A 57,671-nucleotide genomic window follows, 5' to 3' on the forward strand; every position below is an offset into this window, starting at 1 on the left:
GTGTAGCTTGCCAGCGGGTTTTGTATATTTTGACACTAGGTTTTGTACCAATTTATTTTTTTTCAGATGATTTTTAAGGGGTTCTCAAAGGGTCTTCAAAGGCCTTTCAAAGGGTGTTTTAAGATTCGTAATTTTTTGTAAGAATCTATGGTTTTTTTCTTTTCAATCATCGGATCATCATTTTGAGCTCAAGCGGATTTTTCTGAGAGATGAGTATGATCTGTTAAATCACTAAAGCATGTAAAGTCAGATTGGAAAGCAAGAGGGACGATTCCTGTTGGACCATGACGTTGCTTGGCTATGATAACTTCGGCTTTGCCCTTGGCTTGCTCCATTGCCTCTTTCCATTTGTGATATTCAAGCGTGCCTTCTTTGGGCTCTTCATTGTTGAGATAATATTCTTCACGATAAACAAACAACACAATATCGGCATCTTGCTCAATTGAACCTGATTCCCGTAAATCAGACAATTGTGGACGTTTATCTGTACGGTTTTCAACTTGTCGTGATAATTGTGAAAGCGCAATGATGGGAATATTGAGTTCTTTTGCAAGTGCTTTAAGACCCATGGTGATGGCTGTAATCTCTTGAACGCGGTTTTCTAAAGAACGCTTTGAACCGCTTGTCATCAGTTGGATATAATCAATGATCAAAACATCTAGACCATGTTGTCGTTTAAGACGCCTTGCACGCGCAGCCAATTGTGCAAGGGATACAGCCCCCGTTTGATCGATATAAAGAGGAATGGTTTGAAGGGAACGCGTCATATGAACAATGTTTATAAACTGATCATCAGAAAGATTCCCTCGCCGTATATCAGAAGAAGAAACCTTCGTTTGTTCTGAGATCATGCGGGTTGCAAGCTGTTCTGTTGACATTTCAAGAGAGAAGAAACCAACAATCCCCCCTTCACCTTCTTTTGTGTTGCTATCACACTTGCAAGCATTGGCAATGTTAAAAGCAATATTGGTTGCAAGGGACGTTTTCCCCATACCGGGGCGCCCTGCTAGAATAATCAAATCAGATGCTTGCAACCCACCCATTTTCGCATCAAGGCTTTTAATATGGGTTGCCATACCAGAAAGCTTTGAAGAACGCTGTTTCGCAGCACTTGCCATGTTAAGTGCCTTTGTAATGGCGGTATTAAACTTTTCAAAACCACCCTCATATTTGCCCTTTTCGGCTAATGCAAATAACTGATTTTCAATCGCTTCAATTTGTTGTAAAGGACTAAGTTCTAGAGGAGCATCAAAAGATCTATTCACAATTTGAGTGCCAAGATTAATTAAAGAACGCCGAATAAACAGATCATAAATGACGCCCCCATACTCTTGAGTATTGATGATTGTGACTGCTTCTTTGGCTAAACGCACCACATAATTAAAAACTGTGATATCTCCAACTTTCTCATCATTTGCAATAAAGGGCTTCATGGTAATGGGATCTGCAACTTTTCCCTTTTGAACAATTTGTGAGATGATATCAAAAAGCCTTTGATGAAGGGCTTCAAAAAAATGTTCTGCTTTGAGAAAATCAGCAACGCTCTCAAGCGCATTATTATTGATCATGATTGCCCCAAGCAACGCTTGTTCTGCTTCAATATTATGGGGCAGTTGCCGAAAAGAAGAGGCAAAAGTATCTCTTGGGTTTTCTGCTTCTAATACATTTAATTTTCTCATGCCTCTTTTCCTTGATTTGGTGCCTCAAAGGTGATTTCTGTGGTGTATCCGCTTTGCTTTTCATAGCGATGGGTCACGGTTGCCGCATGCCATGAACCATTGATCTCTCTACGGAACCCTTGCAATAGCAGTGGTTGACCCGCCATGATCTCAGGGCGCCCCTCAAGGCTTACAGAACCACTGCCCATCGCGCGGCAAAGACGTTCCGACTCAGAGGCTGCTGCTGCTTGTGCTTGGCTCTCACAGGGGTAGCAGGTTCGCAGACGACGCACCGGACCATGATACCCCGTGTGATGTTTGACAGAATGCTGTTGCCCTTTTGCGCGATCAAAATAAGAGGCTTCAATGGTGCCGTATTGGGTACGCGGCTCGAGACTAAATTCCCAATGGGAACAATCCTGTTGATGAATTGTCTGGAGAGGAAGATTGTCCCCGCTTAAAAATAAAAACTTATTGTCTTTGATCAAAAAACGCGCCTGCATCCGATCAGCAAGGCGGGTTAAAAAATCAATTGCCGATTGATCCGTGCGCACCACATAAGGCAAGGTTTGTTTGGTGAATTGGGGACTGACCTTTGCTTGATAGCCATGACGTTTGGCAAGGGTCTCAACAATCTTGCCAACGGTTTGATGGTCAAAATGTTCGCTCACCTGTTCTTTGATCTCCGCACGCATGGAAGCGCTTTTGCCACAAAGGCGTAAAATCTCTCCATCACTGCCCCCACAACTTATCACCGATTCCACAACAAAACGCCCCATAAAGGCACGAATGCTGTCTTGATAACCAAAGGTGACATGGAGTGCACTGCCCGCTGCTGGAACTTCTAAATCATTGCCGCTATCATCAAATTCTGCTTCAAAGCTATCGGCTTCATTACTCGTATTGTCCGTGATGGTTGCCGTTAAAAGACGCTGGTAAAAAACCTCATGAACAAGTTTATCCCCCACCCTTACCTCAATAAAGGGATATGTGCGCATTAATCCCATAGCCGTTTGACCACACTGTTCTTTTCGCATGAGACAAATTCAGGCAAAAAGACTTTTAAGCCCCGCGGTAAAAAAGCCCCATATCCCGCAATCTCTGGATTAGCCTCCAGCGTGGCTTCTAAATAGCCTCTCAATAAACCCGCTTGCCGCCGGTCTCCTAAAACAGACAAGACATGCTGATAACAAATGAGGTCTAAACTCATATCCTCAAGCTCGACCACAATCTGCTTTGCGGGGATCTTCATGGGGTATCCTCCTCTTGTCCCCCCTGATATTGCCCTATTTGATATTGACCTTGCGGCTTTCCCCCATCAAAAAACGGTAACAGGCTTATGGAATAGCGAATGCGTCCCGATTGACCAGAGCGGTTAATGTAATCATGGTCTTTACGAATATGGGTAATCACGACTAAACCATGCATCAAAGCACTATAACTATCATCACGCATCCAACGGATCATCTGAACGGGTTTTGCAGCCCGAATGGTTCTGGTGATGGCATCAATGGCCGCACGGTCTCCAAACTCTTCTGGAAACAACACTCCGTGGAGGGTTTTAGGGTCATTGCCATAGCCGGTAAATTGCAAACCAGGGGAACGGCCAAAACGTTCTAAGCAAACCCATGAAGCAGAAAACTCTTCCTCAAAAGATTGGAAATTCAACCAGTCCACATAAAATTGATGCGGTCCTAACATCAGCAAAGGATCTTGCATGCTCCATCCCCTCTCATTCTATTCCCTTCATTCTATTGTCTCCATTACTCTGTTCCGCCGTGCAAGGCATTGGCTCCTGCCCGTTGCAAAGCATGACGAACCGCATAACCGGTTGCAACAGGATCACGTGCGCCATTGACATGCACCGTGACATTTTGATTGTGCGTAATGGGGACGCGCTCTTTCTCTCGCTGCTCTGTGAGAGGGGCATTGTCACGCCCTGCGCTTGCAAATTGCACAAGTGGTTGGATAGGCGTTTTGCCTCCCAAAAAACTTGGCAAATAATCTCTAAAATCAATCGACCCAATCCACCCCTTTATGCGGCGAGGCAAAGATTTACAAAAATCTATCAATTGTGAGATAGACGACATAAAGCCATCGACAATCGAATCTGCTAAATCTTCTCCAGCTTGTTCCATATCAGCCTTGGCACTCTCAGAGAGCTTTTCGCGGGTAAAAAAGCCACAAAGCCACCCCCAAAAATTGGAAAGGCTTTGTTTAATCCCATCCCACACATTACCAAACCACTTGGAAACAGAGGCAAGTCCCTGTTTAAGCTTTTGCCAATGGTGAGAGAAATCAAAGGCAGCAGCAATGATGTTTTTCCAACGGGTAATGGTACTGGTATCGGCACCAAAAAAACGCATGACGGCTTCAAAGGCTCGCCCAAAAGCACGTGTTATCCCCCGTGCAAAGCCCTTTATAAAAGAAGAAAAACGATCCCAATATTTCCACAAAATAAAACACTGAGCCAATATGACAGCTATAGCAGCAGCAACCGCTGCCCCGATTGGCGAAAAAACAGCCCCAACAACAGAGGCAATGCCAGCCCCAACCACCTCGATCGCTGTCCCTATCCAACCAAAAGAGGCAGCAAATGCTGTACCTGAAATTGCAATCCCCCGCAACGCGCCCATCAATAAAGTCATAGGGCGCAAGAGTCGCAGTGAGCTTGCCCCAAGTCCTGCAGTAAGCAAGCCCAGTGAACGCCCTGAAGCCAAGAGCCCGCGCCAACTGGCTTTCAGCGCACCGCTAACAGCCCTCATCTTGATAAAAGAGCCGATTAATTGAAGAACCCCAAGGCGGGTACCCGCCATGGTAAAACGCACAACCCGCAAAGCAATATTAAAAGCCATGAGGGCGGCAATGGTTTTGATGATCACACCGGTTAAAACAGGGTGTTCATTAGCCCATGCCATCAGCACGTTTAGAAAACCACCCACACTGGCCATTAAACTGTTGACATGGGGCAACAACACTTCACCGATGGTCACCCCTAAAGCCACAACGCGGTTTTGTAACAGTTCAAATTGCCGCATGGCACCGGTTGCTTGTTTGTCTGCCTCTTGTTCAACAGAGCCTTTAAAGATTTTTGGGTCTTCAACAAACTTTAAGGCTTGTTGTAACAGTTCGGGGTTATTGACTAGTTTGGCAAAGTCTCCCGTAAAATCGCGTCCTGCAACGGCGATCAGAGAATTCATGCCTTTTTCTGATTTGCCTAAGGCTTCAAAAAAGCGCACCAAGGTACCTGTGGCATCCTTGTCCAAATCTTCCATAAATTTTTGGCGGGAGAGACCAATATTACTGAAAGCATCTTCAATATGTTTTCCCCCTGCCCGAATACGCGCACTGATGGAATTAAAACCACGCGCTGCACTCTCTGGTACAATACCAGCAGAAATCATTGCCGTCCCAAAGGCTGCGGTTTCACGAGCGGTGAGTTTAAACATGGTTGCCGCACCGGTCGCCCGATTGGTAAAGTCTGTAACTTCACTTGCCTTTGCCGCCATGTGATTGGAGAGATGATTGATGGCATCGCCTAAATCTTCAATGCCTGCCTGATTAAGCTTAAAGACATTGCGCAATTTGGCAAAGCGTTCCCCAATCTGGTCCCCCGTCATATCAAAGGCAACGGCGGCTTTGGCGGCATAAATACTAAAAGCCTCGAGATCTTGTTCACCAATGCCTGCTTGGCTGGCACTGGTCATCAATTCTAAAACTTCACGGGCGGCGAGAGGAATCTTTGTTGAGGTTTCCAAAGCAAAACGGCGCAATTCTTTTAAACGATCAAGGGGGGCATCCAGAACCTTTTCCAAGCCCTTCATTGATTGGTCAAATTGCATGGCTTTATAAAGAGGGGCGATTAAGGTTGCGGTTTGAGCAACAGCCCCCACCATACGCCCACGCGCATGGTTATAAGCATTTTGCGCATTTTCTGTCGCTTCTTTTAGATGCTTAGGGTCAAACCACCCTTTAAAATGCTTGCGTGTCTGGTTTTTGAAATGCGCAATATCAAGGCTAAAGGCTCTGAGGTCTTGCTTGGCAGAAGCGATCCCTTCTTGGAGATGATTCACAAAACGGATAACAAGGGAAACATCCATGATTGCCTCTCATCCTAACATTTGGCTTTCATATTCTTGTTGTTTCAAGCGGGCTAATTCTTCGCGGTAGGCAATGACGTCCAGCCAATCCATCTGATTGATCTCTAGAGCCGACCAGTGGTAATAAAGGGCTAGTTCGGCTCCAAATTGTCCGGCATAGAGGATTGGAGTTTGGGAAAAAAAGCAAAAAAAACCTTAAAAACAGCCACAAGATCAAGCAAATCAAGACGATTAATCAATTCAACGGATTCATGAGACATCTCTGCCAAAAGTTCAGCGATTCCTTCCATGGCTTCATGGGTAAGTAAAGTCTCACAAAGCTTGAAAATGAGAACATCATTGCTCAAGGGTGTTTTATCTTCTTCTAAAGCGGGGAGAATGAACTTTGCCAACTGTGGTCCCATTAACACGGCTAATTGGCGTGCTTGTTTGAAGTTTGGGCGATAAAAGGTCAATTTGTGTTGTGTGGCTTCTTTGCCATCCTTGTCTTGATAGACAAGGGGAACCTGCAATTCCACAGCGACACTTGTTTGTAAACTGGTCATGATCAATTCCTATAAATTAAGTATAGCGCGGCGGCGCCCACCGATCTCTTGTCCATTGCGCACCAACCAACCGCCTCGTTTAAAGGAAAAGCGGTGCAAAACAGAACCATCCCAAAATTCCGTATAGTCCCAAATATTTTTGATCTCACAATCATAGCCTGTGGCTTTTCCAGCTGTTAAGCTTTCGCTATCAACTTTGACCAAACGCCCCGTGACATCAATGGAATGTTCATGCTCGCGTCCATCTTCTTCAGACACCACATGTTTTTTGCCGGTAAATTTATGACGAACCCCTGGAGAACCACCAAAAATGCCGATGATTTCGGGGGTATGGCTGTGGATCTTCATTTGTAAGCTTAAAGCTTTCACACCAAGACCACTGACATCAATTTGCATATCAGAGCCACCAGGTTGATAGGTTTCGGTGATTTCTTCCAACGTTGGAAGTTTGAGTGTTTCAAGATCAAGATGAAGGTTTACATCATCATCAACAATCAGGGTAAAACCACGAACAATTCTTAAAGTCATGCGTTACTCCTTGCTGCTTTGCGATAGGTATCAAGCGTATCACCAAAAGTATGGGTCATTTTATTTTGGATATCTTCAGAGAGCCGATTAAAGTAAGCGCCATTGCGCCGGCTTCCAAAGCTTAAATCTTCGAGAGGGGGGACTTCTTCTGCATCAAATTCCACCCGCAGTTTTCCCAATTGCAAATTGCTGTTGGAATTCAAATCACGGTCAAACCAAACCCGCCCCCCTAAAAGGGCACCACGGACAATCATATCATCAAGAAACTGTGTAAGGCTGCGGGTAATGGCAATCACATGTTGACCGGTCAGGTTTTCGTCATTGGCCCAAGGGCGCAAATTGTTAATGATGGCCTTTTCCAAGGCGGCGCGGGTACGCACCACATTGACAAAGCGCCAGAGTGGATCACTCGAGGTGGTGTGATTGCCCCATAAAATGCGCCCATTGGCAGACGGTTGTCCTTGGGAATTTTGGCTAAGGCGGGCTGGAATAAAGGTGGCGATATCGGCTTGATTGAGACGATTAGCCTCATGATCAATTTCCCCATCAAAATAGCTAATGGGGCGTGCTGTGCCTAAAATACCTTTGACATCTTGATTGGAGGGTGACCAAAAAACACCCCCTTTTTGTTTGTCCCGTTTGATAAACATAGCGGCTGCAAAGGGGCTTGCCGGTTTAATGCTAAAGCCCCCCTCAACATTTGCTACACGCACAAAGGGGTCAATGAGATAACAAAAGCGTGAAGAGAAATCCGCCCGAAAGGCAAGGCTTTCTTCCGTATTTTTGCCTCCCGTATCAAACACGGCAATGGCTTGTAGCTTTTCGGCAACCTGCTCTAGAGCATCTGCTAGTGGATTTTTAGCATTATCAAGCCGCCCTGCACTATAAGCTGGTGCTAAGAGAATTCTAGGCTCCACACCCAAATGCCCCCGTGCATGTTTTAGCGCATGAACACCAGTTAAAGCAACACTTGACCCTACCATTTCGGTTTGTGTTTCAGCAATAGTGGATTTTTCTTCCACCCGCACAAGGATCACTTGTGCCTCAATTCCTTGTGCACGCACGGCATTGATAACATCAAGGGCTGTGCCTTTTTGCCCAAGCTTTTGGATTTTCTCTGTCTCATGGGTAAAGACCAACACGGGCTCATTAAAGGGATAGATCTGTGCATCCGCATCAGGGGCTGTAACAACCGCCCCAATAGCGGTTTGGCTAAACATCTCTAAGGGGCGAGACGCTTGACCATCCTCAATGAGACGAATACCATGATTAAATTCTGTTGCCATTTTGCTCTCCAAATCAATGAAGAGACACTAACAAGTAACAGCATGCTTCATAAGCCTGACAGTGTCAGTCAAAAAAGCCCTTTAAAAGGGCTTTGAAAGAGCGATAAAAAGACTTAAAAACATACAAAGACTGTTTTATACAACAACTATCCATTTGAATTGCGCTATCTTTGGTTTTGTATTTATTCTTTCCATAATCTTATAAGAACAGCACCATCAGCACCAGCACCGCTTGGATAAAGGTAATAGCGAGAGCCAGCACCGCCACCCCCAAAACCACGCCCTGCTTTTCCTGAAGTATAATCTTCTTTCCCACCACTTCCAACTCCACCACCCCCACCTCTTGATGTATCACCCCCAGCATCACCGCCATTTCCGCTTACGCCTTTTCTTCCATTCGTTCCAGCATAACCATTGCCGCTTTTGGCAATTCCTGGATGTTCGTCTGTTGCTAAACCAAAATTTCCTCCCACGCCTCCAGCACCACCAGAACCTAAAGAATGAAGACCACTGTAGCCACCATTTCCTCCTGTAGCAGTGATAAAATTTTTGCCAACGGTTGTTGTGCCTCCAGAATTTCCTGTCTTACTAAGTTCTGAAACAGAAGTCCCTCCTTTACCAATGATGATATCTTGATGACCGTTTAAACTGGCTTTATAGCCATACCATACGGAACAACCGCCGCCACCACCACCACCACCCATATATGGATTATTAGTTGCACCACCACTACCGCCACCGCCCCAGGCTGTAATTTCGACTTTGGTTTTATCCGTGACCCAATCGGGCCATTCAATTTTTCCGTTCTGCGTATAGAGCAATTCAGCATCAGCAAGAGCCGGCCAATTTGTGATTTTATCGGTCAAATCTTTTTTAAGACTCTTTATCTCTGCCAAAATGGCGGCATCTACTTGCGCCTTGGTATAAACAACATCACCATCGATTTTCAGGGGTCCTTTAAGCGAGCTTCCGCTTGTGCTTAAATTTGTCACCACTTCACCATTATGGATAAGATTCAGTGATGAATTGTTCAGCAGTTCCAAACCACCACTCATGGTGACTTTGCTGGTAAATTTATTGTAGCTTTGCCATTCATTGGCTTGTTTTAAGCGCCCATAGCTGGTCAGATCTTCATTAATCTTAGCTCTAAAGTCATCAAGTCCTACAATATCTTCTGTTTTATGTTGATGGGTGCCTAACAGCGATATCGCACTGCCAAAGGTAAAATTATTGTTGCCTGATTTATAAAGCACATAATTGTTGGCGGCATCTTTTTCCCCCTCGATATCGCTTAAATCGGCAAAAGTGAAGGTTTTATTCGCTGCCATTTTGCCATTAAGGGCTGTTTCTAGCCCCGTCACATCACTAATTGTATGCTTATGTTGTAAAGGCGCTTTTTCGTTTGTCTTTTCTTCAACTTCTATAAGGGCTTGATCAAGTTTGTTGAGGTTATCGCGTAAAATGGGGAATTCAGAACTGATAAAGCGTCCTTCTTGAGGCAATTCCATGTCGAGTTTTTTAGTTTTTGTCATCTCTCATTCTCCCATTATATGATACCGGCGCCAAAATCACACACCATGGACCGTGCCGCTGGTCCACCGGTAAGGGTAAGTTTAAGGCGCGCATGTCCTCCTGTTTTGTCACTGCTAATAAACTTGCGCTCTGTCCAAAGGGGTTCAGAAAGCTGTTCTGTTTCATCGAGTTTTAAAGGGGTAAAAGCACCATCATCCAGTTGCATCTCGAGGGTTAAGCAAGAACCACCTGGTAAAAAGCTTTTGATATAGCTGGTTAATCTTGCCTTTTCCCCAAAGGCAAAAGCTCTCGTGACATAGGTTGCTGTTTTATGAATCTTTCCTGCAATCAATTGCACGGGAGCAAATAACACCGGCGAGAGCTTTTCTGTACCTTTGAGAATAGCGCGAAGCTTGACTTTTTCACTGATATATTCGGTTAGACTGAGCAATTGAAAGGGCAACAATTGATAAACCGTGCCATTATTGCGTTCAATTTCAAAGATGACAGAACAATCGCTTGAAGGCAATTCAATGGCTGCACGGATTTGTAAATCAGAACAGTCCACAAGATCAAAGCTGCCTAAATCCACTGTTTTTTCTGTTTGCTTGTAGCGGGCGGCCAACACCCGAAAGGCTAAGGCTTCATCTTGGTGCGCGCTCCAGCTTTTTGCATTCACAGAAGAAAAGCGTGGACCCGTCACATAAGGGTGACTGGAAACATACCTTTGATGTTCTTTATCAAAATCCCCAAGTTTGGCAAGTGATACGGAATGATCACCATCATCGGTCTTAATGACAAAGGCGGTCAAACGATCATCGGGCACTAACAAGGGTACAGCATAGCGTGCGCTCGCCCAGCCCGTTTTGGCGCCCTTCATGGAATAGGAGGTTTGGGCTTGAATATCAGCGGTAGGATAACCGTTTTCAGTGGTCACCAAATCAATCACCAGATCATGGGCTTGATTGCCAATTTTACAAAGATGAAAGTCAATGCCGGTGATTTGTCGTGTTTCATCGGGGGTAAAGACTTGTGCTTGCGGATCATAGGCTGTCCATATTTTTACCGTGGTGGTGCGCCGCATGACTTTTACATCAATCACGCCTTGTCCGGTAAAAAGCCCCATTGCAACCGTTCCACCTTTGCCCCGTGCAATCACATTCTTTGTCCCAGCGGTAATGTCTTTAGGAATGATAAAGGTTCCTTCTATAATCCCCTTGGCATTGGCAACAAGGCGGCTTTTGGGTAAAACACTCACACCATCAAAGCTAAGGCTTTCCAAGATTTCCCCACTGCCAAAACCTTCAATCTTAAAGTTCAACGGAATGGGTCTTAAAAAGTCAATTTGCTCTCTCGTTGTATTCACCAAATCATCACTAATTTCTGTTTTGCGAATGCTTCTCCCACGGTTCCAACCCATATTGAGTTGATTGGTGACACCAGAGAGCCAATCAGTGCGTTCAACATGCCAAAAGTCTGTTGCGGGGGTAAGGGTGACGGTTCCAGGGAGAGGGGCAAAATTTTGATAAGGATTGATTTTTTCACAAGCCGTTGTCAATTCTTGCGCAATGATGACTTCATTGCTCCAATCAAGAGTGATAGGTGAATTCAAGGGGGCAGTATAAAATGTTGGGTCAATTGCCAGCTGTAACATGCCATTGCCAACCGCCCCTGTTTGTTCAAAACCTTCATCGCGATAACTGTCATCGAGAAAAGGATCTGCAAACATGCCTTTTTTAGCAACGGGTTCTTTAGAATCCACATTGCTTTTAATGCGCTCTAGTTGCATCAAGCGGTCAAGGGAGAGTACGCGTTGAAAATAGCGCCACATCTCATCATAGGGGGCAACGCGCGTGCCATCATTGACCACACGCGGTACATCCAGCCAATTATTGCTAATGGTTGCTAAGGACAACACATCTTCGGGAACACTTGGTGCCATGGGTTGGTCTGCCGAAACCCCTTTGATATAGACCACATTGCCCCCAGTATTGAGACCAATCCGGTCAATGCGGGGGAGTTTATAAGAGTAACGTACAATAATATCACCTCCATCAGCACCCCCTGAGACAGTGATTTCTTCTGTTGTCACTTTATCTGCTTGCACACTTGCACGGTATCGATAGGTCACTTTATAGCTGCTACCAGGAAGGGGTTCATCGCCAGCGAGGACCCAATCAATGGTGTCTCCGGTCTTTTTAAAGTCCTTGCCTTCTTTAAATTCTTTGTCTCCTTGCACAATTTTAAGAAAAGCGGTGATGCTTTTATCGGGAACACCATCACGCCCAGATGTAATAGCCCCGCGCGTGATTGTAACGGTTTTTTCTTTTGTGAGTAAAATAGAATGAACAGCGGCAATAGGGGTGTAATAGGGCTTAAAGGTAAAGCTTGTTTTTTTGCTTTGAGGCGCAAAAATATAGGTTTCGCTAGGGATCTCACTCGTGGAAAAATCTTCCATCTCTTCATGGCGCAAAGCGGCTAGACGCTTGCGTTTAAAACCATTGATATTGGCTTCGCCTTCTTGGATTGTGAACACTTGCTTTTGTCCCTCTCTGCCCAAAGCTGTGACACGGCAACCATTCACGATATAATGTCCATGGGCGCGATCATAGGTCGCAATGGCTTGCATGGCCGGTTCAAGTAGAGAGGGGGATTTCTGATCAATCAAAACACCATCTTGTAAAATATAAACCGGAAAAAATGCGCCTTGCTGTCCATCATCTTTGAGAGCCCAAACAAGCTTTGCCACCTCGCGCGCAGCACCAGGCTCTCCTTCGGCTAAAGTGCCTGGAATTTGCCCCAAGAGCTTTGGATCATCTTCATGCGTTACCCATGTTTTTTGGAGTTTTACACCGATTTCTACGCGTCCAATCATAGAAACATTCTCTAAGACGGCATTTAAGACGGGAAAGATATCACCGGCGATATAAATCTTGCCCTCGGTTAGTGTCACCGTCTTTGTGTCTTTATTGACAAAGGCATCCGCCCGTTCAACGCGGTCTCCTTCTTTGGCCACAAGGCGCCCCAAACGGTTATGGCGCCCTTTGATAATGGTTTGCATTTCATTGAGTTCAGCCGATTGCAGAAAAGGGCGCTGTCCATAAAACACAACGCTTTGTTGTTCCTCGCTGTCGATAGATCTGTCAATTGCAAAGGGCAAGCCACTTTCATGTTTCATGTTAAAACCTCAATAAAATCTTGAATTGTTCGCGAACATCTGCGCGCAAAGGAATGTTGATCGGTGTTTTAAGAATCTCCACACCACCAGTGAGTTCATTGGCGTCACACCAAAGTTTGCCAAGGGGTGTCTGTTCTGCAAGATTGCCATGAACGAGGAGGGAAACAGAGGCGGCGTGTTTATCCTCAACATCCTTAAAATCCGTGCGCGCGGCAAGAAACAACAGAGTGCCTGTTGGGCAAGGGTTAAATCTGTTGCCACAATGGCTGTAGATGCCCTCAACCGCTTGTTCAACGGGTTGTACAGCATAGCAGCGGCGATAGCCAATCAGAACGTCGTCTTTATCTCTTAAAGTCAAATAAAGTGTGCGGTTTTTAAACCACTTTGCCATTAATATGTCGCGTTCATGTTTTTTGACAGAACACCAGGGAAAATTTGCAAAATCCCATGGATAATCAATTTGATCCCAACTTAACTCCTCGTCCGCATCATCAATCCAGTTGCCAATGCGTTTGCCTTCTTCTTTTGTGAGAACATGGTTGATTTCTGTGGTGCGTCCAAAAGAAAACAGCGTATCTCCAGCGGTTAAGCGGATACCACTCTCAAAATCCAGCATGCTGTCATCAAGCCGTGACATATTGGCTTGCGTAGCCCCCACATCATAACCCGTGACACCGCGGCGAAAATCAGAGCGCAAGCTTTTGGAAAGGTCCACAATCGCTTCAATCGCCTCAAGATCACTTCGTTTAGGCAATTGGTCAAATTCAAGTTGAAAAGAATTCCACCACGCCCGCTCTGACCATGCGGGGGTGAATTGTACTGAGAGTCCAAGCCATTCAAGCCCCTGATTAATGGCAGCGATAGAGCCACGAATATTTTGCCATTGGAGCCCTTGGTCAATCAAATCATAAGAATTCGAGAAATAGGGCGTGAGTTCTTGTAAACCATATTCGTCAATTAAAGAGGGCAACCAAGAAGGAGGACGGGTGATCAATTTGGCACGGGGAATATCTTCAAGCGCCCTTTTGACTTGTGGGGAAAAAGCCATAGCTTGTGCAAAACAGCGTTCAAACAAGCTTGAATTGGGGGGCAATAACAACGCAGACATCAATAAGCATGCCCCCGTTTTGACAAAGCAATTTCCCCTAGCGCTACCGCCTCATGCGGGGCAACCAGAATATCTTCCCATGGTTTTGTAATCTCCACATGATGCACACCTTCAACCATGAGGCGACTTAATATCCAACTTGAATGTAAATCACGCCCAAGCCTGCCCGTGCGCGCCCATTCTTCTCTTAAATTCTGTTCTGCCCTTTCTAAAAGCTGTTCTCCCTCATCGGGTAACAACCAAAGGTCAGCCGAAATATCGATCACGCGCTGTACGGCACTTTTGACCAAAAGGGTATCATTGGTCATTTTAACATGGGGCTCGTCAAGGACTCTTTGCACCTTGGCAATCAAAGTCTCATCAGCCACCCCTGAAGGGCTATCACTAAACAAAGCCACATGAATAAGCGGGCTTTTGCCCACACGATAAACAAAAGCATCTTTGACATGGATATCACTGGAGAGAGCAAAATATTGATAACGGGGCGCTGTCCCTCCTGTGGAATGCCCTTGCCGGCTCAAGCGAATGCGGCGGCGAAAACGCTCATCATCCTCATCTAAAAGACGTCTAACCCCATGGAAATCCCCCAAATGATCTAAACTTGTGCCATGTGCAAATTCCAGCAAATTATCCCGTGCTACTTCATTGATCCGCTGGCGCAACAGCAACTCTTCATAAGCAGCCGCTTGTAATTGAATGACCACGGGATCATAAGCGGTCTTCTCCACATTGTAAGGGATATGATGGGCAGCAAAAACATCCACCAAACGCGTGACCTTTTGCTCTAAAAGCCTTTCAACAGAAAGCTCTTCAATCACTTGCGGCAGAGGACGTTGTGTAAGGGATAAATGTTCAAGCTCTGCCATAGGAGACCTCTAGCGGAAATTGCCTTTCTTGCCCATGGGACCAATCCCCCAAATGCCCATTGGGATAAAAAATACCCCTTAAAACAAAGTGGAATGTTCCCTCACGCGTTGCCTTGGTCAGATCAATCCTCTGCAATGAGAACCCAGGCTCTCCGCATTCTGGATCATCAAGCGCGTAGGCAATGGCTTGATAAAGACGTAAAATCGTTGCTGGATTGGCATTGGCATCTTGGAAATCTTTGACATCACACCCATAATGGCGACGCAAAACCCGTGTTCCCACTCTTGTCATTAAACATTTATGGATAGATTGTTGGCAATGCGCAAAGCCATACAAAAGAGAGCCATCCTTTTCACTCACCCCACAACGCATGATTTAAGCACCCTTGGTTGTCTTTGTAAGAGAAGTCGTTGGGGCGGAAGATACGGGTTGAGCAGAAGAAACCGTTGGGGCTGGTTTTTCAGCAATCTGACCCAGAAGCAAAGGATATTTTGCCGCCTCTTCACTTAAACAAATTTCCTCACCCTTGCCCAGTGAACGTTGACCTGCAACAAAATCAGCATTGGTTAAAATAACATAAGTTTTCTCACGCATCATAAAACTCCTTTAAAGAGGGCTAGAGGTTGTGGAAGGACCCATTTTGACCCCACCGTGAACATGGCTTGCACCAACCGATTTTTGGTTGTGCTGTAAATCTTCTGCTTGAATCTGCACACTGTCCGCTAATTCAACACGGGTTGATTGGTGGCAAAGCATGAGACCTTTGGCGCTTAAACGGATTTGGTTTTCCCCATGGGAGAGAATAAGTTCATCTTTGGTCATCCGCAGAGCGCCTCCCGCATAACAAAGCGCAAACTCTTGCGGTGAGCGTGCTGGATTTTGTGCATCATCGCTATAGCTATCGCGCACTACCAGAGAGGCAGAGCCTATCTCACCATGGGGGTTTAACAAGCGTACCGGATCACCAACATGCAAAGGCATATTGCTAGAGACAGCACCAGCGGCTTCTTGTGCTTGTAGCCAAGGTGATAAAACCGCTTGCCCATTGGCACCTTTAGAGAAAAGTTTCACCCGCACCCTATGCCCATTAACTTCAGCCACCCGCCCCACCATGTGCTGGTTGGCAAGACAGCGTTCAAGCGCATCAAGACGCTTCATAATTTGCCGAAAGGTCTCGCCCAACAAATGTGCATCATTCATGAAGACACCTCATCATAGGAGAGTAATCCAGCTTTAAGTTGACTTTGTTCCGCATCCGCAAAAATATCTTGCCCCAACTGATGCAAATCTTGGCGCCATTCCACCACACTAATCGACACGCCCCGTTGTTTAATCGCCGCAGAGATAATGGGATCAATCGACACATCCCGCGGGGCACTCAAATGGGTTAAGCCCCATAATTGTCCGCTATGGCATAAAACCCCTATGGCTTCTGCTAAAAGCCAACTGGAAACATCACGCTCTTTGCCCGTGGTGATAATAAAAGCCCCTAAATGAAGTTCAGCACTCATCTGACCAGAAGCAACAGAACTCAAGCGCCCTTCTAACACCGCAACACGTATTGCTGGCGCAACAAGCATCTGTGTTTCAAGTTCTTCTAAATTAAAACGCCCAAATTGACAGGCACAATCGCGCACATCCGGCAAAGCGCTTTGAAGTCTCTTTATCACCGCCTCACGAAACGCATTAATACGCCCTGCTTGCTTGACCATTTGTCTCATGAAAACACCCTTCCCAGCCAATCTTCTGCCGCTTTGACAATTTCCACTTTATTGTGTTCTGAAAGCCCTAAATAGGGGCGCGCCGGCATGGTCACTTGCGGTACACAAACAAAGTGCTGTGCTTTGTTGCTTTTTAGGAAAAAGCGCAGGGTTTTACCATTTTTCGGGCGAATAACCCCACCCAATTGATGAATCCGTGCATAAACCAACCCAGAGCCAATCACCACCTTTTCTGGTGAAGCTTTCATATCAATAGAGCGTGATAACGCCCCACTGGCATAAAGAATGGAGGAACAAGCATAATTGTTTTTCCACTTCTCTCCTTGGGGGGAGGCCTTTTCGCTTTGAATCCGCCGCCTTGTGCTTTCTTGAATAAGGCGACCAACCCCTTGTGATAAAGTTCCCATTGGGGCATGAGCACTCTTTTGTAAAAAGGATAAAGCCGCTTCAAGCCCCGTCTCTTTAATCTCAATATGGGTTGAAACAGACATGTTATCGCCCCATCAAACGCGGTTGAGCGTGAAAAAAAGCCCCATCCCGCACGGGTCCATCTTCACTTATAATTTTGGGTTCATCGACCCCCAAACCCGCTTTGCCTTCCGCAATGCGTTTGAGCAAATCAACCGCCTGTTTGTAGCGATCTTCAATGGTTGTGGTCAGGGCCGTATGGCGTATGGCTAAATTATAAACCGCAATATTCACACAGATCATACCCAAAGCTGCTGGTTGTCCAGCAATGGGAACCAAGTAGCGACGAGACAGATGAGCATCCATCTCACCACTTGCTTGGTTTAGAGCAAGGGCAATGGCTTGATCTAAAAGCACTGGATCAGAATTTTCATCATCAAAAGCACATAAGTCTTTTAAGAAATCATCCCCCCAGAGCTCTTCAATCAATGTCTTGCTTGCATAGGCCATTCAATCTTTTCCTTAAACAACATCTTGCAGCAATACACCGGCATCTTTTGCGGCAACCAATTCGCACACCCGTTCACCCACACGCACCCGTTTACCACCCGATAAGCCAATATCTGGATCTTAGATCACCCCAGAGATACGCTCACCCAACTGTGCACTAAAGCCCCAACTGATGACAGAACCATCCGCCTGTTGCTTGGTGGGATCAATATAAAGCAGAGCAATCTTATTGCCCCAAACGCGTGCCAATTGGGCTGTGCGTCCTTTGCGGGCTAAATTGACTTGCGATTCACCGATCAATAACCGATGAGGGTCTATTTCCATCAGATCAGCAAATTGCGCTTTGGTCACAAATCCATCAGCAGTGCCACCCCCCTTAACCGCTTTGATAATTTTGGGGTGACGTTTGAGTTTTGACCAAACAACTTTTCCCATGACAATGGTGTTGGGTGTATAGACGAGAGCTTTATCCTTCGCCTCGTCTAAGACAGCATAAGGATCAGATTTCTCATAATCACTGAATTTATTCTCACCCTTAAGCGTCATCACCCGCTCTGGTGCGTAATTTTCACTCTTTTGCACAAGTTCTGCCACACGCACTTCACGCCCCAATTCCAGCAAATTAGCAAGTCCTTCCACGGCTGTCTTTTCAGGATTATAACGAGAGCGCTTTTCGGCTCGCGCGCGGGCTGCGGCTTCAATATCTGAATTGGGAATAAGATCATCAAGCCCGTAATCTCTCACACTAGCTTCCCGTTCAAAGGCGGAAAATTCCACCACATTCGGGCGTCCTTTACGCCCTATCTCCAGTTCAGGGACTGTAAAACTTTCCGCGAGGGGAAATTCACTATATTTAAACACTTCACTTAAAACACAAACACGCGGCAAAACTTTATCACCAATCAGTGAGCCTTCGGGATTGCGATAGCCAATAGCAATGGCGGTAAGGGTTGGATCAATGGGAAAAGGTCTGTTCATCATAAGCCTCGATTAATTAATTTTAAAAGAAATAATATCACCAGCAGAACCATCACTCATGGCAATACCAATGGTGCGATCTGCCGCTTCTGCCTTAATGGCGTGCCCCTTAGGGTCAGAGGTTAAAAAGTCACCAAAGGAAACATTGCCCCCACATATCACTTCCCCCCAACCGCATTGACCAACATCGATCATTTCGCCAGCCTTTGCTTTACAAGAGCCGGCAGTGCCCAAGAATTTATCACTCTTTCCAGAAGCTGTTGCCACCATTGCCTCACCGCGTGCTGCAATAATGCAATAAGGCGAGATCTCTGCAAAAGCGCGAAAAGATTTAATTAAAATCGTCGTACTCATAATGAACGCTCCTTGTGCTCATAAATATAATCAACCGCTTGGCTAATGGTGATGTCGAAGCCTTTTTGCTTCTGTTCTTCTTGATAATGGCGTGCGGCAAGGGCAATCTCTTCTGGCGCACGCTGTTGTTCTTGCACCAAGGCACATGCTTCTAAAGGACTTGTCGATGCCAGAGCCGGTAATTTCTCGATCAAACTTTGAAAATGTTCTATGCCCCCTTCAAGGCAACAAAGGGCACGATAGTCTTCCCGCGCAGCCGGCAAAATCTTGCCCTCTTCAACCGCTTTATCTAAAAGCCTCTCAATGGCGGTGTTTTTTTGCTCTTCTTGCAAAAGCGCTAGATCTTCACGCGCTTTTGTTAATTGGGCATTTAATTCCACCCGTTCTTTTTCGCGGGCTGCAATGCTTGCTAAAATTTCTACAGGCTTTGCATCTTCTGCCAGCGATAAGGCGCTCGCAATGGCTGTCAAATCCATTATTTCCTCCGTCAAAGTTGTTGGGGACACCACAAGAGGTGTCAAAGGGGGGGTTAAAGGCGGTGTTGAAGGGTGTTCACGGCTTAAAGCCGTCATCACAAGGGCGGGACGGTTCACCAACCCTGCCCCTGCCAAACTTAAAATCTCACCGCCTTTAGAATGACGAAACTCAGGGGAAAGATAACGATATTCCCCAGTAACAATCTTTTTAGCAGCCATATCGGTCCATTTAACACGACCCCAAATCGCACCATCCCGTTCTGTGAGTTCTTCAATCCAACCGCTTGCCGGCGCTTCTAAACCGTTTCTCGCTCTGTGATGTTGCCCATGCTCATAATCAATCACAAGCGGTCCTTTATTGGCTGCAAAAGCCTTTAAAATCCTTTGCGGACTATAATGCCATTGCCGTCCATCACGTGCCTTCACATGAGGTGCTTTGGGCAACAGCTCGACCCATTCCGGTGCTTGGCTCATAGTGAGATCTTGGCAAAAGTCAATAAACTTGCCATGAAAGGCACCGTCATAAACGCTCTGCCCTTCTTTATCATTTTCGTGAAATTCTTGTTCCATCATTGCCTATTGCTTTACAATTATCATTGGCAATACAATGCACGAAACCACCTCAGCTTATAAGTCTGACAATGTCAGTCAAAAGAGCACTTCAAAAGCACTTTTTTCCTCTCTTCTAGCTTATAAGAGAAAACCCAATGCCAAACCTTCTCATAAAATCGTTTTCAAAGGCACTTCAAAGGCGATAGAGCGCCGTTATAAGTTTGGAGGTACAAATATCACTCCACACAAAAAAACGCTCTCAAAGCGCGTTTTTTTTAAAGATTGCTCTTGAACGTTTAAACTGTTAGATTACTCGCGAGGCGTGAGCCAGTTATACCAGGACGGCTTTGCCGGATCTGCGAGGAGTTGACCGCCCTCCACGCCTTCTCATTCTCTCACACACAACAACTCTTCTCACAAAAACCGAAAGAGCTTTGCGGTGTTCTCTTTCTTGCCTTTACAAAAAAGCCTCTCTCAAAGTGCTTTTTTAAAAGATTGCTCTTGAACGTTTAAACTGTTAGATTACTCGCGAGGCGTGAGCCAGTTATGCCAGGGCGGCTTTGCCGGATCTGCGAGGAGTTGACCGCCCTCCACGCCTTCTCATTCTCTCTCACACAACAACTCTTCTCACAAAAGCCAACAGAGCTTTGCGGTGTTCTCTTTCTTGCCTTTACAAGAAAGTCCCTCTCAAAGTGCTTTTTTAAAAGATTGCTTTTAAACGTTTAAACTGTTAGATTACTCGCGAGGCGTGAGCCAGTTTTGCCAGGACGGCTTTGCCGGATCTGCGAGGAGTTGACCGCCCTCCACGCCTTCTCATTCTCTCACACACAACAACTCTTTTCACAAAAGCCAACATGGGCTTTGCGGTATTCTCTTTACAACAACCGTTCGCCCTTCTTTTCAGCCGCCTCTAACAAACGTTGAATTTCGCGAAAGCTCTTTTTATGCATGGAAGTCAGCCACCATTCTTGTTTACTTGCCACAAATTTGACTGCAAAGCGCCACCATGCCCCTCCACTTTCACCAAAAAACAAAACACCCTGCGTATCTTTGCGTCTAATGATACCATAGGGCTTTATGAAGGTTTGAATGGCACCACGAAAATCCTCCAAGTAAAGAGCACGCGCTTGATGTTCTAATAAAATATGTTTCACACTGTCTGAAGATAAGCGAATAAGAGAATTGTCCGCGGAAAAAACATCACGCACCTTTTGTATCATCGGGGCAATAGGAATAAATCCACGCGGCATACGCCCTTCAAACATTGCTTCCAAAAGCGGTGAGCCCACAATATCTTCAATGGCAATGCGTTTGCTATTGTCCCCCATTACAGAGACTTTATCACTTAAAAATCGGCTTAAATTTTGTGCGCGCTGTTTTCCAGGATTAGAATGCCAACCAGGATCAATGCCTACGGGTATCTTTTCAACGCGCCCCGTCCGCTTATTGCGCCAAACTCGCGTCTCCACATGGGGTGGCTTTGCGCCCTCTTCATAGCCCAGATTTTCTGCTTCATAACGGCTTACCTGCCGCACACTGCATTTACACCGCCAGCCATTGGGGGGATAAAGCCAATCCCAAATGGGATCATCAACCGGTGCCGTAAATCCCACCCAACTTTCATGTTCTAAACGCTTATGCTCTGAACTCGATAACGCATAGGTCAGATAAGGCAAAAATTCTTTATTATTTTGTGTGCGTTCCCATTCCCCTGCCGCATGCGCACTCATGGTATTGGCCCAATAGACCGTTTCTAAACGCCGCGGGCTGCCTAACTGCACCACGCTCATTTCACCCGTTTTCGGGTCAATGCCAATCTTTTTCCCCCACCAACCTTTTTCTTGTAAAATCGGCATCAGATTTTTCTGAAATTCTTGAAAAGGAACGTGATGTTTTATGGCATCTCCAACCGCTTGCTTAAAATCCTCTAAAATGTCATAGCCTACCGATTTTGCCACCGTAAAGGAAAAGGCATGCTCTTCTGGTGCAACATCACGCCAATCAAAACTTGGAACAATATTCTTGGCTGCAAAATAACGGGTGACCTCTTGGGGTGCTGTCTTAAAAAGTTCCTCATCCATGATGCCCCAATCCCCGCGCAATCATTTGCACCTTTGCCAAGCGTGCTGCCAAGGCATGATGATCCATCTCCCCCAACAATTCATCTAAGCCTTTGAGGATATCTTCATAACTTTTAGCCTCTCTCACAAGCTCTTTAAAGGGCTTTAAAAGGGGTTCTAAATCCTCTTCCCAATCACTTAAAGCTTCCTCAGAAAGCCGGTCCAATTCGTCGTGATGTTTTCCACCCTGCTCTTTTTCCACCCCTTCTTTTCTGGTTAAAGAAACATCAACTCTATCCCCACAATCCGTACAAACCCCAGCTTTTTGTTGATCCGCATCAGCTTTTCGTCCCCTCTCATCATCAGCCCTAAGAGAAGCAGCCCTTAAAACATCTTCTCCCCTTTGGGGTTGCGAAAAGCCAATCTTATTGCGTACCTCTTGCGCTCCAACACGCAAGCCTAAAGGCACAAGTTTTTCTAAAGCATCACTAATGGCTTTAATATCTTCATTTTCCGAAATCGGCCAATAGACAAGCGGATAGCGCTCTTGGCGCCCAAAATTAATCTCCACAAAGGGTACAATCAAATCACGATTAGCCGTCAAAGCCAATTGCCGTGCATCAGCTCTGGCAATATCATGACGCACATTTTCATGAATACGCGCTTGCGAAAAAGACGCCCCATCATCCGTCGTCATGGTTTGTCCCAACACACCCTTTGAGATCTGTCGATCTAAATACTCAGCTTTGACGCCAAAAACCGCATTGCCACTGCCCCCTGCCGCTTCAATAAACTCAATCTCCATCTCTTTGGGAATAATCGCCGCCGCATCACTGGATAAATCACGCACCGCTTGAATGAGAACCCGCCGCTCCTCATAAGAAGAGCTCGCCCCATATTTCCCCACACGCAAAGGCATGCCATAAATTTCCAAGAAAGCCATCCAATCTTTCAAGGTGTAAGACTTAAACAAAAAAGCCCAAGCCGCAAGCCGTGCAAGCCCTGAACGAATAGGCAAACCACTTTTCAACTTGGGGCGGTGAATGGAAAATTTATAAGCAGGCAACTCTGTGCCATGAAGAGATCCCTCTTCTTTTAAACGCAAATGAAAGCCATCTCGCCTGTCCAACTGAAAAAACCGCTGGTCACGCCACCGCCAAGCAACCGGCCACCATTCCTTAGCGCTCTTGTCCCACAAGGTCTCAACAATCGCATAGCCTTTACCCAAAGCATCTAACAAATCTGCCACATAATCATCAACAAAAGTAGGCGCGCTAATCACCTCGCGCACCGCATCGGCTATTCTTTTGTCCTGTACACTGTTGCTTGCCGCAATCACCCCAGGCTCTACACCGGTAAGGGCATTTTTACGCATACCCAGCACCGCACGATAGTGCAAATCGCGCTCTTCCATATCATCAGCCAGTTGAAAAAATTGTTCGGGCGTCCCTCCTGCTGCCTGCTGCAAAATATTGGCAAGTTGAACAGGGGTCAGACCACTGACAACAGTTTGTGACCACACATCACGAACACCCCCAATGGTAGGGCTTGCAACCTCCCTCCCCAATCCCTTCACTTGAAGAGCTTTGCCCCATTGATCAACCAATTGTACCATCTTATCAATTCCCTCAATAGATCTTTGATCTTGTTGTTAAAAAGAGCGGGTTTTCATCAAAGCTATAAACATCCAGAACAGGCGTATATTCGTAAATTTCAGGCGTCTGCCGGCTGGCAAAATAAGCCAAAGCACAAGCAATCGCACTATCCCCATGGCGCATAAAACCATCACTGCCTTTAAAACGATGATTGTCTGGAATTTTGACAATGCCATTGACATAAGCAAGCGCTTGATGATCAGCAACAACATCACCATCACGCGGCAAAACAATCATCCTATCCCCAAAAGCTTCTAAATAAGCCGGCATTTCTTTGCCATACCAACTTTGTGACAATTGAATCTCTTGCACACACGCCCCATAACGCTGTGCTGCTTTTTCCGCTAAATAAGCCCCATTGCCCCGCGCATCTAACGCGCCGCCTAACAAACGCGGCAAGCCCCCCACCCCATAAAATAAAATCTCTCTTTGTTGATCAAACGGCATATTGCGCAATTCCACCATAAACCGCACACGACGCACCAAATCTTGCCCCACCTCCATCACCACAATTGATGTCGCATCACCGCTGCGCGCAAAATCAACCCCAAAAACATGTTGACGCCGCCGATCAAGCTTAACATGAAGAGGTTTTATATGCGTCTCACACCAAGCAAAAGCTGCTTGACTTCGTTGATCATCCGATTGATTTTTAAAGTCATCAACACAAGCAAAACGCAACACCGCAATATTTGGCGCACAACAATTTTCAATCTGCAAACGCGTTAAAGCCGCCCCTTCTTGATCAGCTGGTATAGCATCCAATTCTTGGCGCATAGCACTCAACCGCACCCCATAAGAAGCGCGAATTTGCGTCTCCCATTGTTGTTGGGAAGCTAAACTCCATGTCTCCCCCTTCATGGCACAAACCCGCTTAAACAAGCCATTTTTAACCGCCATCTCAAAAGGGTAACGATGCAGAGAAAAAGGAATTTTGCCCGCTCGCGCCTCACGGATCAATTCATTGAAAGGATTAAGCACCCCATTATGGGTGGAGATCACACGGATTTTGCCCCCCCAAATCAACAAAGCATTCACCGCATCCAAAACAGAGCGCACATCTTGATGAAACGCCGCCTCATCAATCACCACAATGCCCTGTAGTCCGCGAATATTTTCAGGGCGGCTGGAGAGCGCTTCAATACGAAATCCCGAAGCAAACCGTACCCGATAAGCAGAGATATATTTTGTTGACCCATCCTCTTTTTGATCTGGAAATAAAAATTCCTCCACATCCCCACTGTGGCTGATAATCGCTTTGGCAAAATGGCTCACATAGCCAATAAATTCACGCCCCTTTTCTTTGGTATCGCCAATATAAAAAACATTATCGCCCCCTGCTTTACCAGTTGCTGCCGCAATCAGTGTATCATCTAGAGCCTCTGCAAAAGTAATCCCCGTCCGCCGCCCCTTCTCAACCAATTTTAAGGGGGATTTATCCTCAATCCATGCCCGTTGATGCGCCATTAAAACCCCTTCAGCTAAGGGATCTTTCTCTTTGAGACAAGCACTTGTCTGCCAAAGATCAAAACCCAAACGATCATCAACCGCAGCATCTTTTAAAGGAGTCTGTTTAAAAGTCTCACGCCCCTCAGCCATGTTTTATCCCCAACACTTGCGCGCGAATAGCCCGTGCCGTCTCTTCTGAAAGCCCCGCTGCTGCCGCTGCCACCTCAACCGCTTTACTTGCCTTACTTGTAAAATCCTTCTCCAATCTTTGCCGTCTGGTGGTCGACAAATGTTCAGCAGCCAACACCCCTTTAAGCGCATTCGCCAACTCTTGGGCTGCCTTTGGCGAAAGATTTTTTCCACTGCTTAACGTGGAAAAAATAAGCTCTTTAATCGCTGCGGCCGTCAACAGAGTAATATTATCAGAAGCTTTGGCATCAAAGCGCTGTGAAAGGCTTGCGGCTATTTCACGCGTTTGCTCCAAGCGCCGTGACATCACCGCTAACCGCAAAGAATAACGATTAAAACTCGAAAAGGAGGGGATAGAAAAGTTGAGACCCATTTCTTTTTTTAAAGCTTTCAAAGCCGCTTTAAATTCATCATAAATAGCTTTTTGCGTCTTTTCACGCCCATTTAAAGCTTCAGCCGCCTCTGCTATAATTTGATCACAAGCTTGTGGCAATAAATCAATCGCCGTTAAGCGTCCACGCCCGACCTTGCGCATCTTTCACCTCGTCTTTTATCGATGAACGTTTGGGGCGCTTAATCCCCTCAATGGAAAAGCTACGATCTAAATGACGCGCACCCCGTTCTGTTAAAGCCGCAAGCAAAACAGACCCCACACATTTTAGTGTAACAGCACCTTGATCTTCCATCCACGCCAACTCATTGTGCACAAAATCGCGATCACGCCGGATACCATAACTGTATAAAAGCCGCTCAATCATCGCACTGGACAATGTTTCGCTGCGCTCACAAACAAGTCCTTTTAAAATAATCAACCGTGCTTCTTCACGAATGATTTTATCCATATCTGCTTTCATTTCTTGGCATTCTCCAATAAAAACTCTTGCAAGCGATCACCTATGGCTGCTACCGGTTTCAACTGCGCAGAAAACGTATTAAGGCGCCCATTTAAACGTTCCATATTCACTTCCAACCTTTGCAAAGCATCGCGATCTGGCAAAAAGTCCATCTCCGTTTCTAACTTTTGCACACGCTCTTTAAGTACTGTCATATCTTTCAGCATTTCCTTCGTACCAGAAGAAAAATAAGCTTTTAAAACCCCGGAAATGGCAACAATCGATAACAACAACGAAAGCCAACCATTGGCCACACTAATATCCAAATTCACGAAACCCTCCTTGACTTCATTAAAATGGCTTTAACCGCAGCTTTTCTGCGCTGTTCGCAGATCAACAAAGCCGCGCGATCACGGCTCCAATAATGCACCACTTCACGTGCATTCAAAGCACGCTCCGGCAACAGAGAGGGACGCAGACACGCCATGCGCACAACAGGGGGCAATTCAACCGATAAAAACTGATAGGCAAAGCTAGCCTTTGGCTTGGGTGTTGAGCAAGCGCACACGCTCAAGCCCAATGCCACAGCCAGTAATTGGCAATACTGCATTGACCGCCTCCATTTTTGTCAGCTTTTCTCTTAAAGCAGAAATCACCCCTTGTGCTTGAACCTCTGCTCTTTTTGCGGCTTCTCTTTGCTGTCTCTGTTCAAGCTCTGCTTTTAGGGAAATCTTGGCAATCTCCAAGCGCCAATACACATCACGCGCTTGTTCTGCCTTTAAAATTTGCCCCTTCATCCAACCAAACAATGCGAAAAGCAAAAGCGCAAAAAAAAGCACCCCAAAAGACAACTTTAAGGAAGGACTAAACATTCACCCTCTCCCCCTCCATAAATCATCATTGCCCCCGTACTTGTTGCTCTTGAGGCGATTGAAGGGCTTGCTATTGGAAAAGTCCAAGGAACCAAAACCGCGATGCACCCCCAAATTCCCAACGATGATCGCCACCATGGAAGGAATAGAAATGGCTGCCATATCAACAAGGTGTGGCACCCCAAACAAACCACCCAAAATCAGCAAAAAAATAACCCCCCAAGCAAACCAAAAGGACCACCATAAATAACGTCGAGACCCCCGATAAGACGGCTTCATGGCTTCTCACCTCCAATCCCTAAAAGCTTTTTTGCCCGATTAAGATACGTCAACCGATGAACAAGACCATTGTTTCCCCCATTAATGGCTTTGGTAATCTCCAGACAATCATCTTGATCCGCAAGCTTGTTTAAGCCTTTCACTTGCCAAAACCATACAGCAGACCAAAGGGCGGCTGGAAACTGTTCCACCACTTCTGGAAAAGCCTCACAATCAACCGCTTGGCTCTCTACGGAGTGCCAAAACTTGGTAAAACGGCGATAATTATTACGCCCCGTTAATTGGATCAAACCACGCCCTTTAAAGCGCACACCATCACCAGGGTTGACATTGCCTAAATCACGCCGTCCTTCATAAGCGCGCCCTGATCCATATTCACAAACCGTAAAAAAGCCATCACTTTCATGGGCGCATTGGCTTAAAAAATGTGCAACACGCAAGGGTGTCGTGAAGGCGCCATAAGAAAAAGCTTGAGGCAACAGCCGTGCCATTTCAACAATAATATAATCTTGGCGTGCATGATGCGCCAGTTTAGGCGCAAGTCGATGAAGAAAAGAAGCATCTATTGAAATCATAAATAAACCACTCAATGAATAAAATTCATCCGCAGTTTAAAAGATCTCACACCCCCCATATAAGCCTGACACTGTCAGTCATTGATTGCTTGCCCCACCCTTATGACACTTTTACAACAACAAGAAAACCAATATGCCCTAAAGCCAAGAGAATTAAATTTTAAGAAATTAACTTTTGAGGGAGGGACTAAACGATAGGTTCATTGAATTCTGGAAATAAAAAATCTTCTGTCTCCAAAGAAGATATTTTCTTCTTCAAGCGATAAGCTGTGCGCACATGCATACCAGAAACAGCCGCCGCATCATCCGCAGACCAGCCTTTTTGCAAGGCTTTGATCATTTTTTGCCGCCGCGAAACATTGGTACAAAGAGGGATAAGAAGGCGCACCCCCGAACCATTAAAACAAAAATAACGAATAAGTTGCTCTGCCTCCTCAAACCCTACAATTTCAATTAACCAATCCGCATTTTCAAGACGCCCTGGAAGATAAACTTGTCGTCCTCCAAAAGCCCGCACCATATTCCACGCTGCTTCCATACCAGCAACCGTTACAATCTCACGCAAGATAAGGGGAAAATGGCTATAAGCTTCACCCTGCATACAGGCTTATTCCTCTTTATTTCACACCTCGACGGATAACCCGCCCCCAATCATTCATCACTTTTATAAAATCGCCCCCATCCATCTCGCTCAAAGCTTTACCACTTAACCCCATAACACTTTGACAAAACGCCTCCCCATCAAACAAAGCATTTGAATGCAAACGCCTCCATTGGGCACACAAAATAGCAATACTGGGCTTGTCCCCCTTAAAATCTTGAAGCTTTTTTCCTCTCCAGTCAACCCCGCCCTCACGCTGCAACCAGCTTTTCAACGCTTCAATGGCACAGCCCGCATCATCGCTATCGCGTAAAAATCGAATATGATCAAGCCCCGTCTGCCTTTTGACAAAGGCAAGTAAAGCTTGATCTGAACGATCACGAATAATGCCAAGATTCCACCCTGCAATCCATAAAGCTTGAAGCTTTTTGGCATATTTGCCCTCTAAAAGCTTAGCTTTTGGCTGAAAGCCCCAAGCATGCATTTCAGCCATCACCAAACGCCGTTCTGAAAAGCTTAAATCTTTTGCCGAATGTTTGCCTGTCAGGCGATAAAGCATCGCCCGATAGGTTTCATCATCAAGCGCTAAAGCACGCCTGCCCATATGAATAGCCGCCAAAGACATGTCTTCCCCTCACGTCTTCGCCATATCAAGGGTGACGGGGCGCCAAGGGCTTTCTAATGTGTCGCGTTCATAAAAACGCACATATTCCTTAGAGGTCGTCACACGGATAGCTTCACGGATTGCCCGCATCGCTTCTCTCCAGCGGGGATCACTGATATCCAAGCGCAACAGCATAAAAATTTCACCCCGATTCACCTTGCCTTCTTTATCCGTATTAAAAGCACGCGTAATAATCGCACGGATTTCTGGGCGCGCATCCGCAGACCATTCATTCAAACACTCATCAAGAAGGCTTTTGGCAATTTGCAATTGCGGACCAAAATCAAAGCTTTCCTGTACCTGCACCTTAATACGTTGCAAACCATCAAAACTTGTGTAAGTGCAATTGCCCTTTTTACCACGCCGCGCCACACCATATTCTTGTGCAAGCAAGCTATCAAAATCACTCAAATCCGCAACCGTATGGCTGTTAAAACGCGCAATCTGTGCTGAAAGCTCCTTGGCATACCCCATAACCTTGCGCACCGTCTCATCTTCCAACAAATCCGCAGGGCGGATCATATCCACCGGTACCAAAGCGCCTTTGGCATCCTTCATATAATGCACACCTTCAAGTTCAATCTGTTTATTCATCGCTAAATTCCTCCTTCTTTTCCTGAAAACGACGAAACGGCAAAACAACAGCCGATAAAGGGTCGTATCCCGCTTTCAATTGCCAACGACACCGCATAAGCTCATGACCTAAAATGTGGTTATAGCCCGCTAAACGGCGTAAATACGCATTTAATTCTCGAACATCTTGCGCTCGTAAAAAAATGCCATCCATCTCATAGGGCAAAAAACCAGTGCGCAATGAAATCAAGCAATCTCTCACCAAATAAGGGTTGCGTTCCATTATTTATCTCCTCCAAAATCCATATAAATCACACGATTGCTCTCATCTTTATCCCCATCAGAAACGCTATCATCAGACAAAACTTCCGAAACTTGCACCTCAAAAACCGCATCTGCTTCCCCCAAACGGTGAACACTCAATTCAAATTCAAGCGATAAAGCCAAATCCACACACAATTTAAGTTCTTCGCTAATATCCAAACCACTTTGATAATCATCATAAAGACCAACAAGCGTATCGGATAATTCCTTAGGGCTTAAGCTCATCATGCCAATTCCTCCACATCACGGTTTTTCCATGCGGCTTTGACATGTTTCAGTGTTACTTCCTCACCCCCATCTCCAAGCGCTGCCATGCGCGCCAACATCATGGTTTTGTCAATCTGCCGTAAAGCCCCAGCCTTTAAACCAATACCGGTCAAAAACTTTATCGCCCCAGCATCTTCAATTCCCCAATCGCAAATACGCGCTGCAATATCTTCACTATAAGGTTTGCGCCGGTTTAAATGCATCGCCAAACGGCTTTTAATTTGCGCATAAGAAGGACCATTTTGACGATGCACAAGACGCCCCGAAATCTCATCATTGCCAACCAAAGCCAGCCCCGTGCCATTGATATCAACAAAGTGACGCAACTGATTAATCGCCTCATCCGTTAAATTTTGCGCCTCATCAACGATCAACAATGTTCCACCCCCCACGCGCTCTAACTTTTTACCAATAGCACGCGTCAGACGCGCAGGGTTATATTCCACCACGTCCAATTCTGCTGCCATATCATTCAAAATACCATGAACACTGCGCGTATGCGGGCTTGCGGTGACCAGATAAACATGCGGGCGGGTCGCACGGTAATGGCGGCAGGTTACGGTCTTACCACTGCCCGCATCAAGGGTAATCATCACCATATCCCCCGTACTTTGTGCCAAGGTTAAAGTATCAATGATTTCACAAGCTATACGGTTCTTTCGAAACGCTGGCTTTTCTGGTATCATCTCCAAAAGCCCTGCTGTTTCTTTTAATGCGTCAACCCATTGTTGAACCTTCGCATTTTGCTTGCCAAATTTTCCCGCATAACTACCCGCATACCACTGCGAAAAGGTGCCATCCGGCATACCTATGCGCCGTGCTACTTCTGCCTTAGTCCAGCCATTCGGTCTGTGCCAGAGCGATCACTGAATCCACAAGTGCATTCCATAAAGCAATATCATCACTATTGCAGTTTTGGGTTTCTTCATCGGGCTGTTTTTTAGGTCGAGCCCAAGGATTTTTATCAACGGTTGCATTTATCGCGTACTTCATATATATTCCCCTCTTGTATTGATTTAGACAAATGATAAGGGGAAGGGCTCAAACCTTGACCCTTATCTTTTCTGTCCAATGAACATTAATAGCCGTACGCAAAACACAAACCGGCTCCCTGACAAATCCCCCTCTCTTTCTCACACATCGGGGAACTTGCTAACTTCACGGCTCCGCGCTCAAACTAAATCAAGGCAAAAGAACCTGAAAACTTAATTGTATTGATTTAAAATATTGAAATGGATTAAGACTGCTCCTCCCCCCTTTCTTGATAATGAATAAAACCGTACGCGAGACAAAAAACGGTATCTTTATAAATTCCCCTTAATCATCGTTTAGGAAACTTGATCACTTCATGCACCTCACGTGAAGCGTTAAGACGCCTTAAAGCTTGGTGCAAATGTTGACTAAATTCTCGAGAATCTAAAGCCTCATCATCCCCTAAAACCGCATCAGGGGCTTTTAAAGCGAGATTCCCCGCATTCTTTGGCATCAAGCGGCTTACCTTTGGGGAAACAGGACGCTTAGATTGTGCATCATCATCCCTCCTTGTAACTTTTGCATAAACATCCGCCAATTGGTCCGGCGCAAGCTTTGCTGCCAATTGCTTTTCTGTTTTGACAGCTCTCACATATTCTTTGCGCAAACGCCCATTATCCAAAGTCATACGCTCCGGTATCCCATAAGCTTCCACCATATCCCCAATCACCAAGCGTACGATTTCCCAAGTCTCAGCATCCGATAGACGCCACGATAAAATCTTGCCTGAATAAAGATCTTGAATGGCAATCAAATAAAGCCGTACAGGCTTTTCTGCCCAAGGAACATTCACAAAAACATCCAACTTATGCCCGTCCATATTCACCGCTTCCATTGCATGCAAGGCACGCCGATCACGCCGTTGGGTTGGATAAAGCTTTTTTGCCTTCTCCTCGCCCTCTCGCGCTAACGCTACAACCGCTTTGGAAACTTGCGCCTTAAAACGCCGGCGTAACGCCCGCTCTGAAGGGATCGGCGCCCAACCTTTTTCCCGCGCAACCCCAACCATCCGCCGATAACATGCCGAAAAAGCAGGGCGTGAAGGGCGTAAATAATCCGAACATAAAATCTCAAAAGCCTCTTCATGACAGGGAGCAAACGGCGAAACAGTCTCCTCACCATAACAAGGCGCCAGTGCTGCCAACCAATCACACCGGTCAACACCTTCAACCATCTGCCGCCAATTAAAAAGCGACATCCGGCTAACCCCAAACTGCACCGCACATCGGCTTGCCGCATCATGCACCCCTATACCGGCATGGAGTAAATCTTCCCAAAAACAAAGCGCCTTCAAACGCTGTTCACAACGGCTTTTATGCGCCTTTGAAAGCCCTTCATAACGCGCCCAAAGCGCTTCTTTTTGTCTCGTCTGCTCTGCCTTTTGCAAAACATCAGCACTCCCCTCCCGCAACAACAATGCCGTTCGCGCCCCTTCCGGTAATAAAGAAATGTGATACTCCCATACCGGCTTGGTCTTACCTACTGTTTGACGAAACAATTGTCTATTCAAACGCCATTTCTTAAGCGCAAGATTATTGAGACTAATTTTTGTCTGCGGCAACCCTGGCAAAGCCGCTTCAGCCAATTCAGCAATACTAAACCATTCCTTCATGGCTGCCCCCTCTTAATGCGCACCGGAACCGCACGCATCGCTTTTAATTGTGCGGCAATCTCACGCTGTTCCTGCTGCAATCTTGCAATTTCAGCCAAACGCGCTTCATCCCCTTGCAACAACAGCAAACCATCCTCACTCACCACCTCATCCCAAAGCCAAAAAGCGCCCGTCGCCCGTACAAAAGCTTTAAAGCGCGGTAAGGAAATATCCACCTGCTTACTTTCCGCAACATAAGCATCCAAACTCGCCTTACTCAAACAACCAATACCTAAATAATGCGCCATACGCTCTGCAATCTCACTGCGCTCATAACGGCATTCTCGCAAAGCCCGCGTCATAGCCCGCTTAATGCGAGAGCGAAACCGCTCTAAATCAATCTGCGCAACAGGTTCACGACAAGGGAAAACCGGCTGTTGAAAAAAATCAAGTTGATGAGAACCACGCGTCTTCATGCCTGCCCCTCCCCCGATTGCTTGTTTAAATACTCACAAAAACGCGCCCGTGTCTGTGCATCCGCTCTCTGCCATATTCCTAACAATTGGCTAAAAACCCGTTCTTGTTCATTAACTTTCGGGGGTATATTAATCCCATTGACCAAATCAACAGCCCGCCGCAAATCCCCCTCAACTTGTTGCAAAGCAATCGCCACCCGCCGCTGCGCAACCGGCTCCATCTTTGCCAACTTCAACAACTGCGCTTGATTATCCGCTAAGGCGGTCCCCCGCAAAACAGACCGCAACTCCGGCTGTAAATGCTGGGCAATGCTGTTAAGACGCTTTACTGAAACTTGAGACAAACCAATACGATCCGCCACATGTTTAGAAAAAGATAAAACTGTCCCTTTGCCATTTAAGTCACTATCATTTGGCAAAGGATCAACTTGATCCTTTGCCACTTTATCCCCTGCACCTGCGGTTTCATGGTAATCTGAAGAGGCATCTTCGTTTGTTTGAGCAATTGGATCAACTTGATCCAATTGCTCTTTTTTAACCTTATGTTGATTACTACCATCACCACCACGCTTAATTTCCCCATACTTCTTTTCCCACAATTCGCGGTACGTCTGCACAAACAAAGCGCGGTCAATCACTGATAATTCATTGCGAAACAAGTTCTCTGCCACTTCTAAAAGCGCAGCATTCTCTTTATCTGCCTGCACCACAACAGCATCAATGGCGCCATACCCCAAAAGCTCAGCCGCTCGTAACCGATGCGCACCCGCAATCAACGTATAATGCCCCTCTTTCGCATTGGGCGTATGGCGCACGGTAATCGGATTCATCAACCCTTCTCGTGCCATCGATTGGGCAAGCGCCTTGGCATGCTCATCATCAACAGGGCGTATACGCTCCGGTACAACAATCAAATCTAACGCTATCTCTTGAAACCGTGCCATTATCCAACCGCCTTGTCCATTTCTCGTAAAAACAAATCCATCGCACGCCCCACCCACCTTCGATAGGCTCTAGCAAATACAGGTTCCATTAACCGCCGATTAATCACTTGGAGTGACAGAGAAATAGAAGTCCGCTGCCGTTCTTGTATAGCGACAATACGACGCCGCGGTACCCCAAATTGATAATGTAAAATATGAATAGCAATCTGTCGTGCCAACATCGCATCAAACAAATGACGCGGCGGATCTATAATGTATCGAATTGGCAAATGCCGAAATCCACCACTCACCGCTTTTAAAGAACAGGAAAGCATGATTTGTAATCGTTCAACTTCTGAATAAGGATTAACGATATCGCGTTTGACATCTGGGGTCCATAAATTATAAGCCGCAACCATAACCACCCCCGATAAAGAAAACTTGACCACCTAACCTTAAAAAACAACCCATCCAATCGGCTGCTTGATGCGGCAACAGTGTGCAATTTCTCTTGTCTATTTTGTATTGATCTTTAGACATTGATAAACCTTTTTATCTTATGGTATCTAAATACATGGCAAATGCGCTAAAACGCAGAGCCTAAAGCTCAAGCAGCATTACCGCGTGATAGGGAAGAAACAACAGAATCCGTATTGGCATGTTTTGCTGCCTTGAAAATACGACTGCGACTCTTAGGGTAACGGTCAACAAAAACCTGCTCAACGGGTAAACCGATAAAGTCTGCAATTGCACGCTCGGCTTTCTCGTTAGACCGCGTCCAAATGTTTTTAACACTGGACGAGGGTATTTGATACGCTTTCGCGAGCTCCGCCAAGGTCATATTCCGGCGGCGTAGCTCAGCTAAAATACTATGGCGATCCCATGTTTGTGTGATAATCATAAACTTTCGCTCCTGCTTAAAACGGATACTCCAGCAATCCGTCTTTTGTCGGGTTAATTGTGTAATAACTGCCCTCTATATCGGGCGGTAATAATAGATATAATGCCAAATTCGGCTTTTGTAAATACCGAAAAAGCATTTGGAGTGATTTTTTTTGGCACGCCCTGAAAAAGAACCAAAAACAGAACTAGCAAAACGATTGCGTGAAATACGGCATACCCTTGGTTTTACGGAGCGCAAGCAATTTGCTAAACATTTTGATATTCCTGAAACGACTATGCGCAATTATGAAACGGGTTTGCAAGAACCCCCTGCATCTATAATGCGAATATATAAAAACCGTTGTGGAATATCCTTAGACTGGCTCGTTACGGGTGAAGGCGAAATGTTTGCAGACGTAGCAAAAGCGAAAGCAGCAGGTTTTAAAGCACCTGCCATTCCTACTGGCTTGATGAAAAAACTTGGTCGCATAGCTTATACAACCTATCGCGATGAAAACATAAAACTCCCCCCTGAAGATATAGCGGAACTCGCGGCGGAACTTTATAAAAAACTGCAAGAGCTGGTTCAAAACATCAACGACACGGAAGAAGTCGAAGCAAGTTTCCCTCTTCTTAAGATTCATTTAAAGCGTCAAATCGAGGCTGAAAGAGTACATCTAGAAACTACACAAGATACGGCGTAATGCCTCTCTAAAATCAATGGGGGAATCTCTTTTTAAAATCCTATAACTTAAAACATACCTCAATATAAATAAGGAGCATTTTTGGCACGTCTAAAAAAAGAACCTAAAACGGAACTAGCAAAACGATTATGTGAAATACGCCTTGTCCTTGGTTTTATAGAACGCAAACAGTTTGCTGAACATCTTGTCGTACCAGAAAGTACTATGTGTAATTACGAAACTGGCTTACGCGATCCCACTGCATCTATACTGCGAATATATAAAAACCGTTGTGGAATATCTACGGATTGGCTTCTCACTGGAGAAGGCGAAATGTTTTGTGACATAGCAAAGGCGAAAGCTGTAGGTTTTAAACCACAAACAATCCCTGCTGGTCTGATGAAAAAACTTGGTCGCATAGTTTATACAACCTATCGCGATGAAAATATGAAACTCCCCCCTGAAGATATAGCAGAACTCGCAGCAGAGCTTTGTATAAAGTTACAAGAACTAGTTCAAGACATCAACGACACGGAAGAAGTCGAAGCAAGTTTTCCTCTTCTTAAGATTCATTTAAAGCGTCAAATTGAAAATGAAAAGCTCACTTAAAAGCACCACAAAATTCCATCTAAAACATCATTTAAAATGAAAAATGAAAGTGGAAATCTTTTTACATGAAGTAATTTCTATAACTTATTGATAAATAATATTTTATTATACATTTTTTGAGATTTCCATGCATATATGGAAATCTTTTTTGCTTTTTTGGTCATTTTAGGTTGATTTTAGAGTTGGCTTCACATTTTATTGGATTTTTTTCAAAGGGTCTTCAAAGGCGGTTTTCTGGGCTTTCACAGACTTTTTAAAAATCTTCAAAGGATTTTCAAAGACCTTTCAAAGCTTTCTCTCATTTTTACACTCACATTCCGATTTTCGCTCTTTTTTAGCATTTTTTGCAATTTTAGGTGTCAAAATTGATTTTGACAAAACACGCATTTAATGCTAAATTTTATACATAAAAACAACAAATTATCACGTATTCCTAACTAATCCCACCTAATCCCACTTAGTACAAAATCTAGTGTCAAACTACAAAGGGATACCCGAATAAAAGTGAGGGAATAGGATTTTTGCAATAAAAAGGCAATATCCTGCAAAATATACTCTTTACAATGAACTTTAGAAAACTATCGATTCTTTTTAAATGAAAACTGTTGTACAGTTTTTTCTTATTGGTTAATTTTGAAAGAGCACCATAATGGTTTACACATCTAGATTACGATTTCTTTCATGAGAGAAGAATTATTGAACTTCATGAGTAAATGGAAAATATTTCGTATCATCTTCCTTTTCCAATTCAAAAATGATGAGTACTCAACAAAGCGATTAAGCTTAAAAACATGCTCATGAAGCAATCATTTAAAAACGCGAAAGAGTAACTAATCAAAATCATCTATATGATCTTCATACAACCCCATATGCCCTCCCTACTCTGAAAGCAGAAACTTCCAATCAAAAAAACTGTAAAGGCCCAGCTTCTTATCTAGCGAATTCCTCCTACTAATCACTTCATCGGCTCTACAAACAGCCTTGCCTTAAATATTCATCGCACGATCATAAAAACACTGATTGCATAAAATTTTATAGGCTTTATATCACGTCCCTAAATAAGAAGGTTTTACAAAATAAATAAGATAACAAGTGAAATGGATAAAAATTTTGAAAAATCTTTCGACCAATTACGAGATTCTCTCCATTATATTAGGCAGTTCATACTTATTTTTAAAAGAGTCTCTTAATCCTTAATCCCCACAAGTTCGTTTCACAACAGCTCCCATAAATGGTATAAAATCCATTGATGAGCACTATCTTTACTGACAACAAAAGCTAAACCATCATACTATTTTCTAACGCTCGATATTAGCAATAGTCCTTACCTTTTCATGGTCTTAAAAGAGAAGCTTTATTTATTGCTTAAATGTTTATCCATACGACAATCTCACTTGTAACATGCAAATGAATAGCTTTAAGGGATCAATATAGATAAGGTTTTAAATGAAAAAATTTGACGATAGAGATGGATCATTAAATATATAAAACAATCACTTATCATTAGATAATCAAGTTTTTAAATTAAACGTTATCATCAAAAACCAAACGGCATCTTTTATATAAATACAATCTATCTTTATCCCTATTTTTTAAAGATGGGAAGCAAATAACTCATCGTCTCTACAATGAAACTTTCTTTTCAAAAAACTTTTTAATCAATCCAAAAATTCAAAAGTTTTCATTTTTTAGAAATGAAAACTTTTGAAGACTTCTCTTATTGTGACGAGAATGCTGTATATCTCTTTTCAAAACTTTAATTAAGCTGCCCTCTTGACTGACTTGCGAAAACGAAAGGTCTTTGCACGCTTTGCCGCCACTTTTGCTTTTTTATGCCTCTCATTTTGCAATGATGAGTTCTTCCGCTGTAACTGTGCGGAATCATCTTTTCGATCCAAAGACCGTTTCTGACGTTTAGATTTTTTTAAACGGCGTTCTTTATTGTTCTCTATTTCCCCATTTTGAGGTGTAATCGGCTTTTTTGGAAATGCTGCAAATTGTTCTGGAATAGATTCAGATACCAATTTCATACGAATCAAGCGCTCTACAGCACGCAACCGAGCCCTTTCTACATTTTCATCAAAAAGTGTAAGTGCTTCACCAGATGCACCATTGCGTCCTGTACGACCAATACGATGTACATAACTTTCAGCTTCATCTGGTAAATCATAATTAATAACGTGGCTTATTCTTGGTATATCAATACCGCGTGCAGCAATATCTGTTGCAACAAGAACCTGTACTAATCTTTCACGAAAAGCTTTTAAAGCAGACTGGCGAGCACCTTGTGATTTCCCCCCATGAATTGTTGCAACTAAATAGCCTATTTTTGCTAAATGACGCGTGACAGCATCAGCGCCATATTTCGTTCGCGTAAAAACAATAACCGAATCAAAAGCTGGATTCGTCAAAAGTTTACTTAAAACATTCTTTTTTTCACGCGTAGGAACACAATATAATTTCTGTGTAATCTCTACAGCTGTAGTCCCTTGAGGAACAGTTTCAATCTTAACTGGATCATTGAGTAAACACTTTGCAAGCGCAGCAATTTCTTTTGGCATTGTCGCAGAAAAAAGAGCTGTCTGACGCTCCTGATGCAAAAGCTTTGCAATTTGCTTAACATCATGAATAAATCCCATATCCAGCATACGATCTGCTTCATCCAAAATCAAAAAACGAGATTGGGAAAGATCAACACACTTTTCACGAACAAGATCTCTCAAACGCCCTGGAGTCGCTATCAAAACATCAACACCTGCTTTCATACGTTTAATTTGTTTTAAACGTGATACCCCGCCAAAAATAAGACAGGTCGAAAGATGTGTTCTTTTCGCCACAGTGCGAATTGCTTCATCAATCTGAACAGCCAATTCCCGCGTTGGCGCTAAAATCACAGCGCGTGCAGTTTGAGGACAGCGTTTATCCCCCAAAGCTAAAATTTGACTTAAAATAGGTAAGCCAAATGCCAAGGTTTTTCCAGAACCTGTCTGTGCAATACCCAAAATATCGCGTCCTCTCAACATAACTGGGATAGCTTGTTCTTGTATAGGCTTAGGTTCACTCACCCCAGAAATGTGTAAATTTTTAACCAAAAGAGCAGGCAAACCTAACTTTGTAAACGTATCTTCTTTTTTTATAGACAAAATAAAATCTTTCCTCAGCAGAACAACTTCCACGAAGTCACCCACTGAACTTTTCACTCAAGAATCCACGCAAGAAAAATCCTTGACATTTTAAACAAAGCAACGCTTGAAAAGCGACCTGCGCAACCCATGAGTCCCTTGAAATCAAGATAAAGGCATATAATTTTACTTTATAAAAAGCCAACAAACCAACTTAAATACCTTCATTCTTATTATCCTTGGATTATGACAAAAAAGCAAGAGCTTTACGAAATACATTTATCGCGATAAAAAATATTTAAATCGTTTATTTCTTAATGGTTGTTTCCATTGGTAAATGTACCTTAATAAAGTCAGGATAAATCTCGAGAAAGACTGGATTTTGTAAAGTTTTTTGACCACCATAAACTAAATACCATTGGGTTTTATCAAAAATCGCCAAGGTTTTATATCGAATAAGGCGATCCTTCATCTCAAGAGTCGTTGGAATTAAAGCATATAAAGTACCATTATCCGTTTGAAAATACTCAATATTTTCTTTATCTAAAGAATAAGCATCAGAAGGTAAATTCTCAAACTGCCTATGCAACTGTTGAAGAAAATTATCACGTAAGGCATCCTCTGTTGTATTTAACCGACGTGCCATCTCTTTATAAAGCCGCTCAGGCATATAGTCAGATATAAGCGAAAAATCCCCATTTTTTATGGCATTATTGATATCAATAACTATTCTGGACAATTCAGTTTTTTGTATTGTTGTTGGCTGAAATGCTAAACTCTTTTGATGAGTAATCAAAAAGATAAAGAGACTCAGCACAAAATAAAAAATAGATCTCATTTTTACACTTCTTGTTTTAGTAAAATTTCCATTTTTCAAATAACAAAATCAAATAATGTTTGATCATCCGTAATATCACGATAGCGCCAACCTAACGTTTGAAATTTTTCTTCTAATAGACGGAAATTATTGTATTTTTTTGTTTCAATCGCAACCAATACAGAACCAAAGTTTCTCGCTGATTTTTTAAGATATTCAAAACGCACAATATCATCATCGGGTGATAATGTGGAAAGAAAATGACGCAATGCACCAGGATGTTGCGGAAAACTAAAAATAAAATATTTTCTCAAGCCTTGGAAACGTAAAGAACGCTCTTTAATCTCTGGCAAACGTTCAAAATCAAAATTACCTCCTGAAATAACGAGAAGGACTTTTTTACCCTTTAATTCTTGCGGAGGAATACTGTTAAGCGCATCAATCGATAAAGCACCAGCCGGTTCAAGAACCACCCCTTCTACGTTAAGCATTTCAACCATCGTAGAACAAACGCGATTTTCAGGAACTGTAATAACAGAATCAGGAGAAAAATGCTTTAGAATTGTATAGTTTAGAGCACCAATTTCAGCCACAGCTGCCCCATCTACAAAAGTATCAATATTTTCCAGTTTGACCCGTTTTCCATTTTCCAAACAAGCAAGTAAACTTGCAGCTCTTTGGGGCTCAACAAAGCGAAGCTTTGTTTTCCAACCATATTCACGTAAAAACTTACTCACGCCACTTGCCAATCCCCCACCCCCTACCGGTACAATTACTAAATCCGGCTCACTTTCTTCATTGAGTTTTTTCCATTGTAAAGCAGCTTCGCAGAGAACAGTTGCCTGCCCCGTAATAATGCGAAGATCATCAAAAGGTGGAGCCATGACACCACCGCTCTCCACGATAAAGGATTGGGCAGCTTCATAACATTGATCAAATGTTTCACCTACCAAACGAATATCAATAAACTCTTTACCAAAAATACGTGTTTTCTCAATTTTTTGTTGTGGCGTTGTCATAGGCATAAAAATCACGCCTTTACGTTTAAAATAACGACAAACAAAAGAAACTCCTTGCGCGTGATTCCCCGCTGAAGCGCACACAAACGCAGAATCTGACGATATACTGCTCAGCATTTCTGAAACAAAATTAAAAGCACCACGAATCTTATAAGATCGCACCGGTGTTAAATCTTCACGCTTCAAATAAATTTCTGCATCATATTTTTGGCTCAAAAAATCATTTCTTTGAAGCGGTGTTTCAGCAAACACATGATGCAATCCCACCATAGCTTTTGTAACATCTTGAATAAATTGACTCATAACCCTCTGATCATTTCATGCTTTGTTTATATTATACAAACTTCTTCTAGCGATAAAGAAAATCATTGTCAGTCAAAATTTCACAAAAAAATGATTTCTTTTCTTTTATCATTAATTCTTGATTCAATAAAAGATATAGCTTATGAGAGAACTCTCATCGCGGACGTGATGAAAACGGTAAACATAGCAGACTTAAAATCTGCCGGTCGAAGACCTTGCGGGTTCAAGTCCCGCCGTCCGCACCACAACATGTGGATTTTCTTTTATTCTTCAGCAATTTATTAGAAATCAGAAAAAATTAAACCACCTTCTAAACCACCTTTTAAAAACCTATCCATAACGCTATCAGATGGTAATGAGATAGTACTAAAATACGAATCATGTCTTCTTTAACAAGGAATATCTTAGCCATACCTTACAATATAAAGAAACTTCATTCTTAACAATTAATAATCTGAGTAACTTTTTCTACCTGATCATAATCACTCAAAATCAGATTCCTCTGCTTCATCCTAAAATAGCATTTACAATGTATAAAATTTCAAAAGATAAAGGCCCTATCAAAGATAAGACCTCTTAAAACTTGAGCTTCTTTATTTCCATAAAAACTAAAATTTGTAAGCTATCCCTGCACGAAAGTCATTTGTCTTATACTTAACTTCAATTTCATCTTTAAATTTCTTTTTACCAAAATCTGAGTAACGATATTCCATACGTACAACAAAATTATCTGCCATTGCAAAATCAATACCACCACCAAGCGTATAACCAATCATCGTTTTTGTAACATCCACTGTCTTATTAAAGGGCTCATTTCCCGTAATGACTGTCGATAAAATATCTTCAAATTTCCCATAAGCAACACCACCAGCAAGATAAGGCATCACCCGACCAGCAGAAACCCCAACACGCACCCGTGTGGCACCCGTCCATTTTTGTTTTAACGTATGATTAAAAGTTAAATTATTTTTCTCTTCTTTATCCTCTGAATCAGATCGAGAAGAGCCTTCGTGTTCACTATCAAGATGGGCCTTTTTTCCATTTCCATTTTCTGTACTTTCAGGACGAGAGCCCGTTTCACCAGAGCTTGATTTCTCAGCGTGAAGTTTCGTCTTTGTATCCTTTTTTTCCGTTAAAAGAATATCCGTATCAAGCCCAACAATCCAATTATGACCAAGATCAAAATTCACACCCGTATATAAACCACCTACAAACCCAGAAAGTTCAGGCATATACTGCTTCTCAACGGGAACCCATGGTTTACTTTTACTCCGCTCATCAGGATAGAGAGGGATATTAACATCACGCGTTGTTGCAGAAGTTTTACTGGAAAAGCCACCAACTTGACCCCCAAAATAAAAACCGGCCCAAGAAAAAGGTGAAGAAGCAACAACTTCTGAAACAACATGTACTGGCTCTTCTGGAACCACCACATCTGCTGCCTGTACTATAGAAAGTGTCATAAAAGAAAAAACAGATGTTGTTAGAAATTTTGTATTCATAAAATTATACCCTATTGTTAAATTTAAATATAATCAAAAATCACATTTAGAAAAACAAAGTTTTATAAAATCTTATGCAGAAAAATAGCATGTACTCCTTTATAATTACATTGAAATAAATACATAAGTATAACATCAAAATTAAAGTTTAGCAAATAAATTTTAATAAATTTAAAAATATTAGAATATAAATACTTAAACAAATGAACATTTAATAAAAGAATCTATTATATATTTTAAAATGAGTAATAATAAAACATTTTGCATCAAATTTATCTCACAAAAAATACAAAAAAGAATATTCTATGTATCTTTATCATGAGGTAAACTATTAAAGTTTTTAAAAATGATGTAACTATTTTTAGAAAATCAATATTTATGAAAATTATTATCAATATAGATCAATATGTTATATCAAAAGTCCATACTATAGATTCCTTTTATATATAACATAGCACCTATCTTACACTAAAAGTCTCCCTTTTTTTCCTACGAATTTCAAAGGATAAGATGACGAATACAGACAGTTTTATTATCCTTCTGCCACTTGTCTCCAAACAAAAGTTTTCAATTATTTTATTTAAAAATTGCTCTTCCCCTAGTAATTTCTATCGTATCATCTGCCTTTATTGCAAAACGATCTTTATTAGGAAAAGTGATAAAACATCCCTTCATACAAATTGTTAATATTTGATGCGTATTTAAAGAAAACTTTGAAGGTATACTTCCCTCAACAACAATGATAGAATGTATTTTAAAATCAGTATTCTTCACTGTTGCAGCAAAAGCCGTTACGGTAGAAATATTTAACAAAGCAAGAGTAATCAAAGCATAAATATATCTCAACATTCTAAGATTCCTTCCTCAGAAAAACGCTTATATAAGACAAATCGAAGAGCATTAGTTACATGAGAAGGTGAAGTAATATTCGGCACATAAATAGCCAAATTAAATGAAAAACTCTTCCCATCAAATGCCGTAAAGCTCACCTGCGGAATAGGATTTTTTAAAACACCTTCTGTCGAAGTAGCTATCTCTAATAAAATTTCAACAACATGCTCTGGAGCAACTTTAGAGGATACCGTAACAGGAATATCAATTCGTCCTACTTTATTGCGTCGTGTCCAATTACTAACGTTATTATTAATAAGACTTGAATTGGGAATAATAATGGTTTTACGCTGAATTGTCTCAAGTTCTGTTGCACGCACACTAATACGCTTAACAACACCACCAACCGCTCCAGATTCTATATAGTCTCCTATTTTAAATGGTCTTCCAACTAAAATAATAAGTCCAGAGACAAAATTTTGCACAATGTTCTGTAAACCAAAACCGATACCAAGTGAAAGTCCTCCAGCAATAAGAGCAAAATTTCTAAGATCCAAACCTGCCATTGATAATCCTATCAAAACAGACACAGCAAGGCCCCCATAACTGATCACTGTTTTAATAGAATTACGGATACCAGAATCAAATTCTCCATGGGCCAACACCACATAATCTAACCAACCAATAAAGCGGCGAATAAGAAACCAGCAGACACTAAAAGAGACAATTCCTGTTAAAAGAGAAATCAAAGAAAAAGTCATATTTCCGATCTGAAAACCGGTCACTGATTGCCACAAAACTGCTTTCAAATCAGAATAAGAAAATCCAAATTGTACAGCAATTGGCATTGCACAAAATACAACAACAAACAAATTGAGAAAAATGCTCACAACAATTCCCAACTGATTCATCGTTTTTTCTTCTAAGTGAAACCTCTGCATTAAAAGACAACCAATCGTTGTTTTCATAAATTGGCCTTTAGTTCCAATTTCTTGAGCGCTTTTTATGCCTAAATACATGAGAACTAAAAATGCTCCACCAATCATAATTTGCTGCATAATAAAACGCGCGAGACCAACATAGCCTAAAAAATTCAATACAAAGAGCAATAATCCCAAGCCAATAAAAGGAATGCGTATATAAAATGGCCAAAAATATGCTTTTCTTTTCTCTCCTTGAAAAGATTGACGTCTAAACCGCAAAGGCAAAAATGCTATTGTAAACAGTAAGATCGCAACAAAGAAAACAGCAATAAAACTTTTAGCAATTGTCAAAGATAGAGGCGCTGAAATAATTTGATAAATACTATCAAAAATAGCATCAAATGCCAAAACAACCCCTAAAGAAGTCAGCAAAATCACTAATTGATAAGCAGATGATGGTGCAATATTGAAAAGACGTAAAGAGGGCGTATTCAATGATAAAAGAATAACCGATAACCGATTGATTAAAAAAACTAAAATAATTTGACAACCGATCATATCAAAAACTGGTGTGAGCTTACCTGGATCTAAGTTAAACTGACGAAATAAAAACAACACAAGATAAACGCAAAGAATGCAGACAAGCGAAGGGAGGAGAACTGAAATAAAGGCGATCAGTAAGCGTTGTAAATAAGATATTCCTTCGTTAGACTTGGTAAAATGGCAGTATACATGAACAAGAATCTTACGAGAAAAATATGAAAGTCCCAAAGTGATAAAAAGTGGAATCAAAAAGGAAAGAAATAACTGCAACAACTTGAAATAAAATATAAAATTCCACCAAGAGCTCAACAACAAAAGAAAATCTAATGAAGCCTCTTTTGTTTTCTGCACAAGATGTTTAACCATCGGGATCGAAAACTCAAGCCTATCGGTAAGGGTGCGTTTAAAAAGCTCACGAGATTGAGAAATAGAAAGTTCAGCTATTCTATTTGTTGCCAAGAAAACTGCCTCAAACCGAAGCATGATACGATTAATTTTAGCTTTTTGCTCTATTAAGTAAGAATATTCTTTCACTGAATTCTTCAGTTTTTTGACGTCATGATGGATCTCCGTTAATTGATCAAGAAGTGCATTAATTTCATTAAGAGGAAAACGCAAAACAAATGCCGCATCAATCACCCGTTCACGGATATCTTGGGCACGTAACCGCAATTCTTCTAAAGCACGTTCGTCCTCTAATTTTTTATCAAAGTCTCTTTTTAAAGTTTCAGTGTTTTCTTCAAGAGTCTTAATAGTCAACTGTTGTTGCTGAATAATTTCATCAACCGAATAAGAATCTATTGTTTGTTCGACAATTGTATGTTGTGCTTCCCCATTTCCCCAAGCACCAGAATTAGAAACAAAAATGATCCCCAAAAAAAGAAAAAGTATAGGGGCGTTTTTTATACAGAATGAATACATATCTACCTTATATGTACAAAAAGGATTTTATAGCCTTTTTTTAAATATGTATAAAGCAAATATTTTCAACTTTTATAGAATAATCTCATAAAAGCTTTCCCTTAACCTATAATACTGGTAATAAGATAAAAGAAAAGGATAATTGTAAGCTAAACTCCATTAAGATTAAAGAAGGCACTCTCACATGTTTTTTTTGCACCTCTCTTGCAAAAAAGAAAATCTTCTCCCTTTTACAACGTGGATTTTTCTATCCAGTTTGGGTGTATTCTTGACGAGTAACTTAGGAACGCGTACTTCTTTAATCAAACAATCACATAACAGTAATATCATTAAAACGAATAGATTTGTTTCACAAAACAAGTGTGATCAGTTGAATGTTCCTATAACTGAAGCTAAAAAACGTGTAACACTCCACGCAGAACCTATTTCTATGAGGAACTTTCAAAAAACTCTTACATTGGATCGCTTTTCAACAGAAATTCCTGTTAGTTATGCAATACTTCGTGATCTTCAAACACAATATTTCTCTAATAAACGTGCTCCTCCCCATTGCTCTCCCTAATCCTCTTCCTTGAATTATAAAACAATTATCTTATTTTATTTGTGCTTTTAACTTTGGATCACTGTTAGATTGCCTATTAGCGGAATATATCATGCGTACACCTGGTTGGTTAACTACTCTTTATTGCTTTATTCTTTTAAGTAGCATTTATATTGCCTTACCCAATTTATTTTCATACGAGCAAGTTAAAAATTCTAAATTCTTACCCAATACTCGTGTCGCCCTTGGTCTTGATCTTCAAGGAGGCTCTTCTCTCTTGCTCGAGGTTGATAGCAAAACGTTAAAACGCGATCAATTACACATTGTTTTAAGCAATGTGCGCAATACATTGCGTGAAAAACAAATCCGTACCTCAAGTGTGCGTATCATCGAAGATAGCGTTGTTGCCCTTATTTCTGATTCATCACAAACTGAAAAAGCACTCTCTGCTTTAAAAACATTAATAACCCCCATCCATAGTAGCTTTGGGACGACAGAGCATAATATCGCGATCAGCGCTGAAAATGAAATGCTCCGTGTCACATTAACAGAAGCGGGAATAAAAGATCGTATAAGCAACGCTATTGAACAAAGCTTAGAAATCATCCGTCGTCGTATTGATCAAGTGGGGGTTTCAGAACCCGCAATCCAAAAAGTTGGAAATGATCGTATTATGGTCCAATTACCAGGCTTACAAGATCCAAAACAACTGCGAGATCTTTTAGGCACGACCGCTAAAATGAGTTTTCATCTTGTTCCCTCTAATGTGGACCTCAATAATCCTCCTATAGGTGTTTCTATTCTTCCTGGATATACGGATGAAACACAACATTTTGCGATTTATGATCAAATCGCTTTAGATGGAAATGTTCTAAAAGACGCCCGCGCAGGTTTTGATCCGCAAATGCCTGGACGTTCTATTATTTCATTCACGCTAGATTCTGCTGGTGCAAAAATATTTGCCGATATAACACGACAAAATATTAACCGCCCTTTTGCCATTGTTCTTGATCATAAGGTTTTAACCGCTCCTATTATCAATAGTGTCATTCCCAACGGCCAAGGTCAAATTACAGGAAATTTTGACCCTAAAGAAGCCTCAACTCTCGCTGCACTGCTCCGTGCTGGCTCTCTCCCCGCCCCACTCACAGTCATTGAAGAGAGGACCGTAGGTCCAAATCTTGGTGCTGATGCTATTCAAATGGGACTTTACACCGGCATAATCGGCTTTATTCTTGTTGCAGTTTTTATTTTTCTTCTCTACCGGGTTTGGGGGCTAATTGCCAATATAGCGCTAGCGCTCCATACGATTTTAACATTTGCAGCCCTCAGTCTCCTCGGAGCAACACTGACCCTACCTGGTATTGCCGGTATTATCTTAGGCATCGGTATTGCCGTTGATGCGAATATTCTCATCAATGAACGTATCCGTGAAGAAAGTCGAAAAGGTATGAGTGCTTTTGCAGCTCTAGATCGTGGTTTTAAACAGGCTTTTGCAACCATTGTTGATGCCAATGTTACAGCAATTATAGCGACTGTTTTACTTTTTTGGTTTGGTACCGGTCCCGTTCGTGGTTTTGCCGTAACCATGTTGCTTGGTATTATCATTTCCATGTTCACCAATATCACCATTGTACGCATCATCATGATTTGGATTGTTCGTAAATGGAAAATTAAAAAATTGCATATTCACTCTGCTTTCAACATTCTTCCCGAAAATACAACTTTCCACTTTATGAAAGCACGCTTTTTGGGTATTGGCATCTCAATTGTTTTATCAATGGCTTCAGTTTTTCTCTTCTTTAAACCTGGCTTGAATTTCGGCATTGATTTCATTGGCGGGAGCCAAATGAGTATTACCACGAAAGCACCAGCAGATCTAGCAACTCTGCGTTCCAAGCTTTCTACCCTTAATATTGGTGAAATTACGCTGCAAAATATTGATAATGAAAATACCGTACTCATTCGCATGCAGAAACAAAATGGTGGCGAAACACAACAAACTATCGCCATTGATAAGGTCAAAACAGCTGTACAAAAGATCTATCCTGATACCACATTTGACCAAATAGAAGTTGTTGGCCCTAAAATTTCAGGCGAGCTTGCCACAGCAGCTTTTACGGCTGTTATTCTTGCAGCTATTGCCATGACACTCTATATATGGTTACGCTTTGAATGGTTCTTTGCCATTGGCGCCATTGTCACACTCATTCTAGACACCACAAAAATGATTGGTTTTTTTGCTTTATTTCAATTTGATTTTAATTTAACAGCCATCGCGGCACTCTTAACAATTGTTGGGTATTCTATAAATGATAAGGTTGTTGTCTATGATAGAATGCGCGAAAATATACGTCTTTATAAAAAAATGTCGTTGCAAGAGCTCATTGATCTGTCCATTAATCAGGTTCTTGTCCGTTGTTTTTTTACATCGGCCACAACAATTCTTGCTATGCTTCCTATGGCAATATGGGGTGGAAGTGCCGTTCATAATTTTGCAGTGCCCATGGTCTTTGGGATTGTTGTTGCAACATCATCTTCTATCTTTATTGCTGCTCCTATTTTACTTTTGCTAGGAAACTGGTGGCGTGAACGAAATAATCGTGTAAATACTAAAGAAAAATGAAAATGTCCTTTAATGCGTATGATACATCATTCCTTCCTTTTCAAAAAAACAAGAGGCATTTTTATTCATTCGCTTTTTGATCAAGAATAGTCAATAACCTATGCTCCATGACACCCCCCTTATCACAACTATTGTTGCCGGTTTATGTTTAGCATTTCTCTTGGGAATGATTGCTAGCCGTTTGCGAATTTCCCCTCTCGTCGGCTACTTATTAGCCGGTGTTATTGTGGGGCCCAATACAGGCGGATTTAAAATAGATTCCGTTATTATCAGTCAACTTGCTGAAATTGGTATTATTTTGCTCATGTTTGGTGTTGGGCTACACTTTTCCTTGAAAGATCTTTTATCTGTCAAAGCGATTGCTGTCCCCGCAGCTCTTGCACAAATGGCATTTTCTACTTTTCTAGGCTTGTGCCTTGGTCTGATTATGGGGTGGGACTTCAGCGGTAGTTTGATCTTCGGTCTTGCTTTATCCATAGCAAGTACTGTTATCCTGCTACGTGCTTTGCAAGAGCGTCATCTTATTGAAACAGAAAAAGGCCGCATTGCCGTTGGATGGTTGATTATTGAAGATTTAGCAATGGTCCTTATACTTGTCCTCATCCCATCCTTAGCAAGCATCCTCAAAAATACAAATAAAGAGGCCTTGGACCCTCTCGTTCAATGGTTAGATTTAAGCATTTGGGGTATTTTGGGTCTCACCATTCTGAAAGTGATTATATTTATCGCACTGATGCTCATCATTGGGCGACGCGTTATTCCATGGCTTTTAAAAATGAGCGCACAATCAGGATCACGTGAGTTATTCCGTCTTAGTGTCTTTGCTATTACCCTAGGTGTGGCTTTCGGAGCAGCTCATTTATTTGGAGTGTCTCTTTCCCTTGGTGCTTTTTTTGCCGGTATGGTTATGAGCGAATCAGAATTAAGCCACCATGCTGCTGAAGAATCCTTACCACTGCGCGATGCTTTTTCTGTTCTCTTTTTTGTTTCTGTAGGCATGTTATTTGATCCAGAAAAACTCTTGACTCATTTTTTCCCTCTCTTAGCTACCTTATTCATTATCGTCATTGGAAAATCTGCTGTTGCCTTTTTCATCATTAAAGCTTTTCGCTATTCTAATGCAACAGCTTTGACGATTTCGGCAAGCCTCGCTCAAATCGGAGAATTTTCCTTTATTCTTGCTGGCTTAAGTTTAAGCTTAGGGCTTTTAAACAATGACGCTCACGATTTAATTCTTGGAGGAGCAATTTTTTCTATTTTGCTCAATCCTCTTGTTTTTATTGCCTGTAATAAAATTAAAAAACATCTAGAAAAACTTTCTGTTTCTTCACAAAATGCCCAAACAATTATTGATATTGATCCACAAGATCCTGACCAAGATTCTTTACCAGTGACCTTAAAAAACAACCATATCGTCATTATTGGCTATGGTCGTATTGGTCAGTATGTTGCATTATCTTTAATAAATAGTGATAAACCTATAGTGATTGTGGAAGAATCAAAACGCCTTGCTGATAAAGCCATTTTAGATGGTTTTGAAGCTATTTGCGGCAATATCATTCAACAAGAAATAATGAACGCAGCAAATATCAGTCATGCAGAGAAAGTTGTTATTACAATGCGAAGTACCATTGAAGTAGGAGAATGTATCGTAAATATACGTGATATGAAGAATGACATCCAGATAATCACACATGCATTATCCGATACAGAAACAGCTTATCTCATTGATTTAGGTGCTGATGTTGTAGTAACGGATGATGAAGAAATTGCCAATGGCATTATAGAGCATATAATGGAACAAAGATCTAAAGATCTGTAGAGAATATGCACATTATGAAATGTTTATAAAAAACAAATGGATAAAAAAGCGTGAAAATAAAGCAATTTATATGGCCCTTAATTGGTATCTTAGCAATGTTGATATCTATTCGGATTCTTTATATAAAGCTCTCTGCCATTTCGTTTGGGGATGTATTGGAACGTTTGGGCGATTTAAATGCACAGCACTGGTTATTAGCCTGTTTATGTTCTCTGCTTGCTTATGCTGCTCTTGCTGGATATGATCGCATTGCCTTACAACATCTGGGCCATAAAATTTCTTGGATTTTTATTGCTATATGTTCATTTACAACTTACGCTCTTTCACACAATATTGGTGCTTCAGTTTTTTCTGGAGCCGTCGTGCGTTATCGTGCCTATAAAATGAAGGGATTAAATGGAACAGAAATCGCAATATTAGTAGGTTTTTGCTCTTTTACCTTTGTAATCGGCACAATCTTGTTGTTGGGGATCGTTTTAATTCTGCAACCTGAAATTATCTCTCTCATTCATGAAGAGCTTCCTCAATGGCTTGGAACGACAGTTGGGGTGATTTTACTCAGTTTCATAGCACTTTATACATTTGGGAGCTGGCTTCAATTGAAACCCTTACGCTTGGGCAAGAAAATTCAGCTTTCCTATCCACGGTTAAAAATTGTTATTCAGCAGCTCCTCGTTAGCCCCTTAGAGCTTTTAGGGGCCGCAGGAATTATATATGCTGTCCTCCCACACAATACAGATATTCATTTTATTTCTGTTCTTGGAGTTTTCCTAGCATCTTTTACGATAACACTTCTCTCTAACGCTCCAGCAGGTGGCGTAGGTGTTCTTGAAGCTCTCTTCATAACGGGCATGCCCAATACAAATCCAACCGATGTTATCGCAGCACTTATTGTCTTTAGAATACTTTATTTGATCATACCCCTCATCATTTCATTATTTGTGGTTGCCATTTTTGAAACGCAACAATATTTGAAGAGAGTCAAAATACCACCTGAATAAATGAGATCCTATCAATAATTTTTTTCATATATAAATAGTCATCATGTAGAAGTTTAGTTGCATATATGAATTAATACAATCACTATTTGTATTTATCTTTTTTATATTGGGCCTTTAAGCGCCTTTTTTATAAGAATCCTACTCTATAAAAAACATAAAAATATACTTTTCTTAAAAAAACTCCCATAAACTTGAAAATATCTCTCCGTAAAGAAAAACAATTTCTTCTATAAGCTTCAATGAACCGTTAAGCCTATAAAATATTAGAGATAATTTTTAATGCTGTAATCGAATTCAATATTAGATAAAGTATATAATTGTTGTAGAAAAAAATATAAATTAAAAAAATTAAATACACTTTTAATAAAAGAAAATAATAAACGAATTTCTTCTAAACGATCATAAAAAATATGTAGTAATAGTGTATATACATATACGTCATACTTTTATTTATCATGTTTTAAACAAAGTCATGCCTCTCACAAAGAACAAAAAATACCATCGTGCAACCGATTACATATCTTTTTTTTAATATCGCTCATCCTTAATTTTCGGGGGTATATTAACCCCATTGACCAAATCAACAGCCCGCCGCAAATCTCCCTCAACCTGTTGCAAAGCAATCGCCACCCACCGCTGCGCAACCGGCTCCATCTTTGCTAACTTTAACAACTGCGCTTGATTATCCGCCAAGGTGGTCCCCCGCAAAACAGACCGCAACTCCGGCTGTAAATGCTGGGCAATACGGTTGAGGAGTTTCACCGACTCTTTCGATAAACCAATCCTATCAGCAATATGTGTAGCAAAGTGTAAACTTTGCATTTTGCCATTTAAATCACCATCATTTGGCAAAGGGACAACTTGTCTCTTTGCCACTTTATCTCCTTCACATTCGGTTTCATTGTCATTTGAATCAGCTTTCTCATTAGACCGTGTCCAAATGTTTTTGACACTGGATGAGGGTATTTGATATGCTTTTGCGAGCTTCGCCAAGGTCATATTCCGGCGGCGTAGCTCAGCCAAAATACTATGGCGATCCCATGTTTGTGTGATAGCCATAAACTTTCGCTCCTGCTTAAAACGGATACTCCAACAATCCATCTTTTGTGGGGTTCATTGTGTAATAACTGCCCTCTATAGCGGGCGGTAATAATAGTCAAAATCATTTTTCTGGTTTATCAACCTGAAAAATGTTCTTAATGGGTATTTTTTTGGTACGTTTAGAAACAAAACCTAAAACACCACTGGCAAAGCGGTTGCGTGAAATAAGACGAATACTCGGAAACGAAGAACGCGGTGCTTTTGCAAAATCTCTTAATTTGGCCAAAAATACGCTTGCAAACTATGAGCTTGGTATAAATGAGCCACCAGCATCTATCGCAATTGCCTATCACAAAATTTATGGCGTAGACTTTCATTGGCTTCTCACTGGTGAAGGTGAAATGTTTAGTGATATGGACAAAACAAAAGAAGCAGGCTTTAAACCACAAACGATCCCTTCTGGCTTGATGAAAAACTTGGTCGCATAGCTTATACAACCTATCGCGATGAAAATATAAAACTCCCCCCTGAAGATATAGCGGAACTCGCGGCCGAACTTTATAAAAAACTGCAAGAGCTGGTTCAAAACATCAACGACACGGAAGAAGTTGAGCTGACCTTGCCTCTTCTAAAATTGCACTTAAAGCGTCAAATTGAAGCTGAAAGAGCACATCTAGAAACTACACAAGATACGGCGTAATGCCTCTCTAAAATCAATGGGGGAATCTCTTTTTAAAATCCTATAACTTAAAACATACCTCAATATAAATAAGGAGCATTTTTGGCACGTCCTAACAAAGAACCACAAACAGAAATAGCAAAACGATTATGTGAAATACGCCTTGTCCTTGGTTTCAAGGAGCGCAAGCAACTTGCTAAACATTTTGATATTCCTGAAACGACTATGCGCAATTATGAAACGGGTTTACACGACCCCCCTGCATCTATACTGCGAATATATAAAAACCGTTGTGGAATATCTACAGATTGGCTTCTCACTGGAGAAGGCGAAATGTTTACAGACATGGCAAAAGCGAAAGCAGCAGGCTTTAAACCACAAACAATCCCTGCTGGCTTGATGAAAAAACTTGGTCGCATAGCTTATACAATCTATCGCGATGAAAACATAAAACTCCCCCCTGAAGATATAGCGGAACTCGCGGCGGAACTTTATAAAAAACTGCAAGAGCTGGTTCAAGACATCAACGACACGGAAGAAGTCGAAGCAAGTTTCCCTCTTCTTAAGATTCATTTAAAGCGTCAAATTGAAAATGAAAAGCTCACTTAAAAGCGCCACAAAATTCCATCTAAAACATCATTTAAAATGAAAAATGAAAGTGGAAATCTTTTTACATGAAGTAATTTCTATAACTTATTGATAAATAATATTTTTTATACATTTCTTGAGATTTCCATGCATATATGGAAATCTTTTTTGCTTTTTTGGTCATTTTCGGTTTATTTTGCAATGCGCTTCACATTTTATTGGATTTTTTCAAAGGATCTTCAAAGGCAGTTTTCTGGGCTTTCACAGACTTTTTAAAAATTTTCAAAGACCTTTCAAAGCTCTCTCTCATTTTTACGCTCAAATTCCGATTTTCGCTCTTTTTTAGCATTTCTTGCAATTTTAGGTATCAAAATTGATTTTGACAAAACACGCATTTAATGCTAAATTTTATACATAAAAACAATAAATTATCACATATTCCTAACTAACCCTACTTAGTACAAAACCTAGTGTAAAACTACAATAGTCTAAAACAAAATGGTGGGTGATGAGGGGATCGAACCCACGACCCGCTGATTAAGAGTCAGCTGCTCTACCGACTGAGCTAATCACCCATAGGCTTCTCAAAAGATAAGAATAAGCGTTTCTATAACGCCCCTAAGGATAGATGTCTAGATATTTTATTGTTTTTATATAGCCTCATTGTCTGTAAGATTAAAAATATGATGTTCACCACTTGATCTTATATAAAAATAAACCCATTATAATAGGTTCTATAAATAAATGTTCTGATTGTTACAGGAATCTATGATTGGAGGATTATCGAGCATAATGCCCGAGCAAAGTTCAGAGGAGCCTTCTTGTCATTATAAGCAAGGTGAGGCGTCGTTTTGTTTTATCAATAATCATATACATTTAAGTAATATTTTGTCGTTTTGGCATTGAATGTAAGTTTTTTACACTCAGTGTTTATGATCCAGTATACGAATAAGAGCTCATGAATTTTTTTTATCGATCGCGCGCTTTTAAGCTTTTAAAAGGTGAGAAATGATGGAATGGATCACTAATCTCCATGCGTGGTTTGGTTTAATCACGTTGGTTTTTCTCGAAATCGTTTTAGGAATAGATAACCTTATCTTTATTGCAATTTTAGCTGAAAAATTGCCGCTGCATTTGCGTAACCGTGCACGCTTGATAGGTCTTACTTTAGCGTTAATTATGCGGCTTTTCCTTCTCACAGTTATTGGATGGGTTATGAGACTCGATACAATAATTCTTTCACTTTCATCTTTTGTATTTAGTTGGCATAGTTTTATTTTAATCGGTGGTGGAGCTTTTTTGCTAGCAAAGGGAACGTTAGAATTACATGAAAGGTTAGAAGGAGTATCCCATGAAAGAAAAACTGATATTTCTTATGTTGTTTTTTGGCAAGTAATTGTTCAAGTCGTTGTGCTGGATGCCGTTTTTTCACTCGATAGTATTATTACCGCAACAGGTATGATTGCAAAAGAGCAGGCCGCTGTTATGTATATCGCTGTCATTATTGCTATGGGAGTCATGATGTGTGGTTCTGGCGCTCTTATGCGTTTTATTAATCGTCATCCCACGATCGTAATTCTTTGTCTTGGATTTTTGATGATGATTGGTTTTTCACTCATTGTTGAAGGGTTTGGTTTTCATATTCCAAAAGGATATTTATACGCTGCCATTGGTTTTTCTGTTCTCATCGAAGCTTTTAATCAAATTGGACGTCGTAATCGTGAAAAGATGATAACAACGAATAATCTACGTAGTAGAACAGCTGATGCTGTTTTGAGGCTCTTAGGAGGGGGAAGTAAAGATAGTCATCTTGCTGAAACTGTAGATGTCATTGCTGAACAAGCTGCAGCTTCTGAGTTGTTTAGACCAGAAGAAAAAGAGATGATTCGTGGTGTTCTCGATTTAGCTGATCGTCCTGTTCGCTCTATCATGTCGCCGCGAAATGAAATTGAGTGGTTAGATTTAAATGCTGACGAAAATGAAATGCGTGAAGAATTACAAAAGGTTAAACATAGCCGCTTAATTCTTGCGCGTGAAAAAGTGGATGAGTTTGTTGGCGTTGCATTGACAAAAGATCTTCTTTTAAATTTGGCTGAAGGTAAAAAAATTAATTGGAAAAAAGCTATGCGAGAGCCTCTCGTTGTTCATGAAAATACAAGTGTTTTACGATTGATGGAGCAATTACGTCATTCTTCGATTCAGCTTGCAATTATTGTTGATGAACATGGATCTTTTGAAGGAATTGCGACACCAACCGATATTCTTGAAGCGATTGCAGGAGATTTTCCTGATGATGATGAAGAACTCATGATTGCAGAACAACTTGAAAATGGTAGCCTCCTTGTAGAGGGATATGCTGATATCCGCCGTTTAAGTGGTTATCTTGGACGAAATCTTGTTGATGAAGCAGACCGTTATACGACTCTGGCAGGCTTTATGCTTTGGCAGTTTGGTCATTTACCGAATGAGGGAGAAAGTTTTGAAACGGATGGTTTACGCTTTAAAGTGATTGAAATGGAACGCCGAAATATCTCTAAAATCCTTATTTCTCCACTTGTGCTACCAGAAAAAAGCTAATTCTTTTAACACATGAGATGCGTAAAGAAATTTTATCATAAAAAGAATAAGAAGTTTATAACTTAATCACATTTCATTATCTTTATATTTTTTAAAGCATGCAATAATGAATATATAAAAGTTAAATTATCAACCAACTTTCAGTACAAAAAAGTTTTTATTGATGATTAGAAAATAGCTTAAAATTATTTAATAAAGGATCATTACTTAAAAAAATGGTGATTATAGACAAAATATTAATTTATAATAACTATTTATGACTGTTTATTAAGATATGACCTTCACATTAAGACGTTTGTTTGCAAACATGAGATTACCGTCCTTAATAATGCTCAGATTTCCATCACTGTTGACTCACACTAACTGGTGACTTTTGAACAAAACACTATCTTTTATGAATTTTAAAAGATACTATTTTTTATCTTTTTTTCTGATACATTTAGCGCCTTTGTCCCTCCAAGAATGAGACTTCACCCCACTGTAAAGCTCTTATTCAG

52 protein-coding genes, 2 tRNA genes and 6 pseudogenes are annotated in these 57,671 nt (G+C 42.0%); 10 read left to right on the forward strand and 50 right to left on the reverse strand.

Annotated features, from left to right (window positions below; all coding sequences use genetic code 11):
• Positions 1-188: 188 nt before the first annotated feature.
• The 42 genes and pseudogenes from AC6ER9_RS00005 to AC6ER9_RS00210 form a co-directional block, all read right to left on the reverse strand.
• Positions 189-1,679, reverse strand: a complete 1,491-nt coding sequence (locus AC6ER9_RS00005; RefSeq protein WP_497074462.1) for a replicative DNA helicase — start codon at positions 1,677-1,679, stop codon at positions 189-191.
• On the reverse strand, positions 1,676-2,656 hold the full coding sequence (locus tag AC6ER9_RS00010) for a phage late control D family protein (protein WP_497075358.1): 981 nt from the start codon (positions 2,654-2,656) through the stop codon (positions 1,676-1,678). The genes AC6ER9_RS00005 and AC6ER9_RS00010 overlap by 4 nt, the downstream gene beginning before the upstream one ends.
• Entirely contained in the window at positions 2,656-2,910 is a 255-nt protein-coding gene (locus tag AC6ER9_RS00015; protein ID WP_497074463.1) for a tail protein X, read from the reverse strand. The genes AC6ER9_RS00010 and AC6ER9_RS00015 overlap by 1 nt, the downstream gene beginning before the upstream one ends.
• Positions 2,907-3,377: a phage tail protein gene (locus tag AC6ER9_RS00020; RefSeq protein WP_497074464.1), complete on the reverse strand. Its 471-nt coding sequence runs from the start codon at positions 3,375-3,377 to the stop codon at positions 2,907-2,909. The genes AC6ER9_RS00015 and AC6ER9_RS00020 overlap by 4 nt, the downstream gene beginning before the upstream one ends.
• A 44-nt stretch (positions 3,378-3,421) precedes the next feature.
• Positions 3,422-5,758 carry a phage tail tape measure protein gene (locus tag AC6ER9_RS00025; RefSeq protein WP_497074465.1) on the reverse strand — a complete coding sequence of 779 codons (2,337 nt, stop codon included), beginning with the start codon at positions 5,756-5,758 and terminating at the stop codon, positions 3,422-3,424.
• A gap of 131 nt (positions 5,759-5,889) precedes the next feature.
• On the reverse strand, positions 5,890-6,303 hold the full coding sequence (locus AC6ER9_RS00030; RefSeq protein ID WP_497074122.1) for a hypothetical protein: 414 nt from the start codon (positions 6,301-6,303) through the stop codon (positions 5,890-5,892).
• 9 nt (positions 6,304-6,312) lie between these two features.
• Positions 6,313-6,831: a phage major tail tube protein gene (locus AC6ER9_RS00035; RefSeq protein ID WP_497074121.1), complete on the reverse strand. Its 519-nt coding sequence runs from the start codon at positions 6,829-6,831 to the stop codon at positions 6,313-6,315.
• Positions 6,828-8,117: a phage tail sheath C-terminal domain-containing protein gene (locus AC6ER9_RS00040; RefSeq protein WP_497074120.1), complete on the reverse strand. Its 1,290-nt coding sequence runs from the start codon at positions 8,115-8,117 to the stop codon at positions 6,828-6,830. Before AC6ER9_RS00040 ends, AC6ER9_RS00035 begins: the two co-directional genes overlap by 4 nt.
• Before the next feature lie 182 nt (positions 8,118-8,299).
• On the reverse strand, positions 8,300-9,649 hold the full coding sequence (locus tag AC6ER9_RS00045; RefSeq protein WP_497074119.1) for a Bgr_08870 family protein: 1,350 nt from the start codon (positions 9,647-9,649) through the stop codon (positions 8,300-8,302).
• Between the two features lie 14 nt (positions 9,650-9,663).
• Complete coding sequence (locus tag AC6ER9_RS00050) at positions 9,664-12,807, reverse strand: DUF4815 domain-containing protein (protein ID WP_497074466.1); 3,144 nt, start codon at positions 12,805-12,807, stop codon at positions 9,664-9,666.
• 1 nt (position 12,808) lies between these two features.
• Complete coding sequence (locus tag AC6ER9_RS00055; RefSeq protein ID WP_497074467.1) at positions 12,809-13,915, reverse strand: phage tail protein; 1,107 nt, start codon at positions 13,913-13,915, stop codon at positions 12,809-12,811.
• Positions 13,915-14,781 (reverse strand): baseplate assembly protein, encoded by an 867-nt coding sequence (locus AC6ER9_RS00060; protein WP_497074468.1) that lies wholly within the window; start codon positions 14,779-14,781, stop codon positions 13,915-13,917. The genes AC6ER9_RS00055 and AC6ER9_RS00060 overlap by 1 nt, the downstream gene beginning before the upstream one ends.
• Complete coding sequence (locus AC6ER9_RS00065) at positions 14,768-15,154, reverse strand: GPW/gp25 family protein (protein ID WP_497074469.1); 387 nt, start codon at positions 15,152-15,154, stop codon at positions 14,768-14,770. The genes AC6ER9_RS00060 and AC6ER9_RS00065 overlap by 14 nt, the downstream gene beginning before the upstream one ends.
• A gap of 3 nt (positions 15,155-15,157) precedes the next feature.
• Positions 15,158-15,376 carry a hypothetical protein gene (locus tag AC6ER9_RS00070; protein ID WP_497075360.1) on the reverse strand — a complete coding sequence of 73 codons (219 nt, stop codon included), beginning with the start codon at positions 15,374-15,376 and terminating at the stop codon, positions 15,158-15,160.
• 12 nt (positions 15,377-15,388) lie between these two features.
• Entirely contained in the window at positions 15,389-15,982 is a 594-nt protein-coding gene (locus tag AC6ER9_RS00075) for a baseplate assembly protein (RefSeq protein WP_497074470.1), read from the reverse strand.
• Positions 15,979-16,503 carry a hypothetical protein gene (locus AC6ER9_RS00080; protein ID WP_497074471.1) on the reverse strand — a complete coding sequence of 175 codons (525 nt, stop codon included), beginning with the start codon at positions 16,501-16,503 and terminating at the stop codon, positions 15,979-15,981. The genes AC6ER9_RS00075 and AC6ER9_RS00080 overlap by 4 nt, the downstream gene beginning before the upstream one ends.
• Positions 16,500-16,994 carry a phage virion morphogenesis family protein gene (locus AC6ER9_RS00085; RefSeq protein ID WP_497074472.1) on the reverse strand — a complete coding sequence of 165 codons (495 nt, stop codon included), beginning with the start codon at positions 16,992-16,994 and terminating at the stop codon, positions 16,500-16,502. Before AC6ER9_RS00085 ends, AC6ER9_RS00080 begins: the two co-directional genes overlap by 4 nt.
• Position 16,995: 1 nt before the next feature.
• Positions 16,996-17,421: a gp436 family protein gene (locus tag AC6ER9_RS00090; protein WP_497074473.1), complete on the reverse strand. Its 426-nt coding sequence runs from the start codon at positions 17,419-17,421 to the stop codon at positions 16,996-16,998.
• 12 nt (positions 17,422-17,433) lie between these two features.
• A pseudogene (locus AC6ER9_RS00095) lies at positions 17,434-18,399 on the reverse strand (major capsid protein).
• Between the two features lie 12 nt (positions 18,400-18,411).
• Positions 18,412-18,753: a hypothetical protein gene (locus tag AC6ER9_RS00100; RefSeq protein ID WP_497074474.1), complete on the reverse strand. Its 342-nt coding sequence runs from the start codon at positions 18,751-18,753 to the stop codon at positions 18,412-18,414.
• A complete protein-coding gene (locus AC6ER9_RS00105; RefSeq protein WP_497075363.1) occupies positions 18,750-19,799 on the reverse strand; it encodes a phage protease in 1,050 nt (349 codons plus the stop codon). The genes AC6ER9_RS00100 and AC6ER9_RS00105 overlap by 4 nt, the downstream gene beginning before the upstream one ends.
• An 857-nt stretch (positions 19,800-20,656) precedes the next feature.
• Positions 20,657-21,862 (reverse strand): phage head morphogenesis protein, encoded by a 1,206-nt coding sequence (locus AC6ER9_RS00110; protein ID WP_497074475.1) that lies wholly within the window; start codon positions 21,860-21,862, stop codon positions 20,657-20,659.
• Positions 21,855-23,456 carry a DUF935 domain-containing protein gene (locus tag AC6ER9_RS00115; RefSeq protein ID WP_497074476.1) on the reverse strand — a complete coding sequence of 534 codons (1,602 nt, stop codon included), beginning with the start codon at positions 23,454-23,456 and terminating at the stop codon, positions 21,855-21,857. Before AC6ER9_RS00115 ends, AC6ER9_RS00110 begins: the two co-directional genes overlap by 8 nt.
• Positions 23,457-23,469: 13 nt before the next feature.
• Positions 23,470-25,095 (reverse strand): hypothetical protein, encoded by a 1,626-nt coding sequence (locus AC6ER9_RS00120; protein WP_497074477.1) that lies wholly within the window; start codon positions 25,093-25,095, stop codon positions 23,470-23,472.
• Positions 25,088-25,669 (reverse strand): phage protein Gp27 family protein, encoded by a 582-nt coding sequence (locus AC6ER9_RS00125; protein WP_497074478.1) that lies wholly within the window; start codon positions 25,667-25,669, stop codon positions 25,088-25,090. The genes AC6ER9_RS00120 and AC6ER9_RS00125 overlap by 8 nt, the downstream gene beginning before the upstream one ends.
• The gene (locus tag AC6ER9_RS00130) at positions 25,632-25,988 is read right to left on the reverse strand and encodes a VpaChn25_0724 family phage protein (protein WP_497074479.1); all 357 of its coding nucleotides are present in this window, start codon (positions 25,986-25,988) and stop codon (positions 25,632-25,634) included. The genes AC6ER9_RS00125 and AC6ER9_RS00130 overlap by 38 nt, the downstream gene beginning before the upstream one ends.
• Positions 25,985-26,299, reverse strand: coding sequence for a DUF2730 family protein (locus tag AC6ER9_RS00135; RefSeq protein ID WP_497074480.1), 315 nt, complete (start codon positions 26,297-26,299; stop codon positions 25,985-25,987). Before AC6ER9_RS00135 ends, AC6ER9_RS00130 begins: the two co-directional genes overlap by 4 nt.
• Positions 26,296-26,535, reverse strand: a complete 240-nt coding sequence (locus AC6ER9_RS00140; protein ID WP_497075247.1) for a hypothetical protein — start codon at positions 26,533-26,535, stop codon at positions 26,296-26,298. The genes AC6ER9_RS00135 and AC6ER9_RS00140 overlap by 4 nt, the downstream gene beginning before the upstream one ends.
• The gene (locus tag AC6ER9_RS00145) at positions 26,501-26,839 is read right to left on the reverse strand and encodes a hypothetical protein (protein ID WP_497074481.1); all 339 of its coding nucleotides are present in this window, start codon (positions 26,837-26,839) and stop codon (positions 26,501-26,503) included. Before AC6ER9_RS00145 ends, AC6ER9_RS00140 begins: the two co-directional genes overlap by 35 nt.
• The gene (locus AC6ER9_RS00150; RefSeq protein ID WP_254474485.1) at positions 26,840-27,118 is read right to left on the reverse strand and encodes a hypothetical protein; all 279 of its coding nucleotides are present in this window, start codon (positions 27,116-27,118) and stop codon (positions 26,840-26,842) included.
• Positions 27,115-27,693: a glycoside hydrolase family 19 protein gene (locus AC6ER9_RS00155; RefSeq protein WP_497074482.1), complete on the reverse strand. Its 579-nt coding sequence runs from the start codon at positions 27,691-27,693 to the stop codon at positions 27,115-27,117. Before AC6ER9_RS00155 ends, AC6ER9_RS00150 begins: the two co-directional genes overlap by 4 nt.
• A gap of 187 nt (positions 27,694-27,880) precedes the next feature.
• The gene (locus AC6ER9_RS00160; protein ID WP_497074483.1) at positions 27,881-28,294 is read right to left on the reverse strand and encodes a helix-turn-helix domain-containing protein; all 414 of its coding nucleotides are present in this window, start codon (positions 28,292-28,294) and stop codon (positions 27,881-27,883) included.
• 16 nt (positions 28,295-28,310) lie between these two features.
• A complete protein-coding gene (locus AC6ER9_RS00165) occupies positions 28,311-28,919 on the reverse strand; it encodes a regulatory protein GemA (RefSeq protein ID WP_497074484.1) in 609 nt (202 codons plus the stop codon).
• A gap of 9 nt (positions 28,920-28,928) precedes the next feature.
• Complete coding sequence (locus AC6ER9_RS00170; protein ID WP_497074485.1) at positions 28,929-29,552, reverse strand: DUF3164 family protein; 624 nt, start codon at positions 29,550-29,552, stop codon at positions 28,929-28,931.
• Positions 29,545-29,814 carry a hypothetical protein gene (locus tag AC6ER9_RS00175; RefSeq protein WP_497074486.1) on the reverse strand — a complete coding sequence of 90 codons (270 nt, stop codon included), beginning with the start codon at positions 29,812-29,814 and terminating at the stop codon, positions 29,545-29,547. The genes AC6ER9_RS00170 and AC6ER9_RS00175 overlap by 8 nt, the downstream gene beginning before the upstream one ends.
• Positions 29,814-30,083, reverse strand: a complete 270-nt coding sequence (locus tag AC6ER9_RS00180; protein ID WP_497074487.1) for a hypothetical protein — start codon at positions 30,081-30,083, stop codon at positions 29,814-29,816. Before AC6ER9_RS00180 ends, AC6ER9_RS00175 begins: the two co-directional genes overlap by 1 nt.
• Positions 30,080-31,115 (reverse strand): annotated as a pseudogene (locus AC6ER9_RS00185) (AAA family ATPase). Before AC6ER9_RS00185 ends, AC6ER9_RS00180 begins: the two are co-directional and overlap by 4 nt.
• A 328-nt stretch (positions 31,116-31,443) precedes the next feature.
• Positions 31,444-32,766 (reverse strand): DNA-binding domain-containing protein, encoded by a 1,323-nt coding sequence (locus tag AC6ER9_RS00190; RefSeq protein WP_497074488.1) that lies wholly within the window; start codon positions 32,764-32,766, stop codon positions 31,444-31,446.
• Entirely contained in the window at positions 32,763-33,221 is a 459-nt protein-coding gene (locus AC6ER9_RS00195) for a hypothetical protein (protein WP_497074489.1), read from the reverse strand. Before AC6ER9_RS00195 ends, AC6ER9_RS00190 begins: the two co-directional genes overlap by 4 nt.
• Entirely contained in the window at positions 33,218-34,165 is a 948-nt protein-coding gene (locus AC6ER9_RS00200) for a ParB/RepB/Spo0J family partition protein (protein ID WP_497074490.1), read from the reverse strand. Before AC6ER9_RS00200 ends, AC6ER9_RS00195 begins: the two co-directional genes overlap by 4 nt.
• Positions 34,165-34,563: a hypothetical protein gene (locus AC6ER9_RS00205; protein ID WP_497075365.1), complete on the reverse strand. Its 399-nt coding sequence runs from the start codon at positions 34,561-34,563 to the stop codon at positions 34,165-34,167. The genes AC6ER9_RS00200 and AC6ER9_RS00205 overlap by 1 nt, the downstream gene beginning before the upstream one ends.
• A 188-nt stretch (positions 34,564-34,751) precedes the next feature.
• Positions 34,752-35,045, reverse strand: coding sequence for a helix-turn-helix domain-containing protein (locus AC6ER9_RS00210; RefSeq protein WP_497074491.1), 294 nt, complete (start codon positions 35,043-35,045; stop codon positions 34,752-34,754).
• A 154-nt stretch (positions 35,046-35,199) separates the two neighbouring features.
• On the opposite strand from AC6ER9_RS00210, the gene AC6ER9_RS00215 reads away from it, so the two are divergent.
• On the forward strand, positions 35,200-35,730 hold the full coding sequence (locus AC6ER9_RS00215; protein WP_497074492.1) for a helix-turn-helix domain-containing protein: 531 nt from the start codon (positions 35,200-35,202) through the stop codon (positions 35,728-35,730).
• Positions 35,731-35,811: 81 nt separating this feature from the next.
• Positions 35,812-36,341: pseudogene (locus AC6ER9_RS00220) on the forward strand (helix-turn-helix domain-containing protein).
• A gap of 1,737 nt (positions 36,342-38,078) precedes the next feature.
• On the opposite strand, the gene AC6ER9_RS00225 reads toward AC6ER9_RS00220, so the two are convergent.
• The 3 genes from AC6ER9_RS00225 to ilvA form a co-directional block, all read right to left on the reverse strand.
• Entirely contained in the window at positions 38,079-39,494 is a 1,416-nt protein-coding gene (locus tag AC6ER9_RS00225; RefSeq protein ID WP_497075368.1) for a DEAD/DEAH box helicase, read from the reverse strand.
• 253 nt (positions 39,495-39,747) lie between these two features.
• Positions 39,748-40,278, reverse strand: a complete 531-nt coding sequence (locus AC6ER9_RS00230) for a hypothetical protein (protein ID WP_497074493.1) — start codon at positions 40,276-40,278, stop codon at positions 39,748-39,750.
• Between the two features lie 35 nt (positions 40,279-40,313).
• Positions 40,314-41,579, reverse strand: coding sequence for a threonine ammonia-lyase IlvA (gene ilvA, locus AC6ER9_RS00235; protein ID WP_497074494.1), 1,266 nt, complete (start codon positions 41,577-41,579; stop codon positions 40,314-40,316).
• A 159-nt stretch (positions 41,580-41,738) separates the two neighbouring features.
• On the opposite strand from ilvA, the gene AC6ER9_RS00240 reads away from it, so the two are divergent.
• A tRNA-Leu gene (locus tag AC6ER9_RS00240) sits at positions 41,739-41,824 on the forward strand.
• A 363-nt stretch (positions 41,825-42,187) separates the two neighbouring features.
• Here AC6ER9_RS00240 and AC6ER9_RS00245 read toward each other — a convergent pair.
• The 3 genes from AC6ER9_RS00245 to AC6ER9_RS00255 all read right to left on the reverse strand — a co-directional run bounded on the left by AC6ER9_RS00245 (position 42,188) and on the right by AC6ER9_RS00255 (position 46,299).
• Entirely contained in the window at positions 42,188-43,081 is an 894-nt protein-coding gene (locus AC6ER9_RS00245; protein WP_497074495.1) for an outer membrane protein, read from the reverse strand.
• 576 nt (positions 43,082-43,657) lie between these two features.
• A complete protein-coding gene (locus AC6ER9_RS00250; RefSeq protein WP_497074496.1) occupies positions 43,658-43,930 on the reverse strand; it encodes a hypothetical protein in 273 nt (90 codons plus the stop codon).
• The gene (locus AC6ER9_RS00255; protein WP_497074497.1) at positions 43,924-46,299 is read right to left on the reverse strand and encodes a mechanosensitive ion channel domain-containing protein; all 2,376 of its coding nucleotides are present in this window, start codon (positions 46,297-46,299) and stop codon (positions 43,924-43,926) included. The genes AC6ER9_RS00250 and AC6ER9_RS00255 overlap by 7 nt, the downstream gene beginning before the upstream one ends.
• 184 nt (positions 46,300-46,483) lie before the next feature.
• Here AC6ER9_RS00255 and AC6ER9_RS00260 point away from each other — a divergent pair, with 184 nt between their 5' ends.
• The 4 genes from AC6ER9_RS00260 (at position 46,484) to AC6ER9_RS00275 (ending at position 52,289) form a co-directional block, all read left to right on the forward strand.
• On the forward strand, positions 46,484-46,861 hold the full coding sequence (locus AC6ER9_RS00260; protein ID WP_497074498.1) for a hypothetical protein: 378 nt from the start codon (positions 46,484-46,486) through the stop codon (positions 46,859-46,861).
• 91 nt (positions 46,862-46,952) lie between these two features.
• Positions 46,953-49,466, forward strand: coding sequence for a protein translocase subunit SecD (gene secD / locus AC6ER9_RS00265; RefSeq protein WP_497074499.1), 2,514 nt, complete (start codon positions 46,953-46,955; stop codon positions 49,464-49,466).
• Between the two features lie 100 nt (positions 49,467-49,566).
• Positions 49,567-51,288 carry a cation:proton antiporter domain-containing protein gene (locus AC6ER9_RS00270; RefSeq protein WP_497074500.1) on the forward strand — a complete coding sequence of 574 codons (1,722 nt, stop codon included), beginning with the start codon at positions 49,567-49,569 and terminating at the stop codon, positions 51,286-51,288.
• A gap of 50 nt (positions 51,289-51,338) precedes the next feature.
• On the forward strand, positions 51,339-52,289 hold the full coding sequence (locus AC6ER9_RS00275; protein ID WP_497074501.1) for a lysylphosphatidylglycerol synthase transmembrane domain-containing protein: 951 nt from the start codon (positions 51,339-51,341) through the stop codon (positions 52,287-52,289).
• A gap of 912 nt (positions 52,290-53,201) precedes the next feature.
• Here AC6ER9_RS00275 and AC6ER9_RS00280 read toward each other — a convergent pair.
• A pseudogene (locus AC6ER9_RS00280) lies at positions 53,202-53,348 on the reverse strand (helix-turn-helix domain-containing protein); the annotation flags it as partial.
• A 131-nt stretch (positions 53,349-53,479) separates the two neighbouring features.
• On the opposite strand from AC6ER9_RS00280, the pseudogene AC6ER9_RS00285 reads away from it, so the two are divergent.
• Positions 53,480-54,030: pseudogene (locus tag AC6ER9_RS00285) on the forward strand (helix-turn-helix domain-containing protein).
• Positions 54,031-54,111: 81 nt separating this feature from the next.
• Positions 54,112-54,641, forward strand: a pseudogene (locus tag AC6ER9_RS00290) (helix-turn-helix domain-containing protein).
• A gap of 455 nt (positions 54,642-55,096) precedes the next feature.
• Here the strand turns inward: AC6ER9_RS00290 and AC6ER9_RS00295 are convergent.
• Positions 55,097-55,172 (reverse strand) — tRNA-Lys (locus AC6ER9_RS00295).
• A gap of 433 nt (positions 55,173-55,605) precedes the next feature.
• On the opposite strand from AC6ER9_RS00295, the gene AC6ER9_RS00300 reads away from it, so the two are divergent.
• Positions 55,606-57,174: a TerC family protein gene (locus AC6ER9_RS00300; RefSeq protein ID WP_497074502.1), complete on the forward strand. Its 1,569-nt coding sequence runs from the start codon at positions 55,606-55,608 to the stop codon at positions 57,172-57,174.
• Positions 57,175-57,671: the final 497 nt, after the last annotated feature.

Source organism: Bartonella sp. SL317, assembly GCF_059687655.1.

Coding starts and splice junctions, on each gene's coding strand:
- AC6ER9_RS00005 (WP_497074462.1), bottom strand. CDS start 1,679: ATGAGAAAATTAAATGTATTAGAAGCAGAAAACCCAAGAGATACTTTT.
- AC6ER9_RS00010 (WP_497075358.1), bottom strand. CDS start 2,656: ATGCGCACATATCCCTTTATTGAGGTAAGGGTGGGGGATAAACTTGTT.
- AC6ER9_RS00015 (WP_497074463.1), bottom strand. CDS start 2,910: ATGAAGATCCCCGCAAAGCAGATTGTGGTCGAGCTTGAGGATATGAGT.
- AC6ER9_RS00020 (WP_497074464.1), bottom strand. CDS start 3,377: ATGCAAGATCCTTTGCTGATGTTAGGACCGCATCAATTTTATGTGGAC.
- AC6ER9_RS00025 (WP_497074465.1), bottom strand. CDS start 5,758: ATGGATGTTTCCCTTGTTATCCGTTTTGTGAATCATCTCCAAGAAGGG.
- AC6ER9_RS00030 (WP_497074122.1), bottom strand. CDS start 6,303: ATGACCAGTTTACAAACAAGTGTCGCTGTGGAATTGCAGGTTCCCCTT.
- AC6ER9_RS00035 (WP_497074121.1), bottom strand. CDS start 6,831: ATGACTTTAAGAATTGTTCGTGGTTTTACCCTGATTGTTGATGATGAT.
- AC6ER9_RS00040 (WP_497074120.1), bottom strand. CDS start 8,117: ATGGCAACAGAATTTAATCATGGTATTCGTCTCATTGAGGATGGTCAA.
- AC6ER9_RS00045 (WP_497074119.1), bottom strand. CDS start 9,649: ATGACAAAAACTAAAAAACTCGACATGGAATTGCCTCAAGAAGGACGC.
- AC6ER9_RS00050 (WP_497074466.1), bottom strand. CDS start 12,807: ATGAAACATGAAAGTGGCTTGCCCTTTGCAATTGACAGATCTATCGAC.
- AC6ER9_RS00055 (WP_497074467.1), bottom strand. CDS start 13,915: ATGTCTGCGTTGTTATTGCCCCCCAATTCAAGCTTGTTTGAACGCTGT.
- AC6ER9_RS00060 (WP_497074468.1), bottom strand. CDS start 14,781: ATGGCAGAGCTTGAACATTTATCCCTTACACAACGTCCTCTGCCGCAA.
- AC6ER9_RS00065 (WP_497074469.1), bottom strand. CDS start 15,154: ATGCGTTGTGGGGTGAGTGAAAAGGATGGCTCTCTTTTGTATGGCTTT.
- AC6ER9_RS00070 (WP_497075360.1), bottom strand. CDS start 15,376: ATGCGTGAGAAAACTTATGTTATTTTAACCAATGCTGATTTTGTTGCA.
- AC6ER9_RS00075 (WP_497074470.1), bottom strand. CDS start 15,982: ATGAATGATGCACATTTGTTGGGCGAGACCTTTCGGCAAATTATGAAG.
- AC6ER9_RS00080 (WP_497074471.1), bottom strand. CDS start 16,503: ATGAGACAAATGGTCAAGCAAGCAGGGCGTATTAATGCGTTTCGTGAG.
- AC6ER9_RS00085 (WP_497074472.1), bottom strand. CDS start 16,994: ATGTCTGTTTCAACCCATATTGAGATTAAAGAGACGGGGCTTGAAGCG.
- AC6ER9_RS00090 (WP_497074473.1), bottom strand. CDS start 17,421: ATGGCCTATGCAAGCAAGACATTGATTGAAGAGCTCTGGGGGGATGAT.
- AC6ER9_RS00100 (WP_497074474.1), bottom strand. CDS start 18,753: ATGAGTACGACGATTTTAATTAAATCTTTTCGCGCTTTTGCAGAGATC.
- AC6ER9_RS00105 (WP_497075363.1), bottom strand. CDS start 19,799: ATGGAACAAGAATTTCACGAAAATGATAAAGAAGGGCAGAGCGTTTAT.
- AC6ER9_RS00110 (WP_497074475.1), bottom strand. CDS start 21,862: ATGGATGAGGAACTTTTTAAGACAGCACCCCAAGAGGTCACCCGTTAT.
- AC6ER9_RS00115 (WP_497074476.1), bottom strand. CDS start 23,456: ATGGTACAATTGGTTGATCAATGGGGCAAAGCTCTTCAAGTGAAGGGA.
- AC6ER9_RS00120 (WP_497074477.1), bottom strand. CDS start 25,095: ATGGCTGAGGGGCGTGAGACTTTTAAACAGACTCCTTTAAAAGATGCT.
- AC6ER9_RS00125 (WP_497074478.1), bottom strand. CDS start 25,669: ATGCGCAAGGTCGGGCGTGGACGCTTAACGGCGATTGATTTATTGCCA.
- AC6ER9_RS00130 (WP_497074479.1), bottom strand. CDS start 25,988: ATGAAAGCAGATATGGATAAAATCATTCGTGAAGAAGCACGGTTGATT.
- AC6ER9_RS00145 (WP_497074481.1), bottom strand. CDS start 26,839: ATGTTTAGTCCTTCCTTAAAGTTGTCTTTTGGGGTGCTTTTTTTTGCG.
- AC6ER9_RS00150 (WP_254474485.1), bottom strand. CDS start 27,118: ATGAAGCCGTCTTATCGGGGGTCTCGACGTTATTTATGGTGGTCCTTT.
- AC6ER9_RS00155 (WP_497074482.1), bottom strand. CDS start 27,693: ATGATTTCAATAGATGCTTCTTTTCTTCATCGACTTGCGCCTAAACTG.
- AC6ER9_RS00160 (WP_497074483.1), bottom strand. CDS start 28,294: ATGCAGGGTGAAGCTTATAGCCATTTTCCCCTTATCTTGCGTGAGATT.
- AC6ER9_RS00165 (WP_497074484.1), bottom strand. CDS start 28,919: ATGTCTTTGGCGGCTATTCATATGGGCAGGCGTGCTTTAGCGCTTGAT.
- AC6ER9_RS00170 (WP_497074485.1), bottom strand. CDS start 29,552: ATGAATAAACAGATTGAACTTGAAGGTGTGCATTATATGAAGGATGCC.
- AC6ER9_RS00175 (WP_497074486.1), bottom strand. CDS start 29,814: ATGGAACGCAACCCTTATTTGGTGAGAGATTGCTTGATTTCATTGCGC.
- AC6ER9_RS00180 (WP_497074487.1), bottom strand. CDS start 30,083: ATGATGAGCTTAAGCCCTAAGGAATTATCCGATACGCTTGTTGGTCTT.
- AC6ER9_RS00190 (WP_497074488.1), bottom strand. CDS start 32,766: ATGAAGGAATGGTTTAGTATTGCTGAATTGGCTGAAGCGGCTTTGCCA.
- AC6ER9_RS00195 (WP_497074489.1), bottom strand. CDS start 33,221: ATGAAGACGCGTGGTTCTCATCAACTTGATTTTTTTCAACAGCCGGTT.
- AC6ER9_RS00200 (WP_497074490.1), bottom strand. CDS start 34,165: ATGGCACGGTTTCAAGAGATAGCGTTAGATTTGATTGTTGTACCGGAG.
- AC6ER9_RS00205 (WP_497075365.1), bottom strand. CDS start 34,563: ATGGTTGCGGCTTATAATTTATGGACCCCAGATGTCAAACGCGATATC.
- AC6ER9_RS00210 (WP_497074491.1), bottom strand. CDS start 35,045: ATGATTATCACACAAACATGGGATCGCCATAGTATTTTAGCTGAGCTA.
- AC6ER9_RS00230 (WP_497074493.1), bottom strand. CDS start 40,278: ATGAGATCTATTTTTTATTTTGTGCTGAGTCTCTTTATCTTTTTGATT.
- ilvA (WP_497074494.1), bottom strand. CDS start 41,579: ATGAGTCAATTTATTCAAGATGTTACAAAAGCTATGGTGGGATTGCAT.
- AC6ER9_RS00245 (WP_497074495.1), bottom strand. CDS start 43,081: ATGAATACAAAATTTCTAACAACATCTGTTTTTTCTTTTATGACACTT.
- AC6ER9_RS00250 (WP_497074496.1), bottom strand. CDS start 43,930: ATGTTGAGATATATTTATGCTTTGATTACTCTTGCTTTGTTAAATATT.
- AC6ER9_RS00255 (WP_497074497.1), bottom strand. CDS start 46,299: ATGTATTCATTCTGTATAAAAAACGCCCCTATACTTTTTCTTTTTTTG.
- AC6ER9_RS00260 (WP_497074498.1), top strand. CDS start 46,484: ATGTTTTTTTTGCACCTCTCTTGCAAAAAAGAAAATCTTCTCCCTTTT.
- secD (WP_497074499.1), top strand. CDS start 46,953: ATGCGTACACCTGGTTGGTTAACTACTCTTTATTGCTTTATTCTTTTA.
- AC6ER9_RS00270 (WP_497074500.1), top strand. CDS start 49,567: ATGCTCCATGACACCCCCCTTATCACAACTATTGTTGCCGGTTTATGT.
- AC6ER9_RS00300 (WP_497074502.1), top strand. CDS start 55,606: ATGATGGAATGGATCACTAATCTCCATGCGTGGTTTGGTTTAATCACG.